Genomic DNA, 56,706 nt, shown 5'->3' with positions numbered 1-56,706 from the left:
GGCAATGGCTTCGGCGTACGGGCGGCAGCCCGGGAAACCACACTGGCCACATTGGGTTTGCGGCAGCAGGGCGTCAATCTGGTCCACCAGGGGATTGCCTTCAACCTTGAATCTTTCAGCGGCGAACCCGAGCAGGCCACCAAATACAATCGCCAGGCCCAGCAGCACCAGGATGGCGATGATAATGCTTGTCCACATAAAACAATCGCTCCGTCAGACCGCAACCAGGCCGGTAAAGCCCAGGAATGCGAGTGCCATCAGCCCGGCGGTCACCATGCCAATGGCGGCGCCCCGGAAAGCCACCGGTACATCGGCCACGGCAATCCGCTCGCGCATGGCGGCAAACAGCACCAGCACCAGAGAGAAGCCGACTGCCGCACCAAAGCCATACAGGACAGACTCAACGAAGTTGTTGTTTTTGTTAAGGTTAAGAAGTGCCACGCCCAGTACGGCGCAGTTAGTGGTGATCAGGGGAAGAAAAATACCCAGAACCCGATAGAGCAGCGGGCTGGTCTTGCGAACCACCATTTCCGTGAATTGTACCACCACCGCAATCACCAGGATGAAGGTGATGGTTCGCAGGAAGGTCAGGTCCAGCGGTTCCAGCAGATAGGTGTAGGCCAGGTAGCTGCACACCGATGACAGGGTGAGCACGAAGGTGGTCGCCAGTGACATGCCCATGGCGGTTTCCAGCTTCCCGGAAACCCCCATGAACGGGCACAGCCCAAGGAACTGCACCAGCACGAAGTTATTCACCAGAATGGTGCTGACCAGAATCAGCAAATACTCGGTCATCGGAGTGTCTCTGCCTGTTGGTACTTACATGACCCGCATGCCGGGCGTGGCGCCGGAATCCGGAGACAGAATGAAAATGTCCTTGCCGCCGGGGCCGGCCGCCAGAACCATGCCTTCGGATACACCGAACTTCATCTTGCGTGGTTTCAGGTTGGCCACCATCACGGTCAAGCGGCCTTCCAGATCCTCCGGTTTGTAGGCGGACTTGATACCAGCAAACACGTTACGTTCGCCATGTCCCACGTCAAGAGTCAGGCGAAGGAGCTTATCGGCGCCTTCCACATGCTCTGCTTTGACAATCTTTACCACTCGAAGATCCACTTTGGCGAAATCTGGAAACTCGATTTCATCCGCCAGTGGCTCCAGGTCTGAAGCTGGCTCTTCTTTATCTTCTTTCTTGGCATTATCGCCCTGGGCGGCTGGCAGCTCTTCTTTGGAGGCTTCCAACATTTTCTCGATCTGGGCCATGTCCACCCGGCTCATCAGCGGCTTGAACTTGTCGATACCGTGGTTTTCCAGAAGCGCGGCCCGGTTGTTCCAGTCCAGGCGGCTGTTCAGGAACAACTCGGAGGCCTCGGCGGTTTTCGGCAGTACCGGGCCCAGATACGTCATCAGCAGGCGGAACATGTTGATGGCATTGGTACAGATAGCCTGCAGATTCGCTTCCTGGCCTTCCTGCTTGGCGATCACCCAGGGCTGCTCATCGTTCACATACTGGTTGGCCACGTCCGCCAGTTCCATGATCCGGCGCATGGCGCGGCCAAATTCCCGGGCCTCGTAGAATTCCTCGATTTCCTTGCCGGCATCGATGAATTCCTGCAGCTTTTCAGATTCGGTGACCGTACCCAGCTTGCCGTCAAAACGCTTGGTAATGAAGCCGGCACTGCGGCTGGCGATGTTCACCACCTTGCCCACGAGATCCGAATTCACCCGGGCGGCGAAATCTTCCAGGTTCAAATCCATGTCGTCCACGCCGCTGGTGAGCTTCGCGGCAAAGTAATAACGCAGGTACTCCGGGTTCAAGTGGTCCAGGTAGGTCCGGGCCATGATGAACGTGCCACGGGACTTGGACATCTTCTTGCCGTTCACGGTCACAAAACCATGGGCCCAGACCGCGCTCGGTGTGCGGAAACCGGCATCGTGCAGCATGGACGGCCAGAACAGCGCGTGGAAGTTGATGATGTCCTTGCCGATGAAGTGGTACACCTCGGCCTCGGAATCCGCCTTCCAGAAATGCTCGAAATCGATGCCTTCGCGGTTACACAGGTTCTTGAAGCTGGCCAGGTAGCCGATGGGCGCGTCCAGCCAGACGTAGAAGTACTTGCCCGGGGCATCCGGAATCTCAAACCCGAAGTAGGGGGCGTCGCGGCTGATGTCCCACTCCTGCAGGCCTGCATCCAGCCACTCGGCGAGCTTGTTGGCCACCTGCGGCTGCAGCGCACCACTGCGGGTCCAGTTGGCGAGAAAATCGTGGAAATCCGGCAGGGTGAAGAAATAGTGTTCGGACTCCTTCTCCACCGGGGTGGCGCCGGACACTGCCGAGCGCGGGTTAATCAGCTCGGCTGGGGTGTAAGTGGCGCCACAGGCTTCACAGTTATCGCCGTACTGGTCTTCGGCCTTGCACTTCGGACAGGTTCCCTTGATGAAACGGTCCGCCAGGAACATTTCCTTCTCGGGGTCGAAAAACTGGGTGATCTTGCGGGTGGCAATGTGCCCGTTTTCCTGAAGCTGGCGGTAGATGTACTCGGAGAAATACTGATTCTCTTCCGAGTGCGTGGAGTAATAGTTGTCGAACTTGATGTGGAAGCCGGCAAAGTCTTCCTGATGCTCGTCGCTGATGCGCTTGATCAACTGCTCCGGAGTAATGCCTTCGCGTTCGGCACGCAGCATGATCGCTGTACCATGGGCATCATCGGCGCAAACGTAGTAGCAGTTATGGCCACGCATTTTCTGGTAGCGCGCCCAGATGTCGGTCTGGATGTACTCCAGCAGGTGCCCCAGATGGATAGGCCCGTTGGCATAGGGCAGGGCGCTGGTAATCAGAATATCGCGCTGTTGGTTACTCGCTTGCGTCATGATGATGTCCGAACCTTTTGTCAGTAAGGGTTGGAATGTCAAAAACGGGGCGCGGGGCGCAACTGGCATTGATTGCCCCGGGTGAAGACCCCATATGGTCAGAAACAGGCGCAGATGATACCTTCCAAAGCATGATTTTTCACCTGCATACGTGCTTATGAGCATATTCCGGAGCCATCGATGACACAGATTTCCCAGCAGGCCCTCGAAGCGGCAGTCAAAGAATACCGTGATCCTTACCTGGACAAAGACTTGTTCGAGCTGAACGCGGTTAAATCCTTGAATGCCGACGACAATGGCCAGGTCACCATGATGGTGGAACTGCCATATCCGTCCAAAGGCATCGCCGGCGGCCTGAAACAAATCGTCACCAACGCCCTGGAAGGGGTTGAGGGCGTGAAAGGCGCTGACGTCCACGTGGGCCAGAAAATCCACGCCTGCAAAATCAACAAAGACATCTCCCCCGTGGCAGGCGTGAAAAACATCATCGCCGTCGCCTCGGGCAAAGGCGGCGTGGGCAAATCCACCACCGCCGTTAACCTGGCTTTGGCCCTGAGTGCCGAAGGTGCCCGGGTCGGCATCCTCGACGCCGACATATACGGCCCCAGCGTCGGCATGATGCTCGGCGTCCCCGAAGGCAAACGACCGGACGTGCGTGAAAACAAATACTTCGTGCCCATGCAGGCTCACGGCCTCCAAGCCAACTCCATGGCCTTTGTCACCACCGACAAAACCCCCATGGCCTGGCGCGGCCCCATGGTTAGCGGCGCCGTCATGCAACTGCTTGAACAGACCCTGTGGGACGAACTCGACTACCTCATCGTCGACATGCCGCCGGGCACCGGCGACATCCAGCTCACCCTGGCCCAGAAAGTTCCCGTCACTGGCGCGGTCATCGTCACCACCCCGCAGGACATCGCCCTGCTGGACGGTAAAAAAGGCATCGAGCTCTTCCGTAAAGTTGATATCCCCGTGCTGGGCGTGGTCGAAAACATGAGCGTCCACATCTGCAGCAACTGCGGCCACGAAGAACCGCTATTTGGCCACGGTGGCGGCGAAAGAATCGCCGACGACTACGACACCACTTTGCTCGGCCAGCTCCCGCTGCACATGACCATTCGCGAACAGACCGACAGCGGCCAGCCGACGGTTGTCGCCGAACCGGACTCCGAAGTGGCCCGTCGCTACCGCGACATCGCCCGTCGGGTCGGTGCGGAGCTGTCCACCAGAGAGCGGAATCTGGGCGGGACGATTTCCAGTGTGTCCGTGACTGAGCATTGACAACTAGGGTAAACTACGCCCCAATTTTCCCAGCTGGAAACGAGAACCCGCCAATGAGCATCAAATCCGACAAGTGGATCCGCCGGATGGCCGCGGAACACAACATGATCGAACCCTTCGAGGCCGGCCAGGTCCGTGAATCCGAAAAGGGCCGCATCATCTCCTACGGCACCTCAAGCTACGGTTACGACGTACGCTGCAGCGACGAATTCAAAATCTTTACCAACGTCCACAGCGCCACCGTCGACCCAAAGAACTTCGACGAAAACAGCTTCGTCAACTACACCGGCGATACCTGTATCATTCCGCCGAACAGCTTCGCCCTGGCGCGCACCGTCGAGTACTTCCGCATCCCGCGTAACGTACTGACCATCTGCCTGGGCAAAAGCACCTACGCGCGCTGTGGCATTATCGTTAACGTCACCCCGCTGGAGCCGGAGTGGGAAGGTCAGGTGACCCTGGAATTTTCCAACACCACCAACCTGCCGGCGAAAATCTACGCCAACGAAGGCGTGGCGCAAATGCTCTTCCTTGAATCCGACGAGCAGTGTGAAACCAGCTACAAAGACCGGGGCGGCAAATACCTGGGCCAGACCGGCGTGACCCTGCCGCGGACATGAACGCCAACCAGTTTCTCAAAGCCGTCTCTCAACTGCAGGGCTGGCGCGAATGCGCCTTCCTGCTTTCCCTGGCCGAGCGGGCGTTTCCCAACTACGCCCTGTTTGCCGATGCCGTAGGCCTGAAAACCGGCGCCAAAATGCGCCAGTTGCTTGACCTCGGCTGGGACTCGCTGCAAAAAGACACCAGCGAAGCCGCCATTCCCCAACTGCTCACCAAGCTCGAGGGTCTGTGCCCGAACGTGGACGATTACGACGCCTATGGTGTGTATCCCGCCTTCGACTTCTGCCAGCTGTTGGAGCAGGCACTGCTTAATCGCCTGAACCCGGACAAGCACCGGGCCTCGGAAGCTTCAGCCCTGGCCACCAAGACCGTGATGGATTTTGTTGAGCTGTCCGAAGGGGAAGAACTGGAAGAGAGCGAGCTGGTTAACCTGTTCGAGCACCATCCGCTGCTCAAGGATGACAAACTCTTCCAGCGGGACCTGGTGCTTGCGCTCAAGCGCCAGCGAGTGCCCCGGGAGGATTTCATCACCGAGTTGCGGGAGCAGGCGGCCAATGGCGGCGTCAGCAATCTGGGCATTGCCCTCGAAGGCTGACGCCCGCGTTCTGTTCTAACCTTAGCTTTACCTTCCACACCTGTTGAACGCTTGTGAACGGATAACGTCATGAAACTTTCTGCATTTGGACGCAAATTCACCGCCGATGCCGGTATTACCTCCCTGATGGACGATCTGGGTAATGCCATGGCCTCCGGCGACGATATGATCATGATGGGGGGCGGCAACCCCGGCCATATTCCGGAAATTCAGCAACGGGTGCAGGAAGTGCTGGCCGGCATCACCAAAAGTGATGAAGACATGCGCCGGCTGGTGGGTGTCTACGATCCGCCACAGGGGGAAAAGCAATTTATCGCCTCGCTGGCGGCACTGCTCAACCGGGAATACGGCTGGGACCTCAAACCGGAAAACATCGCCCTGACCAACGGCAGTCAGGCCGCGTTCTTCATGCTGTTCAACATGTTCGGCGGCGATTACGGCGACGGCCATCGCAAGCACATCCTGCTGCCACTGGCCCCGGAATACATCGGCTACGCTGATGCGGGTATCGAGCCCGAACTGTTCCGCGCCGTGCGCCCGGATATCTCCTTTACCGACGGCCACGAGTTCAAATACCGCGTGGATTTCGACGCGGTGGAAGTGACCGGCGAAACCGGCGCTATCTGTGTTTCCCGGCCCACCAACCCCACCGGTAATGTGGTGACCGACGAGGAACTGGCGCGCCTGGAAGAATTGGCCCGTCAGCAGAATATTCCGCTGATTGTCGATGGCGCCTACGGCACCCCGTTCCCGAGCCTGTTGTTCACCGAAGCACACCCGACCTGGAACGAGCAGATCATCCTGTGCCTGAGCCTGTCCAAACTGGGCCTGCCGGCGGCGCGCACCGGCATCGTGATTGCCGAAGAGTCCATCATCAAGGCGCTGTCCGGCATCAACGCCATCATGAACCTGGCCACCGGCAGTTTCGGGGCCATGCTGGCGGAACCGCTGGTGCGCTCGGGTGAGATCCTGTCACTGAGCCGCGACGTGGTGTGCCCGTTCTACAAGGCCAAGATGGAAAAGGCTGTGGCGGTATTCCACGAAGCCATGGGCGAAGACACCTGCCGCTGGTACATCCACAAGCCCGAGGGGGCCATGTTCCTGTGGCTGTGGTTCCCGGATCTGCCCATTTCCAGCCTGGAACTGTATCAGCGCTTGAAAGAGCGGGGTGTTCTGGTTGTCTCCGGCCATTACTTCTTCCCAGGCCTGCCGGAAGACGATTGGCGCCATCGGCACGAATGCCTGCGGGTGACTTATTCCCAGGACGACGATCGGGTGGCAGAAGGCCTCAGGATCATTGCCGACGAAGTGAAAAAGGTCTGGCAGGAGCAGTCATAATTCAGGTGTGGTGCCAACGCCCGGGCGCTGGCACCACGCTGCGGGTTGATGAGCTACGTCGAACCCGTCGAGAACAACGCGACTCAGCCGGTTTCGTCCCGGCTAGGCGGTGCCATGAACTCCGGCCCCACCGGATCCTGAATGCAGCGCTCCAGGATCTCGTCAATCGTCTGTTTCGCTTCAGCATCCAGTGACCAGCCTTCAATTTCACTGACCGGGTCGAGCTGATCCGGGCGCCGCGCACCCCAGAGCGCGGTGGTCACGCCTTCCTGATCAATCAGCCAGCGCAGGGCCAGTGCCAGCACGTTTTTCTGGTAGCGCTCTCGCGCAAACTGGTCCAGCTCTGAAACTGCTTTGAGGTATTGGCGGTATCGATCGCCCTGGAACTTGGGGTCGTTCTTGCGCAGGTCATCCCCGGTAAACTCAGTGTCTTCCCGCATTTTCCCGGTCAACATGCCTCGGCAAAGCCCGCCATAGGTAATGGTAGCCAGCCCGTGTTCACGGCAGTAGGGCAGGATGTTTTTTTCGATCCCGCGTTCGAACAGGTTGTAGGGTGGCTGCAGGCTGTGCAGCGGCACGATTTTGAGGAATTCCTCCATCTGCTCGGGGGTGAAGTTGCTAACACCGACCGCGCGAATCTTGCCGTCCTTCAGCAGGTTTTCCATCGCCCGGGCGGTTTCTTCCATGGGTGTCTGTGGGTCGGGCCAGTGAATCTGGTAGATGTCGATGTGATCGGTCTGCAGGCGCCGCAGGGAATCTTCCACTTCCCGTTCAATGCGGGCAGCTGTCGCGTCCCGCCAGACCTTGGTCTGGTCGTCGTTCCAGTTCAGGGCGACCTTGGTGGCCAGGGCTACCTTGTCCCGGCGGCCGCCAGCGAGTGCTTTGCCCACGATTTCCTCGGAGCGCCCGAAACCATAGACCGGGGCGGTATCCACCAGGCCAATGCCCTTGTCGATGGCTGCGTGGATGGTATCGATGGATTGGGCTTCATCGGTACCGCCCCACATCCAGCCGCCAATGGCCCAGGTGCCAAGGCCCACGGGGGTGACCTGAATATCTGTATTGCCAAACGTATGCGTCTTCACAATACCTCCTGAACGTTGGATGTATTATTGCGAAATCCTTAGCTTGATAACGTAGCAGGCGGTTGGGAGAGCGTAAACCTGCACCCCCGGCTTCTGAACGGCCCGTAATCTGAAGGGAGTAACGGGATGCCGGGGTGAGCAGGTTAAAGGAGTCAGCTTCGCAGGTCGGCGTCTTTCAGCCGCAGTTCGTATTCGCTGCCGTCCGGTTCCACCTGGCGAAGGCGAACCAGCAGGTAGTCCTGAGAGGGGGTGAACCACATCAGGGTTTTACGCTTGGAGTCGCTGTCCCGCACTTTTTCGGCCTTGAGAGTGTCCAGGGTGTGCCCGTTCAGCCGGAGTTGCTCGTTCTCAAGGACGGCAAAGCGCTCTTCGTCGTAGTCGCCTTTATCGATCACCGGGTAGGCCATCTCCCGTTTGCCGGCCTTCATGTCCTGACGCAGCTGCATCTGGTAGCCCAACGGGTCCAGGGCGCCTTTCTTCAGCTTCAGTTCAAACGGCTCGCCCCGGTAGTGGCCGGTTGCCAGACCAGCTTGCCAGTCGAAGTCGATGGCCTGCTTTCGGTCCGAGATCATCAGTCCGGATAGCTCATACCGATACCGTAAGGGCACCACCTGACCGTCGTTCCAGCGAAAAACCAGCGATTCGTTGATGTCGGCGATGAAGGAGTCCACTTCGGTGCGGTACAGCCATGTGCCGTTATCCTGGCGGCTCAGTTCGCGCTTGCCGGCACCATTGAGCTTGATGCCCTTGGACATGGAGGCCGAATAAGTGGCGGAAAAGGGTGTCAGGGCAGGAGCGGCCTGAGTCTCAACCTTGGCCTCGGGCTCGGCGCCAGAGCTTGCTTCGGCCGGGTTGGCAGTGGCGCCCAGGCTAAAGAGGGCGCCCGCCGTAAGGGTTGCAAGTAGCGGAGCGAAATTCCGGTGTGTCATCCAGTAGCCTCGTAGATTGTCGATAGGTAGCTGACGACAGTCTAACGTCTCCAGAGCCTTGGCTGGATGACAATCCGTTCAGCCGTCGGTGAGTCTCATGGGTTGGGACAGAGGCTCGCCGTCAAACAGGACCGAGTGTGCGCCCAACTGGATACGGCCTTCGCAGAACCAGCTGACAACGATGGGGTAAAGCAGGTGCTCCTTCTTTTGCACCCGCTCGGCCAGGGTTTCGGGGGTGTCGTCCGGTTTCACTTTTACATCCGCCTGGGCGATCACCGGGCCGCCATCCAGTTCTTCGGTCACGAAGTGCACCGACACGCCGTGCAGTTTGTCGCCGGCTTCCAGCACCCGCTGGTGCGTGTTCAGCCCGGTGTAGGCCGGCAGCAGGGAGGGGTGGATGTTCAGCATCTTGCCCCGGAAGGCCTGCACGAAATCATCGGTCAGGATGCGCATGAACCCGGCCAGGACAATCAGGTCCGGGTTATAGCGGCGCAGTTCCGCCATCAGGGCGCCGTCGAATTCCTCCCGGGAGCCATAGTCCTTGTGGTTCACCACAAACGTCGGGATATTGGCCTGGGCGGCACGCTCCAGCGCAAAGGCGCCGGGTTTGTTGCAGCCCACGGCAATGATTTCACCGGGGTAATCCCGCTCGCGGCTGGCATCAATCAACGCCTGAAGATTGGAGCCACTGCCGGAGGCAAGAACAACGATGGATGGGCGTGGAGCTGGATCTGCCTTCATGCCTTCAACAACCCCGGTGCATAGCGAACTTCGGCGGCCTGGTCGGCGTTGTCAGCGGCTTCCAGTGCGCCCACCTGCCAGACGGTTTCACCCAGGGCGTTGAGCGTGTCGATGGCCAGCTGCTTTTGCTCGGCCGGCACGCACACGATCATGCCAATACCGCAGTTGAAGGTGCGGTACATTTCCTCGCGTGCCACGCCACCGGCTTCCTGCAGCCACTGGAACACCGGAGGCAGTTCCCAGCTTTCAGTATCGATCGCGGCGACCACGCCATTCGGCAATACCCGGGGAATGTTTTCCGGCAGACCACCACCGGTGATGTGGGACAGTGCCCGGACGTCCACTTCGCGAATGAGTTGAAGCAGGTTTTTCACGTAAATGCGGGTGGGGGCCATCAGGGCATCGGCCAGGGTTTTATCACCCATGGGCTGCCCAAGGTCTGCCTTGCTCACTTCGATGATCTTGCGGATCAGTGAGTAGCCGTTGGAATGGGGGCCGGAAGAGCCCAGCGCCAGCAGTACGTCACCGGCCTGGGCGCGGTTGCCGTCAATGATCTGTTCGCGTTCGGCCACGCCCACGCAAAAGCCGGCAAGATCATAGTCGTCGCCTTCGTACATGCCTGGCATTTCGGCGGTCTCACCACCCACCAGGGCACAGCCCGAGAGCTCACAGCCCTTACCAATACCTTCCACCACCTGGGCAGCGACATCCACGTTGAGCTTGCCGGTGGCGTAGTAGTCCAGGAAGAACAGAGGCTCGGCGCCACCGACCACCAGGTCATTCACGCACATGGCCACCAGGTCGATGCCAATGCTGTCGTGCTTGTCCAGCTGCATGGCCAGGCGCAGCTTGGTGCCCACGCCGTCGGTGCCGGAAACCAGGACCGGCTCTTTGTAGCCGGCGGGGATGGAGACCATGGCACCAAAACCGCCAAGGCCGCCGAGCACTTCCGGGCGGCGGGTGCGTGCTGCGGTATTCTTGATGCGGTCCACCAGATCGTTGCCGGCGTCGATGTCCACGCCGGCATCGCGATAGGTCAGGGAGGGCTTTTGTTCGCTCATGAAAGATTCAACCGTTGGCCTGTGATTCAGGCCGCGGATTTTAGCAGGTGGACACGGGCGCTTGCTACTCTAGCCTTCGGTGATGGTGTATCCTGTGCGCGATTCATCGCAACGGCAGGGTGTTACATGACTGAATCAGGACGAAAAGGTATGGGCAGTGTGATCAGCCGGGCGCTGAGTGCAGTCATTGTGGCCAGCTGTCTGCTGGTGGCCGGAACTGCCCAGGCGGTCACCGTCTCGGGGCTATATAGCGCCGATGTGGCCGTGGAAAATTCCAGCGAAGAGGCTCTGCAGGCTGGTTACCGGCAAGGGCTGCGTCAGGTGATGGTGCGGGTTTCCGGCAGCCGTGAGGTATTGAACCTTGAGGGCGTGGAGTCTGTTCTCGAGAACGCCGAGCCGTTGCTGCAATCCTACGAACTGACCCGTGACGAGGATCAGGATCGCCTGCAGATGACGTTCGGTGCCGTAGGGGTGAACAAGGCCCTGGCGTCCATTGATGCCCCTGTGTGGGGGGCTAACCGCCCGCTGACCCTGGCGTGGATTGCCGTGCAGGATGGTGGTCGCCGGTACCTGATCACCACTCCGGCACAAACCGATGTTGCAGCGGGCTGGCGGGGTAACCTGGTTGCCGCTGCGGCCGACCGGGGCCTGCCGCTCGCTTTCCCGGAGCGCTCGTTTGCTGGTAACCGGGGTATCCTCTCAGATCTCTGGGGTCAGTTTGATGAGCGCATTGTGGAAGCGTCTGATGGACAGAACCGGGATGCCTTGGCATTGGTACGTATTCGGCGCTCCGGCAGTGAATGGCGCGCGGACTGGACCTTTGAGGGCACCGCCATGGATAGCCAGAGCCAATCAGTTAGCGCAGCCACGCCATGGGCGCTGGCTGAAGCGCTGGTTAACCAGTGGGCAGAAGGGTTCGCCAGCCGTTACGCCGTCGCGGCCAGCGAGGTTGGTGAATCCCCCAAGGTGGATATCGTGCTGGAAGGCGTTTCGAACCTGGCCGATTATGGCGGTGTAACCAAGGCCCTGAAGGGCTTTACGCCGGTGCACTCCGTTGAAGCCGGTCGGGTGCGCGGTGATCGCTTGACGGTGCAGGTGGCTTTCTCCGGTGAGCTGGACCAGCTTAAGCAGTATGTGGCCCTGGACCCAAGGTTTGTGGCCATGGAGCAACCCAGCCAGCCGGAGAAACCGGTGGAGCAGGGCAGCCAGGAAAGCAGCGGTCCAGAGCAGACTGGGTCTGGTGACGAGACCCCAAACTCTGTTGCTTACCAGCCGTTGAATACCGGTGATGAGAAAGACGCCGAACAGGCTTTCGAGTCTCTGTATCAGGTGCTCTATTATCGCTGGCAACCAACCAGCATTGTGGGTAGTGATTCGGATGGCTGAGGGGAAGTCCAAACCTCAGGGAGCAATGAACGCCTCCCAGATGGCACTGGGCGTCAAGCTGCGTGACGACGCCCGTTTTGACAATTTCCACGGCAGCCGCAACCAGGAAGTGGCCCACCGGCTGGAGCAGGTGGTGACCAATCCCGGTGGTCTGCCCGTGGTCGTGATCTGCGGCGATTCAGACACTGGTAAGAGCCATCTGCTGCAGGCCGTGTGTCACCGGGCGGATCAGCTTGGTCAGTCCGCTGTCTGTATCAGCATTGAGGAATTGCTGCCGTTCGGTCCCGAGGCCCTGGCTGGTCTGGATAGTCACCAGGTCGTGTGTCTTGACGACCTTGAGCGGGTAGCGGGAGATCCTGACTGGGAAGAAGCGGTTTTTCACTTATACAATCGCATCCTTGACCGGAATGGCTTGCTGGTGGTTTCCATGGCCGATGTCCCCGGCGCTTTCCCGTTTGGGCTGGCGGACCTGGGGTCGCGGCTCGCCCACGGCCTGTTATTGCAGTTGCGGGTTTACCGTGACGAAGACCGGATGCGCATTCTTGTGGCGCGCGCAGAACAGCGCGGTATGGTGCTGTCCGATGATGTCGCGGGTTTCATCATGCGCCGGGCACCACGCCGTCTCGGCGAGCTGCTGGCGATGCTGAACACTTTGGATGAAAATTCGCTGCAGGCCCAGCGCCGCCTGACCATTCCTTTCGTAAAAAGTGTTATGGCCTGGTAGGTCGCGGCCTTCACGTTCATTGTTTTTGAGTTTAGGTATGTCTGAGCAAAAGCCCCATCTCGACCGGGTAACCGACGGTCTCCTGCAAATTGAAATCGAACTCCGCGAGCTGGATCTCTGGGAGCATGAGCCCCTGCCGGACGAGGCGTTTCAGAGCACCCAGCCGTTTTGCCTGGACACGATGGCGTTTACCCAGTGGCTGCAGTTTGTGTTCCTGGATCGTATGAAAATGCTCGTTGAGACTGATCGGCCACTGCCGGCCGTATCCGGTATTGCGCCCATGGCTGAAGAGCATTTTCGTGCCAGGGAAGAATCCGGTGACAGGCTGATTCGGGCGCTTGAGGAAATGGATCGTTTATTGTCTGGTGCCACATAGTCGCACCGGCGGGGAGGTCTTTCCAAAACACGCTGTAAAGACATCCCTGTCCCGCTCGAGCTCCGCCATCCATGGCTCCGCACGGTTCTGGAAAGACCTCCCCGCCGGTGCTCCAGGCCAGGGCGTTAGATCAAACGCATCGACAAATCCACCGCCTTGACGCTCTTGGTCAGGTTGCCGATGGAAATGTAGTCCACGCCGGTCTCAGCGATGGGCACCAGGGTCTGATCGTTAATTCCCCCGGACGCTTCCAGCTTTGCCTTGCCCGCGTTCATGGCAACCGCCTGCTTCATGTCTTCCAGTGAAAACTCATCCAGCATGATGATGTCGGCACCCGCCTGTAGGGCCTCTGCCAGTTCCTCGAGGTTTTCCGTTTCCACCTCCACCGGTTTTCCCGGCGCCACCCGATGGGCTTCGGCAATGGCGTTGGTAATGGAACCGCAGGCGGCAATGTGGTTCTCCTTGATCAGGAATGCATCCCAGAGCCCCACGCGATGATTGTCACAACCGCCGCAAGTAACGGCGTACTTCTGCGCCAGACGTAGCCCCGGCAGGGTCTTGCGGGTATCCAGCAGGCGTACATTGGTGTGGGCTACCCGTGCCGCATAGCCTGCACAGCGGGTGGCGACACCGGAGAGGGTCTGCAGCCAGTTCAGGGCAGCGCGCTCGGCGGTCAGCAGTGACCTTGCCGGCCCTTCCATGCGGAACAGTACGTCATTCCTGGTGATCTCATCACCGTCCTCAAAAAACCATTCCAGCCGCACGCTCGGGTCCACCTGGCGGAACACTTCCTCTGCCCAGGCTTTTCCGGCCAGGCGGGAGTTGTCCCGGGTGATCACGCGTCCCTTGGCGATTTTGTCGGCGGGTATCAGCAAAGCAGTGATGTCGCCATCGCCAATGTCTTCGCGAAGACTCTGGGCAACGTTTTCAATGCGGGCCTGGCGAAGCAGTTCAGGGGTGATCATGGTGGTTTCCCAAAAATCGAAGAAATAGGCGTGTTTAGCAAAGCTGGCAATTCTACCGCCGGTGTGTGAATTCGCAAAACGCTATGCCCGGCCATTGCTAAACTGTGAACAGTGTCTCTCTTACACAAATGGTGACAAAACCTGACACAAGATGACGCGGCCAGGTCATAAGATAGCCAATATATAAATTGCTCAAATTCGGAGCAGGATCATGGCACACGATAGCAACGTCGTCCGTTTTTCTGGCCAGAGCCCGATGGACCGGTTTTCGATGCCGACGGAGCTGGTGCGGCTTCGGGACAAATCCGGGCAGGCGCTCAAACAGGTACTGGCGCGCTTTTTTGAACAGTCCGACGACCACCTGTTCGCGTTGGCGGACCGGGCTGGCTCCAATCAGGATCAGACCGCTTATTTCGATGCCATGCGCGAGCTGCGGATGCGGCGCAAGTCCATGACCGTGTCCATGCTGCAGTACATCAGTGAAGCCTTCAACGATCTGGGGCGTTTCAAGCCCGCAAGTTCTCAAGCCTCGCTGGAAAAAATAGACCAGGACTCCCTCGGGCTGGTGGACCATGCCGAGCTGGAGCAGCAGGTCGCCATCGATAACCTCACCACTCGGCTGCGCAACAGTTATCAGGAACCGGTGCGCCTCTTGGCTGCCCGGATTCGTCACCTGGTCCCGGAGCTGAAACTGAGCGATGAGCAAATGCCGCTCAGTCCGGAAGTTATCTGTGCGGCAATTGGCGAGGCCTGTGCTGATCTGGACATTGATATCCGCGCCAAGCTGGTGGTACTGAAGCTGTTCGAGCGGTTAATGGTCGATAAGCTCGAGGCGTTCTACCAGGACTGCAATCGGGTGCTCATCGCTGATGGCGTGTTGCCGGACATGAAGCGTCCACCGGTGGAAGGCGAAGCAGTCAAGGCACCGAAAAGTGCTTCCGCGCCCGAGCAGCCGGCCGACAATGTCCCCACGGCACCAGGCGGTACCCGCGGCTCGGCCACCTTCCACGAATTAAGTGCCTTGCTGCACCAGGGGCAGGGTGCCTCTGCCGTGCCTACCGGGCAGCCGACCGGTCGTGTGCTGGAAACGCAACAGTTGATGGGGCAGTTGGACAAGCTGCAGGTTGCCGCCCGGACCCCGGCCAATGACGAAATTGTACCGCTACGCGAGCAGTTGCAGCCGTTGCTGCAGGCGGCCGAAGGTGCCAACGCGTCGGTCGCCCAGGCCGATGGCGATGTGATCAATCTGGTGGCCATGCTGTTTGACTTCATCCTGGAAGATCGACAGTTGCACCCGGTTATGAAAGCCCTGATCAGTCGCTTGCAGATTCCCGTTCTGAAAGTGGCGCTCAATGACCGCAACTTTTTCAATCGTGGTGGCCATCCGGTTCGCAAACTGCTGAATGAACTTGCGCTGGCCGCCATTGGCTGGAGCGAGAAGCGGCCGGGGCTGCGTGATCCCCTGCGCGAAAAAATGGAGGAAGTGGTTGGCCGCATCCTGGATGAATATACCTCCGGCACAGAACTCTTCGAGGAGCTGCTGGAGGATTTCGGCCATTTCATGGACCTGGACCGTCGCCGCCGTGAACTGGTGGAGCAGCGTCTGAGGGATGCCGAGGAAGGTCGGGCCAAGCAGGAGCGCGCCAGCCAACTGGCCACGGAGACTATCCAGGCGCAGGTGGCCGGCCGTGATATCCCCGAGCCCGTTGAGCAGGCCTTGTACGAGCCGTGGATGCGGTACCTGCAATGGGTGATCCTGCGCCGGGGTGAGGGCAGTGAGCAGTGGCAACAGGCCTGCGACGTCACCGCGCGGCTGGTCTGGAGCGTGGACCCGGCACCGGTCACTGATACTACCCGTACCGAGCTCCTGCGGGCGATTCCCCAGGTGGTGGACGATGTGCGTAGGGCTTTGCAGGAAATCTCCTGGGATCCGTTTGCCACCGACACGGTTATCCGGGATCTGGAACTGGCCCATGTGGATGTATTCCAGAAACTGGTCACTGCACCCGTCAATAAAGCCGCTCCACAGCCGCCGGCGGAACCAGCGCCTTCTGCAATGGAAGACCAACCGGCTGCGCCAGTGGTGGAAGCAACTACTGAAGTAGTGACGCCAGAGCCAGAGCCAGAGCCGGCGCCCACTCCTGGCATTGCGACGGAGTGGCTGGCCAAGGCGGATCAACTGCGGGTTGGTTCCTGGGTGGAAATGCAGGGCGAGGAACATCGTGTTCGTTGCAAGCTGGCGGCGTTTATTCGTGCCACTGGCAAGTATATCTTCGTGAATCGCAGCGGCGCGAAGGTGGCGGAGTATCATCGGGATGGTCTTGCCGAAGCCCTGGAGAGCGGCCTTATTACCATGCTCGATGACGGGCTGATCTTTGACCGTGCGCTTGAGTCCATCATCGACAACCTGCGCCATAACCGCAAAGACTAGTGTCCCGTCTGGTTCATTCGCTGACCAGACGGGTACCGGGTTCCGTGGTATCCACAAGCACTTTGTGATTCAATCAGGTTATTGAATTCTCAAACGCCCGTGGACACGCCTTGGCACATTCAGACCCTGTCTCCCCAGTTGTTCATTTCTCTGACGACGATATTCAGCAGTTGCGGCTGACGGGCCGGTTTCCGGAAGCCCGTTGGTGTCCGTCCCCAAACTTTGGCGCCCGCCCGGAAGGAGCGGAGATCTCCCTGCTGGTGGTGCACAACATCAGTCTGCCGCCGGGCCAGTTTGGCGGTTCGCACATCGAAGACTTTTTCTGTAACCGGCTTCAGGCTGATGCCCATCCGTATTTCGCCACTATCGCCGAGCTGCAGGTTTCAGCCCATGCGCTGGTTCGTCGGGACGGTTCGGTTGTGCAATTTGTCAGCTGTCTGGACCGGGCCTGGCATGCCGGGCGTTCCTGTTTTCAGGGCGAAGTGGAGTGCAATGATTTCGGGATTGGCATTGAGCTTGAAGGCGCTGACGACATTCCCTATACCGCCGAGCAATACTCGGCCCTCGCGGGTCTGGCATCGCAGGTGATGGCGGCTTGGCCGGCAATCACCCCGGAGCGGATTACCGGCCACAGCGACATCGCCCCGGGGCGTAAAACCGATCCGGGCCCGGCGTTTGACTGGGCTTACTTCCGGGATACCTTATCTGCCACGGAGACTGTCTGAATGGAGCTGGTCGTACTGCTGATTGCGTATGTTGTCCGTCGCCGGCTCGATGGCCAGAATCGATGGTCCGGTGATGTTTTCTGGCGTCACTGGTTTCATTCGGGCACTGAGGTTTCCGCCGGAAAGGAACGGTCCATCACCAAGGGACTGGCGCGCGTGCTTCTGCCCGCAGTCCTGCTCGCGGCACTGGTGTATCTGCTCTGGAGCCTGGGTTTTCGCCTGGCGCTCTACCCGCTGGAATTGCTCTTGCTGATCGGTCTGATGGGCGCCCCAGGCTGGCAGCAGGTGTTGCAGGCCTACTCCCAGGCCTGGGCGCGAGGTGATATGCAGGCGGCCTGGCGCCACGTTCAGGCCCGGCTGCCAGCGGAGGAACGGGGCGAGGCCCTGTCACCGGAAGCCATGCATCTGTCTTTGTCACGGTCGCTGATGGGCTCGGTGTTCGAGCGCTATTTCCTGGTGGTGTTCTGGTACGTGATCGGTGGTATTCCCCTGGCCATTCTTGCCCGGGGGCTGGTGGCGCTGGCTGAGCAGTGGCCCCAGGCGGCGGCGCGGGAGCGCTTCCAGAAAGGCGCGGAGCTGGCGGCTTGGCTGCCAGCTCGCCTACTGGCGTGCACTTTTGGCCTGGCCGGGGATCTCGCCGGTTGGGCCCAGAAGATCAAAGATGTGATTCCGGGACGCGGCAAACGGACCAACGAGGTGTTGATGGCTTCGGCTGACGGTGCCCTGACGGGCTATGCGCTGGAGCCCTCTCGCTTTGAAGAGACCCACCCGCAGGACTGGCCGGATTTTGGTGGCCGGAGCCTGAGGGCCATCCGGGACCTCCTGAATCGAAGCATGCTGGTCTGGATCTGTGTCATCGCCCTGCTGGTCATTGCCGGGGTGGTTTGAATCCGGCCCTCAGAGACCGGATTTCTTCTGTTCCCACAGGATTTCCCGGGCACCTTCCCGGCGCGCCAATACCCGGGCCACCACAAACAGCAGGTCAGATAGCCGGTTCAGGTAATGCCGGGAATTGGTGTTGATCGAATCCTCATGGCCCAGCGCCACCACCACCCGTTCTGCGCGGCGGCACACGGCTCGGGCCATATGGCACTGGGCAGCGGCCGGAGAACCGCCGGGCAGGATGAAGTTCTTCAGTGGCGGAATGCCTTCGTTGTACTCATCCAGCGTATTTTCCAGCCAGTTGATGTGTTCCTCGCCAATCACTTTGCTGCCGGGAATGGCAAACTCGCCGCCCAGGTCAAACAGGTGGTGCTGAATCCGCCTTAGCACCTCTACCAGCGCATCGTCCGCTGGCAGCGCTTCCACCAGGATGCCAATGTGGCAGTTAAGTTCGTCGGCGGTGCCCATGGCTTCCACCCGCTGGGCGTTCTTGGCAATGCGGTTGCCATCGGCCAGGCCGGTGGAGCCATCGTCTCCGGTTCGGGTATAGATCTTCGACAGGCGGTTGCCCATGGCATACTCCCTTACTCAGTCAGCAGGTGGTCTGTGAATCGCTCAGTTGTTGTACCCGCTCGGTGAGCATTTGGTTCACCGGCGTGGCGATATTGAGTGTCTGTCCCAGGTTCACCAGGTAACCGTTAATGTAGCCAATCTCGGTTATGCGTCCGGCCCGGACGTCCGCTCGCATGGATGACGTGTTGGCAGCGGTTTTCCGTGCCACTGCCTCAATGTTTTGCCGCAGCTGTTCTGGCGATGTCAGGCCCTGGCCGCTGGCGACCATGAGAGTGGCGATCTCCTGGCACAAAGGGTCAATCCATTGTCGGAATAACGGAGCGTTGAGGATGTCACCGTTGGGGCAATCCAGAAGCGCGGTAAACGGATTGATGCCCGCGTTGATGACCAGCTTTTGCCACAGCCGGGGCAGCACATCCGCCTCGGCATGCAGGGTAAGACCGCTCTCGGCCAGGGGCCGAATCACCTTCGACAGCTGCGTCTCGGCGGCGGGCGTTAATGGCCCCACCCAGGTTTCTCCCTGGCCAGCATGAACAGCGATATCGGGAGCAGGGCGGTTGGCACCCTCGGTGGTCACAGCGGCGAAGATGGCTCGTTCGGGCCAGGTGTCGGCGACCGCCTGCTGACTGCCCAGTCCGTTCTGGAACAACACAGTAGGAGTGCTTGCGGGAATGCGTGACAGGGTGGCGCAAAGTGCATCCAGGGTGTCGCCGGCCTTGGTGGTCACCAACAGCAGGTCGGGGGATTGTTCGTAATCGAGCGGTGGGATTTCGACCGGAAAGGCATCGCCGGTGACGGGTTGAAACTGATAGCGGATGGAATCGGAAGGAACCCCCGGACGGGGCACGAAGGCGGCCCGCCCGGGTGGCAGTGATGCGGCCCAGAGCCGGCCCAGGGAGCCGGCACCCAGAATCGCAATCACCGCTTACATGGCCTCGATGTCGGCGCGCTGGCTGCTCAGGCGCTCCAGGCTGCCCTGGGCCTCGCGCAGCTTCTCACGTTCCTTCTCAACGACTTCGGCCGGGGCCTTGGCAGTGAACTTCTCGTTGTTCAGCTTGCCTTCAACACGGCTGATTTCCTTGTTCAGGCGCTCAAGCTCCTTGTCCAGGCGCTTGAGCTCGGCGTCCTTGTCGATCAGCCCGGCCATGGGCACCAGCACTTCCATTTCGCCCACCAGCTGGGTGGCGCTCATGGGTGCCTTGTCGCCCTCGAACCATTCCAGTTTCTCCAGCTTGGCCAGGGACATCAGGAAGGTGCGGTTATCGTCCATCCGGCGCTGGTCCTCGGCGCTGGTGCCTTTGAGCAACACCGGAATCTGCTTGGCCGGGGAGATGTTCATCTCACCACGGATGTTGCGCACGGCGACGATCACGCCCTTGAGCCATTCAATGTCGGCGGCGACGCTGGCGTCCTGCTTGCTGGCGTCCGGCTGCGGGAATGGCTGGAGCATGATGCTGTCGCCTTCCTTGCCGGCCAGCGGCGCGATGCGCTGCCAGATTTCCTCGGTGATGAACGGCATGATCGGGTGCGCCAGGCGCAGCACCGATTCCAATACGCGCACCAGGGTGCGGCGGGTGCCGCGCTTGGCCTCGGCGGTGGCGTTGTCGTCGTTCAATACCGGCTTGGACAGCTCCAGGTACCAGTCGCAGTACTCGTTCCAGATGAACTCGTACAGGGCGTAGGCCGCCAGGTCGAAGCGGTACTGCTCCAGGTGACGGGTGACTTCCTGCTCGCAGTGCTGCAGCTCGCTGATGATCCAGCGGTCGGCCAGGGACAGTTCCACCGGCTCGTCGTTGACGCCGCAGTCTTCGCCTTCGGTGTTCATCAGCACGTAGCGGGCGGCGTTCCACAGCTTGTTACAGAAGTTGCGGTAGCCTTCCAGTCGCTTCATGTCCCAGTTGATGTCGCGGCCGGTGGTGGCCATGGCCGCCAGGGTGAAGCGCAGGGCGTCGGTGCCGTGGGCGGTGATGCCTTCCGGGAATTCCTTTTTGGTGCGCTTGCCGATCTTTTCGGCCAGCTTGGGTTGCATCAGGTTGCCGGTGCGTTTTTCCAGCAGGTCGTCCAGGCCGATGCCGTCGATCATGTCCAGCGGGTCGATGACGTTGCCCTTGGATTTGGACATTTTGTCGCCGTGCTCGTCGCGGATCAGGCCGGTCACGTACACGGTGTGGAAGGGCACCTGGGGCTTGCCGTCTTCGTCTTTCATGAAATGCATGGTCATCATGATCATCCGGGCAACCCAGAAGAAGATGATGTCGAAACCGGTGACCAGCACGTCGGTGGGGTGGAAGGTCTTCAGGCGTTCGGTGATTTCCGGCCAGCCCAGGGTGCCGAAGGTCCACAGGGCGGAGCTGAACCAGGTGTCCAGTACGTCTTCGTCCTGGGTCAGTTCCACGTCGGCGGGCAGGGTGTGCTTGCCGCGCACTTCTTCTTCACTGCGGCCCACGTAGATGTTGCCGTCGGCGTCGTACCAGGCCGGAATCCGGTGGCCCCACCACAGCTGGCGGGAGATACACCAGTCCTGGATGTCGCGCATCCAGGCGAAGTACATGTTCTCGTACTGTTTGGGCACGAACTGGATGCGGCCGTCTTCCACCGCTTCAATGGCGGGCTTGGCCAGGGTCTTGGCGTCGGCGAACCATTGGTCGGTGAGCATGGGCTCGATGATCAGGCCGGAGCGGTCACCGCGCGGTACGGACAGGACGTGGTCTTCGATCTGCTCCACTAAGCCTTCGGCTTCCATGTCGGCGACAATCTTTTTGCGTGCTTCCTCGCGGGTGAGGCCGGCGTATCCACCGGGCAGGGTGCCGTCGATCTCGGTGTTTTCTGTGCCATCGGAGTTGAACACTTCGGCCTGGTACCGGATGTTCGCGTCCTGGGTCATGACGTTGATCATCGGCAATTCGTTGCGTTTGCCGACGGCGTAGTCGTTAAAGTCATGAGCAGGGGTGATCTTCACGCAGCCGGAGCCTTTTTCCGGGTCGGCGTGATGGTCGGCGATCACGGGGATGCGACGGTTCACCAGCGGCAGCAGCACGTGCTTGCCGATCAGGTGCTGGTAGCGATCGTCGTCCGGGTGCACGGCTACAGCGGTGTCGCCGAGCATGGTTTCCGGGCGGGTGGTGGCGACGACCACGTAATCCTTGCCGTCCTGGGTTTTCTCGCCGTCAGCCAGCGGGTAGCGCAGGTGCCAGAAAAAGCCCTTTTCTTCCTTGTTTTCTACTTCCAGGTCGGAGATGGCGGTGTGCAGTTTCGGGTCCCAGTTCACCAGGCGCTTGCCGCGGTATACCAGGCCTTCATCGTACAGGCGGATGAACACTTCCTGTACGGCTTTGTAGAAGCCGTCGTCCATGGTGAAGCGTTCGTGGTCCCAGTCCACGGAGTTGCCCAGGCGACGCATCTGGCGGGTGATGGTGCCACCGGAGTGTTCTTTCCAGTCCCAGATGCGTTTGATGAATTCTTCGCGGCCCAGGTCGTGGCGGGTTTTGTCTTCTTCGGCGGCCAGTTTACGCTCAACGACCATCTGGGTGGCGATGCCGGCGTGGTCGGTGCCGACGGTCCACAATGCGTTGCGGCCCTGCATGCGCTTGTAGCGGGTGAGGGTGTCCATGATGGTGTGCTGGAACGCATGGCCCATGTGCAGGCTGCCGGTCACATTGGGGGGCGGGATGGCGATGCTGTAAGACTCGCCCTCACCGCTGGGGCGGAAATAGCCTTTGGATTCCCAGTTTTCGTACCACTGGCGCTCGATGTTTTCTGGCTGGTAGGTTTTTTCCATGGGTTTCTGCAGTGACCGTTGTTGATGCTCGGAAGAAATTTTGAAAGCGCCGATTATACATGGTCGCTTTGGTTGCGGCGAACTGTGGGGTCACCGCCGCATGTCATGAACTCTGGCTTCAATCCCCATCGCCCGCAGCTGCTTGTAGTGCCCCCGAGCCTGATTAAGCACCTCAGGATCGTTATGGGCCACCAGGGCCAGGCGGCGGTACTGGTCGGCGTCTTTGGGCAGGGTGGCGGACAGGACAATGACGGTGTCCCAGTCGGTGGCTACCGGCGGGTAGAGCAGGATGCCGACGGGGTCGTCGCAGGGGCTGTCTTCGCTGGTGGAGACGCTGTGGGGGATGAAGGCATCGGGTTTGAAGTTCCACAGCAGGTCGTCCAGTTCCCGGGCCTGGTCTTCGGTGTCGCAGAGCAGGCATACGCGGTCGCCCTGTTGCCAGGCTTTGTCCACGAGTTTGGCGGCGTGGAGGTTTCTGGCGGCAGGGGTGCCCTGGGCGAGGATGTGGAACCAGTAGCGCTGGTTTTGGTTGTCGGAACCAGCGCCGGAAGCGCCGGCAGCTTGGCTGCCGGGTTCCGGTGGGTTGGGCTGGTTATCCTGCATGGGACATCAGGTAGTCGACCAGCAGGGGGACCGGGCGGCCGGTGGCGCCTTTGGCTTTGCCGGAGTTCCAGGCGGTGCCGGCGATGTCCAGGTGGGCCCAGCGGTAGTCCTTGGCGAAGCGGCTGAGGAAGCACGCGGCGGTGATGGAGCCGGCCGGGCGGCCGCCGATGTTTTGCATGTCGGCGAAGTTGGAGTCCAGCTGGCTCTGGTATTCGTCCCAAAGCGGCATGCGCCAGGCGCGGTCGCCGGTGCGCTCGCCCGCAGCCAGCAGTTCGCCGGCCAGGTCGTCGTTGTTGGCGTACAGGCCGGTGGCCTGGTTGCCCAGGGCGATGATGCAGGCGCCGGTGAGGGTGGCCATGTCGATGACCGCTTCGGGGTCGAATTTCTTCACGTAGGTGAGGGCGTCGCACAGCACCAAACGGCCTTCGGCGTCGGTGTTGAGGATCTCGACGGTCTGGCCGGAGAGGGTCGTGATAATGTCGCCCGGGCGGGAGGCGCCGCCGTCCGGCATGTTCTCGGCGGCTGCGACAACCGCAACCACGTTGATCTTCGGTTTGGTTTCAGCCAGTACCTGCATGGTGCCGAACACGGAGGCGGAGCCGCCCATGTCGTATTTCATTTCGTCCATGCCTTCGCCGGGCTTGAGGCTGATGCCGCCGGAATCGAAGGTGATGCCTTTACCCACCAGCACGTAGGGTTTGTCTTTGGCCTTGCCGCCCCGGTATTCCATGACGATCAGGCGCGGGGGCTGGGTGGAGCCTTTGCCGACGGCCAGGATGGTGTTCATGCCCAGCTTTTCCATCTGCTTTTCGTCCAGCACTTCGGTCTTGATGCTGTCGTAGTCCTTGGCCAGTTTCTTGGCCTGGTCGGCGAGCCACACCGGGTGGCAGACATTGGGCGGGGTGTTGCCCAGGTCGCGGGTGTAGTTCATGCCACGGCCGGTGGCCAGGCCAAGGTGCAGGGCGTCTTTCAGGGCCTTGGTGGCGCTGGTGGCCTGCACGACAACCTTGTTCAGTTTCCGGCTGTCCGGCTTCTCGCTTTTGTAGTCGTTGAAGGTGTACAGCTGTTCTTCCAGAATCTGGCCAATCAGCTTGAGTTTGCCTGCTTCGGAGCGAACGCTGTCTTCGCCCTGGATCTCGGTGTCGGTCAGGGCGATCAGGGCACTCTTGCCGGGAATATCTTTCACTGCCGCGGCCATGGCTTTCACCGCCTTGCGGAAATTGGCGGCGGTGCGGTCACTGTCTTTACCGGTACCAACCACCATCAAGCGAGGCCAGGGCTGTTCGGCCAGGGGCAGGGTATTGATGGTGCCGTTTTTGCCGGTCAGGTCGCCGGCCTTGCTGAATTGCCCGATCAGTCCGCCCAGCGCCTCGTCGGCCGCTTTGGTGGATTCCGGCCAGTCGCCTTTTTCAGGCAGTCCGACAACCAGGCAATCGGCTTTGGTTGCGGTAATGGCTTTACTGCTCAGACTGAAGTTCATGGCAACTCCTTTACGTTCAATGTGGTTCGTCCGCCGGTTTTGGCTTTCGGATAGTACGTAAGGATTGGGGTAATTGCGCGATTTATCAAGGGAGCCCGTGAATAACTCCAGATCACCGCCGGTCTATCCTTACTATCCTTTTACTCGATGGCCCTGGCGCTGTCATTCGCAGGCAAGGTTACATAGAATACGCGGCAGTTTTGTGAATCTTCCATCTTCCGCTTGGCAACAGCCAGAGAGACTGATTTGACTATCGTTTTCCGTTATCTCATCCGCCAGATCATGGTCAGCATGCTTGCTGTTTCCGGCATCCTGCTGCTGGTGTTCATGAGTGGTCGTTTTATCAAGTACCTGGCCGAGGCAGCTGAAGGCGAGTTGGCCGCCGGCGTGCTGTTTTCCATCATGGGCTATCGCTTTCCCGGATTTTTGGAGCTGATCCTGCCTCTGGGGCTGTTCATCGGTATTCTGCTGGCCTACGGGCGCATGTACCTGGAAAGCGAGATGACGGTTCTGTTCGCTTGTGGGGTGAGTGACCGGCAGCTGTTGGGCAAAACCCTGATTGGCGCTTTGCCGGTGATGCTGGTGGTGGCAGCCATGAGCCTGTTTGTCTCGCCCTGGGGCATGAAGCAGGTGGAGCGGATTTTCAATGAACAGGCCAAGGCCACGGAGTTCGAAATGCTGGCACCGGGCCGGTTCCAGGATTTCACCTCCGGTAATCGTGTGACCTACACCGAGGCCCTGAGTGATGACAAGCGCCAGCTGCAGGGCGTGTTTATCGCCGAATACGATCGCAACGGCCAGGGGGTGACCCTGATTACGGCCGACACTGGTTCGCAGCTGATTGATGAGGAAACCGGGAGCCGGTTCCTGATCCTGGAAAATGGCGGGCGGTTCCAGGGCACGCCGGGCCAGTTGGATTACAACGCCACTCGCTTTGAGGCTTATGGCCTGAAGGTCCAGAGTGGCGAGGCGGGCGACAAGAGCCTGGAAGAGGGTGTGAGTACGCTGGAATTGTGGCGCTCGGATGATCCGGAAGACCGCGCCCTGCTGCACTGGCGGCTGTCTCTGCCCCTCATTGTACCCATCGTGACGTTGCTGGCGGTGCGCCTGAGCCGGGTGAACCCGCGCCAGGGGCGGTTCTTTCACTTGCTGCCGGCCATGCTGGTCTATATCACCTACCTGGGGCTGCTGATTGTGGCCCGCGATGCCCTGGCGGATGAAAAAGTGCCGGAGTGGATCGGCATGTTGTGGGTGCATGTACTGTTTCTTGCCTTTGGTCTCTGGCTGCATTTCGGCCCGGCCTGGCTGAATCGGCGCCGACTGGAGAAGGAGGGCCGTGCCCATGCATAAGATCGATGGTTATGTCATGCGCACCGTGGGCGGGGCCATTTTCCTCGTAATGGTGGTGGTGCTGTCGCTGGATGTGATCTTTGCGTTTATCGCCGAGCTGGAAGACACCCGTAACGATTACCAGACCCTGCAGGCGCTTTGGTATGTGGCACTCACGCTGCCAAGACGGATATACGATTACCTGCCGCTGGGCGCCTTCATGGGCTGTCTGGTGGGCCTGGGTGCGATGGCCAGTTCTTCGGAGCTGACCGTGATCAGGGCGGCCGGTGTTTCTCTTAAGCGCATCGTCTGGTCTTCCATGAAGCCCGCCTTGCTGGTGGTGCTGCTTGGTGTGGGCATTGGTGAATACGTGGCGCCGACCACGGAGCGCATCGCCCAGAGTGACAAGGCGGTGGCCCTGGGTGCCGGGCGTAACGTGGCGGAAGCCCACGGTGTCTGGCACCGGGAAGGTAATACCTTCATGCACCTGAATGCCGTACAACCCAACGGCGTGTTGCATGGGGTGTCGTTGTTCAAGTTTGATGACCAGCGGCAATTGCAGGTCTCGCGGTTTGCCAAGCGGGCAATCTATCAGGGCGATTACTGGTTGCTGGAAAACGTGACTTCCACTCGCCTGGAGGATGAGCGCACGGTGCGTGAGCAGGAATCGCTGGTGCGCTGGGAGACCGGTTTGTCGCCCAGTGTGTTGAGCGTGTTGATCGTCAAGCCGGAAAACCTGTCCATGTCGGGCCTGTACACTTACGCCAATTACCTGGGCGAGCAGGGGCTTAGTGCCGCACGTTACTGGCTGGCATTCTGGAAGAAAGTGCTGATGCCGGTGGGCACCGCCGTGATGGTGCTGGTGGCGATTTCCTTTGTGTTTGGCCCGCTGCGCTCGGTAACCATGGGGTTCCGGGTGTTCACCGGTCTGCTGGTGGGGCTGGTGTTCAAGTACATGCAGGACCTGCTTGGCCCCATGAGCATGGTGTACGGCTTCAATCCGGTGCTGGCGGTCCTGGCCCCGATTGCGATTAACGCCGTGGTAGGTGCGATTCTGATGCGCCGGGCCGGTTAGGCGGCCCGGGCATGATCAGGTCAGGCTTTCTTTTTCTTGGCTGTCTTGGGCAGGGCCACGACCACGCTGTTTGAAGCGCGATCGGTCAGTGACAGGCCGTTGATCGGGTAGAACAGGGCGATGATGGCGGGAATGGTCAACAGCAGGGTAATCGCGCCGATGTAAAAGGCGCCGAGGATGGCCAGAAACACCACAAAAGACGCAGTCACGTAGCGGATCAGTGATTGTGTCCAGCTCACCGAGGTGCCGTCCAGGTTCTCAATGCGTACCCGCCATACCTGCATGCCCAGCGTTTGCCCGATGCGGGTCCAGAAGTAAGCGAAGAACAGGAAAAGTACCAGGTACAGCACGAAGGTGAGCCCAGGATCGCCGGAAATCTGGCCGGCTTCGGCCATCTGCTCGTAGCGGTCCCAGCCCGTTGCCCAGCCGGCAATCATGGTATAGACCCAGGTGGTTACCAGCAGAACAGCAATGCTGATCAGACCATCATAAATAATGGCCAGTGCACGCTTAAGGGCAGTTGCTGGTGGAAGCAGTTCCTCGGCGTCATGAAAGCGTCGGGGCATGGGTTCTCCTGTAAGGTTTCTCGTTTTTCCTGTTCTCGGCGTGTGCTAGAGTAGCGGATTTGCGCACGCATGTAAGCATTCATGTTCAATTGCAGATCCGGCGGCGGTATCGCCGGGTTTCTGAGAGGGTATCAAAGGGTTATGAAAACCGCTGAGTTGCGACAGGCTTTTCTAGAGTATTTCCGACAGCAGGGTCACACCATTGTTCCGAGTAGTTCACTGGTGCCGGCCGATGACCCCACGTTGTTGTTCACCAACGCGGGGATGAACCAGTTCAAGGACCTGTTCCTGGGTCGGGAAAAGCGCGACTACACCCGGGCCACCACCACACAGAAATGTGTGCGGGCCGGCGGCAAGCATAATGACCTCGAAAACGTGGGTTACACCGCCCGCCACCACACCTTCTTCGAAATGTTGGGCAACTTCAGCTTCGGTGACTATTTTAAGCGCGAGGCCATCAACTTTGCCTGGACCTTCCTCACTGACGAGAAGTGGCTGAACCTGCCCACCGAAAAACTGTGGATCACGGTTTACGCCGAAGACGACGAAGCCTTTGATATCTGGAACCAGGAAATCGGCGTTCCGGCTGAGCGCATTGTGCGTATTGGCGACAACAAAGGCGCCCGTTACGCCTCCGACAACTTCTGGCAGATGGGCGACACCGGTCCCTGTGGCCCGTGTACCGAAATCTTCTACGACCACGGTCCGGACGTGGCCGGTGGACCTCCCGGCAGCCCGGAAGAAGACGGCGACCGATACATCGAAATCTGGAACGTGGTCTTCATGCAGTACAACCGCACCGCCGACGGCGAGATGCTCAACCTGCCCAAGCCGTCTGTGGACACCGGCATGGGCCTTGAGCGCATCACCGCAGTACTGCAGGGCGTGCACAGCAACTATGAAATCGACCTGTTCCAGGACCTGCTGAAAGCAGCGTCTGAGCTGTTGGGCGGCGTGCCCACCACCGAAGCCTCCCTGCGCGTGGTGGCCGACCACATCCGTGCCTGCGCCTTCCTGATCTCCGATGGTGTGATGCCGTCCAACGAAGGCCGTGGTTTCGTACTGCGCCGGATTATTCGCCGGGCAGCCCGCCACGGCAACAAGCTGGGCGCCACCCAGCCGTTCTTCTACAAGCTCACCGGTGCGCTGGTGGCGCTGATGGGCGAGGCCTTCCCGCAGTTGGTCAGCAGCCGCAAGCAGATTGAAAAGGTGCTGCTGCAGGAAGAAGAGCAGTTCGCCAAGACCCTGGACAAGGGCCTGCGCCTGCTGGAGCAGGACATCGCCGAACTCAAGGGCAAGGAAATCCCGGGCGAGACCGTGTTTACCCTGTACGACACTTACGGTTTCCCCGTGGACCTGACCAACGACATCGCCCGCGAACGTGGCCTGACCCTGGATTACGTGGGCTATGAAAAAGCCATGGAAGCCCAGCGCGAGCGCGCCCGGGCGGCCAGCAAGTTTGGTATCGACTACAACGCCGCCGGCATCACCATTGAAGGCGAGACCGAATTCACCGGTTACGACCACATCGACGGCCACGAGCGCATCCGCACCGTGCTGGTCGGTGGCGAAGAGCGCAACGCCGAAGCGGGCGATGAATGCGTGGTGGTGCTTGAGCGCACTCCGTTCTATGCCGAATCCGGTGGCCAGGTGGGCGATACCGGCCTGCTGACCTGGAGCGGTGGCCGCTTCCAGGTAACGGACACCCAGAAAGAAGGCGATAACCACCTGCACGTAGGTACGCTGATTGAGGGCGAGCTGTTCCCGGGCCTGGAAGTGGATGCCCGCATTGATCACGCTCGCCGCGAACGCATCAAGCGCAACCACTCCGCCACGCACCTTCTGCACGCCGCTTTGCGCAAGGTGCTGGGTGAACATGTGAGCCAGAAGGGCTCCCTGGTGGACCCGGACAAGCTGCGTTTCGACTTCTCCCATTTCGAAGCGGTGACCGCTGACGAGTTGCAGGAGATCGAGCGCCAGGTGAACGAACAGATCCTGCAGAACACCCCGGTCGATATCGACATCACCGATATGGAAACCGCCCAGACCAAAGGTGCTATGGCCCTGTTTGGCGAGAAATACGGCGATGTGGTCCGGGTGCTGAGCATGGGCGAAGACCGTTACTCGGTGGAACTGTGTGGTGGTACCCACGTTAGTCGCACTGGCGACATCGGCCTGTTCCGCATTACTTCCGAGAGCGGCATCTCCTCCGGCGTTCGTCGTATTGAAGCAGTAACCGGCTTTGGTGCCCTGGAATGGCTGGACGACACCGAAAAAACCTTGCGTGAAACCGCAAAACTGGTAAAAGGCACTCGGGATTCGGTGGTCAGCAAGGTTCAGCAGACGCTGGAGCGTAACCGTCAGCTGGAAAAAGAAGTGGATGCCCTGAAAGCGAAGCTTGCCAGCTCAGCCGGTAACGATCTGGCCAGCTCCGCCGTCGAAGTGGCCGGCCTGAAAGTGGTGGCCGCCCAGATGGAAGGGGCTGATCGTAAAGCCATGATGGAAACCGCTGACCAGCTGAAGAACAAGCTGGGTGAGGGCGTGGTTGTGCTGGCTACCGTGGACGGTGACAAGGTCGTACTGGTAGCAGGTGTGACCAAGTCTGCCACCAACCGCATCAAGGCGGGTGACCTGATGAAGCACCTGGCCGCTGAAGTGGATGGCAAAGGCGGCGGTCGGCCGGACATGGCCCAGGGTGGCGGTAACGATCCGTCCAAACTGGCCGATGCCCTGGCTGGCGTGCCGGCCTGGGTTGAGCAAAACATCGGATAAACATTTATTGTCGGAGGCCGCGAAAGCATGGCTCTGCTGGTTCAGAAGTTTGGAGGTACGTCCGTCGGCACAACCGAGCGGATTGAGGCGGTGGCCGAACGAGTGGCCCGGTTCCGCCGGGAAGGGCACGATGTGGTCGTGGTGGTCTCGGCCATGAGTGGTGAGACCAACCGCCTGATTGGTCTGGCCAACGAAATTATGGAAGAACCGGTGCCCCGGGAAATGGACGTCCTGGTCTCCACCGGCGAGCAGGTCACCATTGCGCTCTTATCGATGGCGTTGAAAAAACGCGGCTGCGATGCCCGCTCTTACACCGGCAGCCAGGTTCGTATCCTGACCGACAGCAGCCACACCAAGGCTCGCATCAAGGACATCGACGAACACCGCATGCGTGAAGATCTTGATCAGGGGCGCGTAGTGGTGGTGGCCGGGTTCCAGGGTATCGATGAAGCCGGCAACATCACCACGCTGGGCCGTGGCGGGTCCGATACCACGGCTGTCGCGCTGGCGGCGGCGCTCAAGGCGCACGAGTGTCAGATCTATACGGATGTGGACGGTGTCTACACCACCGATCCGCGTGTGGTGGACAGTGCCCGTCGTCTGGATCGGATCACCTTTGAGGAAATGCTCGAGATGGCCAGCCTGGGGTCGAAAGTACTCCAGATCCGGGCCGTTGAGTTTGCAGGTAAATACAACGTTCCATTGAGGGTGCTTTCCAGCTTCCAGGAAGGCGAGGGCACCCTGATTACTTTTGAGGATGAAAACGCCATGGAACAACCCGTTGTCTCCGGCATTGCGTTCAACCGCGATGAAGCCAAACTGACCATTTCCGGCGTGCCGGACACCCCGGGCAGCGCGCTTCGTATTCTCAAGCCGGTCAGTGACGCTAATATTGAAGTAGACATGATCGTTCAGAACGTGGGCGAAGATAACAAAACCGCGTTCACCTTCACCGTGCATCGCAATGATTTTAAACGTGCCCAGGAAGTGTTACGTGGCACCAGCGCCGAGATCGGTGCCGGGGAAGTGGGTGGCGATACCAAGATTGCCAAGGTCAGTATTGTTGGTGTTGGCATGCGTTCGCACGCAGGGGTAGCCACTCGCATGTTTGAGGCCCTCTCCAACGAAGGCATCAACATCCAGATGATCTCCACATCCGAGATCAAAATCTCGGTGGTGATTGACGAGAAATATCTGGAGCTTGCCGTACGTGCGCTGCACAGTGCTTTCGAGCTGGAGAACCCCGCAGCCGGTGGTCAGTAGCTTATTGATGCGCACCTAAATGGTGCATTTTGTGGGTAATTGATTATCGCTATGGAATAATCTGGCTAAATAAGTATTATTGCGGCTTTAGTGTGATCGATGATCACATTATAAAAGTACAAGTAAATACAAACGCTGTCGGAACAGGTAGCTTTGGATTAGGGAGAAAGGGATATGTTGATTTTGACTCGCCGCGTTGGCGAAACCCTGATGATCGGTGATGAAATTACCGTGACCGTACTGGGTGTAAAAGGCAATCAGGTTCGCATCGGTGTTAACGCGCCAAAAGATGTGGCTGTTCACCGGGAAGAGATCTACCAGCGCATCCAGTCCGAAAAAGGTAGTGAGGAGCCGGAACCGGGCAACTACTGATCAATAAAAATCCGCTCACGGGCAACCTGAGCGGATTTTTTGTTTTCAGGGGAAAATCGATTCGAAAAAGTTCGTGTCAACCCTATGAAAACAGAAATATTGTGGTAGTATACGCCCCGTTCTCAAGGAGAGGTGGGTGAGTGGCTGAAACCAGTTCCCTGCTAAGGAACCATACGCATTGCGCGTATCGAGGGTTCGAATCCCTCCCTCTCCGCCATTTTCCTTTCAGGAAATAGAGAGCCGGTTGAATTAGCCTTCAACCACAGCGAAAAAGAATGCGCGGCTGTAGCTCAGCTGGATAGAGTACCTGGCTACGAACCAGGCGGTCGGAGGTTCGAATCCTCCCAGCCGCGCCACTTTCGCCACAATCAGTTTTAAGCGGCTGTAGCTCAGCTGGATAGAGTACCTGGCTACGAACCAGGCGGTCGGAGGTTCGAATCCTCCCAGCCGCGCCATATTAAAGTCAAAGCGCCTCAGTTTGTGCACCCCACAGGCTGAGGCGTTTTGCGTTGTATAGCTGGGAGAATTTGAACCGAAATAGGTTCGACCGAAACCCGCAACGCGGGTTGAGGAACGCCGGAGCGAAGCGAAGGCGGCCCCGAAGGGGTGAGGGCCGCAGGCCCGAATAATCCTCCCTCGATACCTTCCTCCGCATTTGCCGCTGGATTTTTAATTCCTTTTGTCTGAACCAATCGCCTCATACCCCGACACCAAATCCAGAAGCTCCGCAGTAATCACCGACTGCCGGGCCCGGCGATAATCCTGGGTCACCTCCCCAACTTTCTCATCCAGACTTCGCTCTGCCGCCTGCATGGCCGCCAACCTTCCTCCATGCTCACTGGCCTGTGATTCAGCACAGGCGCGGAAAATGAGCACAAACAGATACTGATCGAGCAATCGGCGAAACAGTGTTTGCCGATCCATGGAAAACGTCGGCAGCCCAAGTGAAGGCCAGGGCTCTTGTTCCAGGGTGTGGAACTGTTTCAGGTCTACCGGCAGCAGCTGGACGACGGTCGGGTGATAACCCTGCAGTGTCGAGTGGTGGTTATAAAACAGGTAGATGTCACGGCATCCTTCCTGTGCCTGCCAGTAATCGATGTACAGAAGAATGCGTTCCACGGTTTTGGTGATCAGGCTGGCAGCTCCGGGTACCTGAAACAACTTTTCGACCGGTTGGCCGGCCTGTTCCAGGCTTGCGGCCAGCCTGGAACCCACCGCCAGGATCTTTCTCCCGGCAGGCGAGGGGGCAACCGTGTTCAGGTGCTCCACGGTATAGCCCGCAATCTCCTCGTTAAAACGACCGCACAGGCCATGGTCTGTGCCGAACACCACTGCGGCTGTGGCGGGCTCGTGTCCGGTGGTCTGGGCCGGAAATGAAGACGGCGCGAAGTCTTTGAGGGCCACATGCAGGCCCATTTCTATGGTTCGGTAATAACCGGTCAGCGCTTTCACGGCCTGCTCATACTGATGAATGTTGGCGGCGGACAGGGCCTTCATGGTTTTAACGATGCCCTGCAGCTCTTCAAGGCTGCCCAGTTGTTTCTGCAACTGCTCGAGGGTTTCCATGTCAGCCCGGGCTCCCTTCCCGGGGCTGCATGCCGGCCAGGGCCTGGCGGATAACCCCGTGGATCTTTTCCCACTGTTCTTTGTGGAGCTTTTCACCCCGGTCCATGCGATCACAAAGCTCGGGAAGTTTGGCGACCAGGGCCTGCTGGACGCACTGTTCCGCCTCCGCCACCCTGTCCACGGGCAAATCATCCAGTAAGCCCGCATTCACCGCAGACAGAATCCCGGCCTGCTCGCTGGCGCGCAGTGGATGATGTTCGGTTTGTTTGAGCACCTCCCGGACCCGCCGTCCGCGTTCGATGGTGGCCCTGGTTTCCTTGTCGAGGCGCGTGGAGAATCGCGCGAAGGTCTCCAGCTCCTCAAATTGCGAGTAGGCCAGGCGAAGATCGCTGGCCACCGCCCGGAGGGAGGGATGCTGGGTCTTGCCGCCTACACGTGAGACAGACTTGCCTACGTGGATGGCTGGCAAAAGGCCCTTCTGGAACAGGGTGGGAGACAGGTAGAGCTGGCCATCGGTGATGGAGATCAGGTTGGTCGGGATATAAGCCGAAATATCCTGGGCCTGGGTTTCAACAATCGGCAGCGCCGTCAGTGAACCGCCACCGAACTCTGGGCGAAGGTGAGTGCTGCGTTCCAGTAATCGGGAATGAATGAAGAAAATATCGCCCGGGTATGCCTCGCGCCCCGGTGGGCGGCGCAGGAGCAATGACAGCTCCCGGTAGGCCCGGGCGTGTCGGGTCAGGTCGTCGTAGACGATCAGGGCATCCCGGCCCTGTTCCATAAAATATTCGGCCATGGTGGTGGCCGCATAGGGCGTAATGTAGCGCAGCCCCGGTGGGTCATCGTCAGAGGCAACCACCACCAGTGTGTGTTCCAGTGCTCTGTGCTGGCGGAGGGTCTCCACCACCTTGGCGACCGACGTAGCCCGCTGACCGACGGCACAGTATACGCAGGCCACTCCTTTGCCTCGCTGGTTGATGATGGTGTCGATGGCCACGGAGGTTTTTCCGGTCTGGCGGTCACCCAGGATCAGCTCCCGTTGCCCTCGCCCCACCGGAATCAGTGCATCGATGGCCTTGATGCCCGTTTCCAGCGGAGTGGTAACCGGGGAGCGCTCAATGATTTCCGGCGCAGGGCGCTCAATAGGCCGGCGTTCATGGATATCTATGGGTTTTCCGCCATCCAGAACCCGGCCCGTGGCATCAATGACCCTGCCCAGCAAACTATCGCCTACCGGGGCGTCGGTTTCCCGACCGGTGGCAGTGACCCGGATGCCGGCATTGAGCCGGTCGCTGTCACCCAGGAGCATGATGCCCACTACGTCGGGCTCCAGGTTGATGGCCACGCCCAACACGCCGTCCGGGAATCGCACCAGTTCCTCGGAGGCCACACTGGCCAAGCCACTGACCCGGGCGATGCCGCCACCGACCTGGAGAACCGTGCCGGTTTCCTGGCGCTTCAGGGTAGGGCGGGTATCCCGAATCACCGTTCGGATGGTGTTCATAGTGTCATCGAGCATCGCCGTGAGCATGGCATTACCCTCCGGTACCGTCGGTTTCGAGCGGTCGGAAGGCCTGCTTGATGGCGGCGGTTGTTTCATCCAGATAGTCCGCCAGGTTCCAGCTGATCACCTGACCACCCTGTGCCAGTTCAATGCCGCAGATCAGCTCTGGAGACTGCTGGAAGTGCACGGGAACTTCGTCATTCCCGATTTTCTCCCGCACCGCCTGAGCCAGCTCGCCCTGAAGCTCTTCATCCAGCGGGAATGAACTGTAGATGATCACCGGCTCGTCGGCGCTGTGGGATGGGGCCGGCAGTCCACTTTCCATTTCCCCGAGTTTGCGCAGGAACAGGCGCGCAATCCCGTGTTCCAGTTGTTCGTCCGCCAAATCCGCAAAGGCCCGGCGGGTAATGGTTTCGACCGCCTCCAGGGATTGTTGCTGCAGGCTATCAATGAATGCGTGTTTTTCCTCCTGAATTTCCTGCATCCACTGGTGTCGTACCCGCGTGGTTTCTTCCCGGGCCAGGTCGAGCATCCGCTTTTGGGTATGCCGCGCCTCGCGTCTGGACTCTTCCAGCAGGGCGTTGCGTTCCTGCTCCAGCTCGGCCTGCTTGTGTTCATAGGCCTGTCTGGTGCCGGTGGCTGCTTCTTCCCGGTCGGCTGCGGCAGCCATGCGTTTACGGATGCCGTTTTCCCGGTTGTCCATGGCACGGATGATCGGCTGGTAGAGAAAGCGCTTCAGCAGCCAGACCAGGTTCAGAAAGTTGACGACCTGGGCCGATACGGTGATCCAGTCAATGGCCATGGATCAGCCTCCCGCAGCAGCCGTAGCGTAATCCCAGAACGGGTTTGCGAAGATCAGGATCATGGCCACCACAAAACAGTAAATGGCCGTGGACTCGATCATCGCAAGCCCGACAAACAGGGTTCTGGTGATGGTGGCAGACTCATCGGGCTGCTGGGCGATGGCGGCCAGGGCCTGGGCGACAGCCCGCGCCTCGCCCAGGGCTGGGCCAACGGAGCCCACGGCGATGGTGAGCCCGGCGGTAAAGACCGAAATCATGCCAATCAGAGAGATGCTGTCCATGGGGTGGCTCCTTCACGGGGAATCATTCGGTGTTGGTGGTTGTTCCTGGCCATTGCCGCGCTCATGGGCGCTGGTTGCCGAAGCGATGTAGACCATGGCAAGGATGGCGAAGATGTAGGCCTGGATCATGCCGGTTAACAGCCCCAGCAACTGCATGACCACCGGGAAGAAATAGGGGGTCAGGCTCAGGAGAATGGCGACGATCACGGTGCCACTCATGATGTTGCCGTAAAGCCGGACCGCCAGGGCCACGGTCCGGGATAGCTCGCCCACGACATTAAACGGCAGCATCAGCGGCGTGGGTTTGATGTAGTGTTTCAGGAACGGGCCCGCGCCCTGGCTGGTTATGCCGAACAGCGGCACCGCCACGAACACGCAGATCGCCAGGGCGGTTGTGGTGGACAGTGAGCCGGTCGGCGCCAGGTAGCCGGGCACCACGTTGAGCAGGTTGGACAGGGCAATGAACAGGAACAGGGTGCCTACGAAAGGCAGGTAAGGGCCCGGCTGCTGGTGACTGACCTGGGCAATCTGGTCCCGGATGCCGGTCACCAGCACCTCCAGCAGGTTCTGCCACCGGGAAAGCTCAGGGCCGTCTGACAAATGGCGGGTGACCAGCCACGAACCAACGGTCAGGATGGCCATCACCAGCCAGGTAAAGACAATGGTGGCATTCAGGACCAGCGGCCCCCATTGCCCGTAAATAACGCTGTCGGGTGTGATGGTCATGGCCCCGTTCCTCCTCGGGGCTCAGTCGCAGGTCCGCGCTGAGTGATCAACAGCCGGGGCAGGGTGAAGCCTGCGGCTGCGACCATAAGGTGCGGCCACTGGCCATACCGCGCCACCAGGAAGAAGCCCGCCACCACCACGCCAAAGCGCAGTACCAGGCTGGCCAGCATTAATAACGCCGGTCGGTTGCTGTCAGGCAGGGTGCGAACGGTCAGCCACAATCCCCAGAGAAAGAACAGGCCGAGCGCTATGCCCAGCCCGAGGCTGGCAATATAGCCCGGCAGCGGGCCAGAAAAGACATTACTTTCGATCATTGCCGCTCTCCTGTTTGATCCAGTACCAGGCGTTCAGGCAACCCAGTGCGACCCCGATAATCAGAAACGTCAGTGTCCAGGAGTGGGCGCCCGGCCATCGGCTGTCTGCCCACACCCCCAGTGCAATCCCGGTCAGGGTGGGAATGGCGACAGACCACCCCACCAGCCCGAACATGCCCAGCCCGAACCAGGCCGAACGCTGCCTCCGGGCACGGGCTTTCTGTTTGCGTTTTGCCCGGTGGCCCACGGTCTTGCCCAGATCAGCGGGTGGTTGGCCCCCGCTGCCCGGGCCTTTGTGTTCAGCCACGGAACTGCTCCCGCAGATCCAGGAAGCCCCTCAGGGTGCCGGCTTCCAGTCGTGCCAGCGCGGTTCGGGCCTTGCGTTCGGATTCATCCAGCTGCAGGAACTGCTCATCAATCAGGGTCTGCAGCTCGCCAATATCGTCACCAATAACACCTTGGTAGGCGGACACGGCCACGTCCCTGCCGCACTTCACCAGAATGCCCCGGTCCACGGCAGCGAAGCGTTCTTCTCCGTCAGTGGTAAAGAAGGAAAGAACGCCGGGCACCAGGGCTGCCACAAAATCCACGTGTCGTGGCAGCAGGCAGAATTCGCCATTGTCGGCTTCGGCGATGATCTTTGTGGTGGCCTGCTCAAGGAGGATCCGGGTTGGCAGCAGCAGGCGGAGGTTCATGAAGGCTGAGGTGTCCGGGGTATCAGGATTCATGGCTGGCCTCCGGAACGTCGGCTTCATCAATGTCGCCGATCATGTACAGCGCGGCTTCGTGGACGCCTTCAAACTCGCCGGCCAGGATCCGCTCACAGCCATCGATGGTTTTTGCCAGCGGCACCAGGCGGCCTCCTTTGCCGGTAAACTGGCCGGTGGTGAAAAAGGGCTGGGTCAGGAACCGTTCCAGTTGGCGGGCTCGGGTGACCGTTGCCCTGTCTGTCCGGGAAAGCTCCTCCATGCCAAGCATGGAAATAATGTCCTTTAAGTCCTCGTATTCTGCGAGTGTGCTCCGAACCTGTTGGGCGGTTTGATAATGCCTTTGCCCCACGATGGCGGGAGTCAGCATTTTTGAGTCGGTTTGCAATGGGTCAATGGCGGGGTAAAGCCCCTGGCTGGCGCGTTTTCTCGACAGCACAATCGATGCAGTCAGATGAGAGAAGATATGGGTGGCGGAAGGGTCGGTCAGGTCATCCGCCGGCACGTAAACCGCCTGAACCGAGGTTATGCCGGCGTTGCGTGAATTGCAGATGCGTTCTTCCAGTTCGGCCAGCTCCGTCGCCAGGGTGGGCTGGTACCCCACACGGGACGGAATGCGGCCCATCAGCCCGGACACCTCGGTGCCTGACTGCACAAAGCGGAACACGTTATCAATCAGCAGCAACACATCGCGCTTCTCGGTGTCCCGGAAATACTCGGCCACTGTCATGGCGGTGTGGCCCACCCGAAATCGTGCGCCGGGAGGCTCGTTCATCTGGCCATAGATGAGCACGGCCTTCTCAAGAACCCCGGATTCCCGCATGGCGTTGTACATTTCCTCCGCCTCGCGCATGCGTTCGCCAATGCCGCAGAACAGGCTGATCCCTTCGTACTGTTCGGCCATGTTGTTGATCAGCTCGTTGATCAACACGGTCTTGCCAACCCCGGCTCCGCCAAACATGCCTGATTTCCCGCCACGCTCCAGGGGTGCCAGAAGGTCAATGGCTTTGATGCCGGTTTCAAAGATCTCGGTGCTGGTGGTGCGTTCGGAAAGCGGAAGTATCGGGCGGTGGATCGGCCAGTGTTCGGGCAGGTCCAGGGCTGACAGCCCGTCAATGGGTTGGCCGAACACATTGAGCATGCGGCCCAGCAGGGCGGTACCCACAGGTACCTGTAGGCCGGCTCCGGTGTATTTTGCCGGCATGCCACGGGCCAGCCGGCGCGTTGTAGTCAGGGCGATGCAGCGGGTAGTGGTGGTATCAAGGTGGGATTGAACCTCCAGGACAACCTGCCAGTCCTTGCCGGTTCTCAGTTCGGAATTTCGGGGAGGAAGGGATGAGGCAAAGCACACATCCACCACATTGCCGCGCACGGCTGTGATGGTGCCCAGATGATTCGCTGGCGAGGCCATGTTCATGTCCATCCACCCTGATGGTTTTACCCGACTCTCCAAAAAGAGATTAGCAGAGAGTCAGGTAATTACCGGGTCCTGGACGCGTGGCGCTCGCCAGGCTTACCACATAAGGTCGTCGGGAATCTCATACCCCGCATAAGGGTCGTCTTCGCCCACGTCGTCCTGTTGGCGATCGTGCAGCGAGACCACCGCCGATTCATCCCGCTCCATGATCTTGCGGGCGACTTTTTCGGGCACCACTTCGTAGCTCTCGCCAAAGGCGACCACTGCCAGACGGCCCCGGGATAGCTGGTCCACCATGGTGTCGTCCACCAGGATCTTCTTGATTTTCTTGCCATCGACGAACTGGTAAGAGGTTTCGCCCCGGCTGCGGTCCAGCCGATTGGTTTCCACCAGCTGACGGATCTGGGCCTGGATCGCCTTTTTCTCGGCCTCTTTCTTCCGCTCCAGATTCAACTGGCGGTCGCGCTCGGCTTTTTCTTCCCGAGCCTGGCGGGCGCGGATTTCCGCCTCGTTCACCTCCACGTGGCCCTTGGGCTGTTGTTTGCGCTTTTTGCGTTTTTCCGAGCGAATGGCCTTGGCCTTCTTTTCATCGGCCAGGCCGGCTTTCAATAACTGATCCTGCAGGGATGACATCAGTAACTCCACTCAATGTGTGTCTGGAACATGGTGTAGTATACCCGCACATCCAAGCCTCTATAACCAGCCATGCGGCTGCCCAGGATTCTCTTTTATGCCTTCCTTTAACGAATTTGGCCTATCGAAGGCCATGACCGTCAATCTCAAGCAACTGGGTTTCAGTCAGCCCACCGATATTCAGGCTGCCGCCTTGCCTCATTGCCTGGCCGGGAGGGACGTGATCGCCATGGCGCGTACCGGCAGTGGCAAAACCGCCGCCTTCGGTATTGGGCTGGTTGAAGCGTTGCGGCCAAAACTGTTTGCGGTGCAATCGGTGGTGCTGTGCCCGACCCGCGAGCTGGCGGACCAGGTGGCCAAATCCCTGCGCGAGTTGGCTCGGGCGCGGGACAACATCAAGGTGCTGACACTCTGTGGCGGTGTCGCCATTGGCCCGCAGATTGGTTCGCTCGCCCATGGCGCACACATTGTGGTGGGAACGCCGGGACGCATCCAGGATCACCTGCGCAAAGGCACGCTTAAGCTCGATAAAGTATCCACTGTGGTGTTGGACGAGGCCGACCGCATGTTGGACATGGGCTTTCAGGAAGCGATGGAAGACATCCTCTCCCACGCCCCTGCCGAGCGGCAGACGCTCATGTTCTCGGCCACCTGGCCAGCGGCGATTCGTAAGCTCAGTGGCCAGTACCAGCGGGAGCCGGTCGATGTTCGCGTGGAGGCGGTAGAGCAGAACCCGGATATCCGGGAGCTGTTCTATGAGATTGCCGCCGGCCAGGAAACAAAGGCAGTCATGTCGGTGTTGTCCAAATGGCAGCCGGCGTCATGCATTGTGTTCTGTGCCACCAAGCGGGATTGCGACGACATGGCCGAGGCCCTTAAGCAGGCCGGGTTCTCCGCCCTGGCGCTGCATGGCGATCTGGAACAGCGGGAGCGGGACAGTGTGCTGGTTCGCTTTGCCAACCAGAGCTGTTCGGTGCTGGTGGCCACCGATGTGGCCGCGCGGGGGCTGGATATCAAGGCCCTGCCGCTGGTTATCAACGCCGAGCTCGCCCGGGACCCGGAAGTGCATACCCATCGCATCGGCCGCACCGGCCGGGCTGGGGAGCAGGGGCTTGCGGTGACGCTGTGTACCCCCGCCAGGGGGCACAAGGTTAGCCAGTTGGAGAGCAGTCGTGAGCAAGCGGTGGAGTGGGGCGATTCCGAAGCATTGCTGGCTACTCCGCTGTCACCGTTGAAGCCCGCCATGAGAACGCTGTGCATTGCCGGTGGCCGCAAAGACAAAGTGCGCCCGGGCGATATTCTGGGGGCATTAACCGGGGATGCCGGATTGCCTGGAAAGATTGTTGGCAAAATTGATCGGTTCGAGTTCCAGACATTCGTTGCAATTGAGGCGGAATATGCACATCAGGCGCTGAATCGATTGAAAAGTGGACGAATAAAAGGCAGAAAAATCCCTGTTCGGTATGCCTGAGTGTTTTATTGTTAACAATCTGCGGGTAAAATGCCTTCGGTAACTGCGTATGGATGCGGTTATCCTGCTTGCCGGAGGGGTAGTAAACCGGTAGATTGAACGAGACTTTTGGTTAAATTACATCCATCACTACAGGTAGCTGTTCGCTATGAATGAGCTGATGTCACAAGCCGTGGATCTGATGATTGCCGGCATGGGCTTTGTGTTTGCGTTCCTGGTGATTCTGGTCTTCGCAACCACATTCATGTCGAAACTCATTCTGCGGTTTGCGCCGCCAGAGCCGGTGACCCCGGCCCGCACCCAGCGTGCCAAGCCCAAGGCGCCTGCGTCGGTTGATCCCGACACCGCCGAGGCGATCAAGAAGGCGATTGCTAAATACCGCTCGCGCCACAAGAAGTGACGGTAAACCGATTAGAACCTTTTAACAGAAGGCTGACACGATGACTGACACCAAAAAACCGCTGGGGATTACGGACGTAATTCTGCGCGACGCGCACCAATCCCTGCTTGCCACCCGCATGCGACTGGACGACATGCTCCCGATCGCGGAAAAACTGGACCAGGTGGGCTTCTGGTCACTGGAATCCTGGGGCGGCGCTACCTTTGATGCCTGTATCCGTTACCTGGGCGAAGACCCCTGGGACCGCATCCGCCAACTCAAGAAGGCCATGCCCAACACCCCGCAACAGATGCTGCTGCGCGGCCAGAACCTGCTGGGCTACCGCCATTACGCGGATGATGTGGTAGAGCGGTTTGTCGATCGTGCCGCCGAAAACGGCGTGGACGTGTTCCGCATCTTCGATGCCATGAACGACCCACGCAACCTGGACACTGCCATCAAAGCCGTGCGCAAGACTGGCAAGCACGCCCAGGGCACCATCTCCTACACCACCAGCCCGGTGCACACCATCGACATGTGGGTGGATCTGGCGAAAGAAATCGAGTCCATGGGCGCTGATTCCATCGCCATCAAGGACATGGCCGGTCTGCTGAAGCCTTACGTGGCCTACGACCTGGTTAGCCAGCTGAAGAAAGAACTGAAAGTACCGGTGCACATGCAGTGTCACGCCACCACCGGCATGTCCACCGCCACCGCACTGAAAGCGGCGGAAGCTGGCATCGACAACGTGGACACCGCTATCTCCTCCATGAGCATGACCTACGGCCATTCGCCCACCGAATCTGTGGTGGCCATCCTGGAAGGCACCGACCGCGACACTGGCCTGGACCTGCACCTGCTGGAGGAAATCGCTGGCTACTTCCGGGAAGTGCGCAAGAAATACGCGAAATTTGAAGGCAGCCTGCGCGGCGTGGATTCCCGCATCCTGACCGCCCAGGTACCCGGTGGCATGCTGACCAACATGGAAAGCCAGCTCAAAGAGCAGAACGCCATCGACAAGTTTGACGACGTGCTGGCGGAAATTCCCAAAGTGCGCGAAGACCTGGGCTACATCCCGCTGGTGACCCCGACCTCCCAGATTGTCGGCACCCAGGCGGTACTGAACGTACTGACCGGCGAGCGCTACAAGTCCATCTCCAAGGAAACCTCGGCCATTCTGAAAGGCGAATACGGCTCCGCGCCCTCGTCGTTCAACAAGGAACTGCAGGACCGTGTTCTGGACGGCGCCGAGCCGATCACCTGCCGTCCGGCCGACCTGATTGAGCCGGAAATGGACAAACTGACCGGTGAACTGGACGAGCTGGCCAAGGAAAAAGGCTTCGAACTGGCGGACCAGAAAGTGGACGACGTTCTGACCTACGCGTTGTTCCCGCAGATTGGCCTGAAGTTCCTGGAAAACCGGGGCAACCCGGATGCCTTCGAGCCGGTGCCGAGCGCCGATGATGCCTTGCCGGCCAGGAAATCCGAAGGTCCCGAAACCTACACCGTGGAAGTCAACGGCCAGAAGTACGTGGTGGCTGTCAGCGAAGGCGGCGAGATTACCCAGATTGAAGGTCAGGGCGGTGCGGCCGCCGCTCCGGCTGCCGGCGGTGCTGTGCCGGCGGCGGGTGAAGGCGAGCCGGTCAAGGCGCCTCTGGGCGGTAACATCTGGAAAGTGGAAGTATCGCCGGGCGACCAGGTTGAGGAAGGCGATGTGCTGATCATCCTGGAAGCCATGAAAATGGAAACCGAAGTGCGGGCGCCGAAAGCCGGCACCGTGGGTGAAATCTTCATCAAGGTCGGTGATGCCGTCGCTGTTGATGATGAAATGCTGACAATCGCATAAGGGCCAGCATTCCATGGATAAATTAATGACGCTGTGGACAGGCAGTGGCCTGTTCAACATAGAACTGGGTCAGGTGGTGATGATTGCCATTGGCCTGTTGCTGCTGTTCCTTGCGATCCGCAAGGGCTTTGAGCCATTGCTGCTGGTGCCGATTGGCTTCGGTGGCATCCTGGCGAACATCCCGGAGGCAGGGCTGGCCCTGTCTGCGGCTGAGAACGCGATCCACTTTGCCAAGCCGGAAGTGCTGGCGGCCCTGGCTGGCGCCCTGGATGTGTCCTACCAGGCCGGGCAGGCGGTGACGCCGGAAGTGATGGAAACGTTCAAGCACGCCTTCAAGGAAGCCAGCTCGGCGGAAATCGCCATGGCCAACAACCTGGCCTCTGACTTCGGCTACGGCCACGGCATGCTGTACAACTTCTACCAGGTGGTGATAGGCAGTACCGTCGGCCCGCTGCTCATCTTCATGGGTGTGGGCGCCATGACCGACTTCGGTCCGTTGCTGGCAAACCCGAAAACCCTGCTGCTGGGCGCTGCCGCACAGTTCGGTATCTTCGGCACCGTTCTGGGCGCGGCCCTGCTGGACTGGACCGGCGTTCTGGACTTCACCATCCTGGAAGCCGCCGCCATCGGTATTATCGGTGGTGCGGACGGTCCCACGTCCATCTACGTCTCAAGCGTACTGGCTCCCCACCTGATTGGTGCCATTGCGGTCTCGGCCTACGCCTACATGGCGATGGTGCCGATGATCCAGCCGCCGATCATGAAGGCGCTGACCTCCGAGAAAGAGCGCGCCATCAAGATGAACCAGCTGCGTCCGGTCAGCCGCAAGGAGAAGATTTTCTTCCCGATGGTGGTGCTGATTGCCGTGGTGTTGTTCCTGCCGGATGCGGCACCGCTGCTGGGTATGTTCTGCTTCGGTAACCTGATGCGCGAGTGCGGCGTGGTGGAGCGTCTGAGTGACACTGCCCAGAATGCACTGATCAACATCGTGACCATCTTCCTGGGCCTGTCCGTGGGCTCCAAGCTGATGGCCGACAAGTTCCTGGATGGTCAGACCCTGGGCATCCTGGCGCTGGGCATCGTGGCCTTCGGCATTGGCACCGCCTGCGGTGTGTTGATGGCCAAGCTGATGAACAAGCTGACCAAGGAACAGATCAACCCGCTGATCGGTTCGGCCGGTGTCTCCGCCGTGCCTATGGCCGCGCGGGTGTCCAACAAGGTGGGCCTGGAAGCCAACCCGCATAACTTCCTGCTGATGCACGCCATGGGCCCGAACGTGGCCGGTGTTATCGGCTCTGCGGTGGCTGCCGGTGTGATGATCAAGCTGTTGGGCTGATTCATTCCCACCATGGCACTGAGAAAACCCCGCTTCGGCGGGGTTTTTTCGTTTCAGGCATTGCTACACTGAGTGAAATGAGGAAAGAGGCAACCCGAGGGAGGTCTCTGATGACTGAAAGCACGAACCAATCGCTGCAGGAACTCAAGCAGGCGCTGGTGCCACTTAAAAACCGGCCGGAAGATTACGACCCGATTCTGCAGTTGGGCCGAAACAAATCCCTGATTCTTTTGGGCGAAGCCTCCCACGGCACCCACGAGTTCTACGAAGCCCGGGCCCAGATCACCAAGCGTTTGATCCTTGAGCAGGACTTGCAGGCAGTGGCTGTGGAAGCCGACTGGCCGGCGGCCTACCGGGTGAACCGTTATGTTCAGGGCCTGGGTGAAGACACGTCGGCCGAGCAGGCGCTGGAGGATTTCCAGCGGTTTCCGTTGTGGATGTGGCGCAACACGGAAGTGCTGGAATTCATCGAATGGCTCCGCGCCCATAATGATTCCTTGCCGCCGGAGCGCCGGGTAGGTTTCTACGGGTTGGATATGTACAGCCTGTATGAGTCCATTGATGCGGTGCTGGCCTACCTGGATTCGGTGGATGCCGAGGCGGCTGAAGAAGCCCGCCGGCATTACGGCTGCCTGGGGCATATGACCGATGAGCAGCAATACGGACTGGGTGTGGTGACCGGCCGCCGGCCCTCCTGTGAGGACGAAGTGGTGGCCCAGTTGGTCGAACTTCAGCGCAAGGCGCCGGAGTATGTGCGACGTGATGGCATGGTGGCCCGGGACGAGCAATTCCAGGCTGAGCAGAACGCCCGCCTGGTTCGCAACGCCGAACATTATTACCGGGCCATGTTTGGTGAACGGGACAACACCTGGAACCTGCGCGACGAACACATGACCGAAACCCTGGCGGCGTTGAGGGAACACCTCTCGGCCCGTGCAGGCAAACCGGCCAAACTCGCCGTCTGGGAGCATAATTCTCACCTGGGGGATGCCCGAGCCACCCAGATGGGGCAGCGGGGCGACCACAACGTGGGCCAGCTTACGCGAGAACGCTTTGGCAATGAGGCATTGCTGGTTGGTTTCACCACCTACGGTGGGGCAGTCTCGGCGGCTTCATCCTGGGGCGGCAAGGTACAGCACAAGGCGGTTCGGGAGGCGTTGCCCGGAAGCTACGAATACCTGTTCCACCAAACCGGCGAGCCGGCTTTCTTCGTGAAGCTGGGGGAAGACGCGCCCTGGATACTGCGTTCACCCCGGTTGGAGCGGGCTATCGGGGTTCTCTACCTGCCCCATTCGGAGCGCGCCAGCCATTACTTCGTGAGTGAGCTGCCCAGGCAGTTTGATGCCGTGTTCCACTTTGACCGGACCCACGCACTGAAACCGTTGGATCACGTTTCCAAATGGTTGGATGAAACCCCGGAGACGTATCCGTTTGGTGTGTAGGAGGCCGTGTATAAACGCTCAACAACGCCGCCGGGCCGGTTCCATCAGTGAAAATCCCGGGAGCTTACGGGTAACGAGTTGATCAGATGGCTCAGGTTGGTGAGCTTGCCGGCCATCACATGCACGATATCGCCTTCCCGTTCCAAAACGCCCTTCACGTGCAACAGCCGGGCGGTGAGCAGCGGTTTGCGCTGGCGCCGGGCGGTTTCCAGCCAGACCACCACGTTCACATTGCCGGTTTCGTCTTCCAGGGTGACAAACGTAACGCCGGAAGCCGACCCCGGACGCTGGCGCCCGGTGACCAGCCCGGCCACCTGCACCGGCAGGCCGGGTTTCAGGCCTTTGAGTTGTTCGGCCTGGGTACAGTGCTTCAGGTGGCCCTGTTCGCGCAGCAGGGCCAGGGGATGGCGCTGCAGGGTGAGCCCCTGGCTACTGTAATCCGCCAGGATGTTCTGACCCTCGGTGGGCTCGGGCAGATAGTCGCAGGGTTCTGCCTCGTAGTCGTCTCCGGTTTCCCGAATGCCGGTATTTTGGGCGAAAAGCTCGGCGGGCTCTTCGTGTTCCAGCAGTTGCCAGTAAGCCTGGTGGCGGTTATGAGTGAAACCCGGCATGGCGTTGGCCCCGGCCAGCTTTTCCATATCGCGTTGGTCCAGGCCGGCGAGCTGGCGCACTTCGGCGGCGGAACGGTAGCCTCTTGTCGGGCGGTGCTGATGGATGCGCTCCGCACCCTGGGCGGATAGCCCCTGAATCAGCCGCAGGCCCAGACGCAGGTGATTGTCCGGGCCTTCCAGGGTGTGGTCCTGCTCGCTGTAATTAACATCCGGCGGCAGCACCGTCACCTGGTGGCGTTTGGCGTCCTGCACCAGTTGGGAGGAGGAATAGAACCCCATGGGCTGGCTGTTGAGCAGGGCGCAATAGAACGCCGCCGCGTGGTGCCGCTTGAGCCAGGCAGACACATACACCAGCAGCGCAAAACTGGCGGCGTGGGATTCCGGGAAACCGTAGCCACCAAACCCGCAGATCTGCTTGTACAGCCGTTCGGCAAAGTCTTCGCTGTGGCCCCGTTCGCGCATGCCCTTGATGAGCTTGTCGCGGAAGGGCGTGAGGTCGCCGTGGGATTTCCAGGCGGCCATGGCCCGGCGCAGCTGGTCCGCCTCCCCGGCGGAGAAACCGGCGGCCACCATGGCCAGTTTGATGACCTGTTCCTGGAAAATGGGCACGCCCAGGGTGCGTTCAAGTACCTGGCGCACGGCGTCGTTGGGATAATCCACCGGCTCCAGGCCGTGCTTGCGCCGCAGGTACGGGTGCACCATGTCGCCCTGAATGGGGCCGGGGCGCACAATGGCCACTTCGATCACCAGGTCGTAATAGGTTTCCGGCCTCAGTCGGGGCAGCATGTTGATCTGGGCGCGGGATTCCACCTGGAACACGCCAATGCTGTCGCCCCGTTGCAGCATGGCGTAGGTGGCCGGGTCTTCCTGGGGGATGTCCTGAATCCGGAAGGGCTCGCCTTTTTCCTCACTGACCAGCGCCAGCGCCTTGCGAATGGCGGTCAGCATGCCCAGCGCCAGCACATCCACTTTCATCAGGCCCAGGCTTTCCAGATCGTCCTTGTCCCACTGGATCACAGTGCGCCCCTCCATGGCAGCGTTTTCCACCGGTACCAGTTCCGCCAACGGCCCGGCACTGATCACAAAGCCGCCCACGTGTTGGGACAAATGGCGGGGAAAGCCCAGCAGGGTATTCACCAGGGTGAAGAACTGGTCCGCCACTTTCGGATTGCGGGTGAGGCCCTTGTCGAGAATCTGCTGGCGCCAGTTGGTGGCACGGTCGCGCCAGTCGATGCCGTCCAGCAGCTGCTCAACCAGGGCCGCGTCGAATCCCAGGGCCTTGCCTACATCGCGGATGGCGCTGCGGGGGCGATACCGGATCACCGTGGCGGCCAGGGCGGCGCGCTCCCGGCCATAGCGTTGGTAGATGTATTGAATCACTTCCTCTCGGCGCTGGTGTTCGAAATCCACGTCGATGTCCGGCGGCTCGTCCCGGTCTTTGGAGATGAAGCGCTCGAACAGCAGTTCCACGTTCGCCGGGTTCACCTCGGTAATGCCCAGGCAGTAGCACACCGCCGAGTTGGCCGCCGACCCCCGCCCTTGGCACAGGATGCCCCGGCTGCGGGCGAAGGCCACGATGTCCTGGATGGTGAGGAAGTAGTGTTCGTAGCGCATCTCGGAGATCAGGCCCAGCTCCTTGCGGATTAATGCCTGCACCTTCATGGGCGTGCCATCCGGGTAGCGGCGGCGTTCGCCTTCGCGGGTCAGTCGTTGCAGGAAGGCCGCCGGAGTTTCGTTCTCCGGCACCAGATCGGGCGGGTATTCGTAGCGCAGGCTGCCGGGCTCGAAGGTGCAGTCTTCAGCAATGGCCAGGGTTTCCCGCAGCCAGGGCTCGGGGAACAGTCGTCGCAACACCGGGATGGGCCGAAGGTAGCGTTCGCCGTTCTGGAACAGGCAGTGACCGGCGGTTTCCAGTGTGCGGTGGTGGCGCAGGGCAGTGAGCACATCCTGCAGGGGCTGGCGTTCGCGGCTGTGCATGTGCACATCACCGGTGGCCACGACCGGGCAGCGCAAGTCATCGGCCAACCAGCGCACCCGCGCCAGTTGTTGATCTTCCCCGGCTTCCAGCGTGCGCGTGGCGGCGATTCTCAATCGGTGTTCGAACAGCCGTTGCAGCCATTGCCCGCAGGCCAGGGCCTGGTCGGCATCGGCGCTGACGGGGGAGGGCGGTTGCCACAGGCACAGGCAATCGCCCAGCTCGTGGGTTTCAAGATCCTGCGCGAACAGTTGGTACTGACCTTTCTCGGCCCGTCGCCGGCCGGTGGTAATCAGCTGGCACAACTGGCCGTAGCCCTTGCGGGTGCGGGCCAGCAACACGAATTCCGGTGTGGCGGCGCTAGGCGGGGCGTCTTCCAGGGCAAACCAACTGCCGGTAATCAGCTTCACCGGGCTGTCTTTCAGCGCGGCCCAGGCCCGGGGAATACCGGCCACCGAACAGGCGTCGGTGATGGCCAGGGCACGGTAGCCCAGCTCGGCAGCACGCTCGGCCAGCTCCTGCGGGTGAGAGGCGCCGGTCAGGAAGGTGAAATTGCTGAAACAGCACAGTTCCGCGTAACCCATGGCCATCACCCGAACCAGCCGTGCACGAACCAGGCGTTCTGTGTATCCCGGAACACCCAGGCCAGTTGTCCACTGGGTAGCTGGGCAATGTAGTAATCCCGGTGCACCCGCTGGCCATCCCACCAGCCGCCGCTGATACGCTCCGGGCCGGAGAACCAGGCCACCGGTGTGTCGGTGAGCGGGCAGGGGCCGGGCAGCAGCCATAACGGGCGGCGCGGCAGGGATTGCGGGTTCACCGGCCCCGAGCCTTTAGACCGTTTCACTTCCCCGGCAGACCAGGCAAATTCCGGGCGATGATCGGCCTGAGGGGACAGCTGTTTCAGTGCCTGGTCGCCCAGCCGGGCCTGCAGACGGCTGATCAGTGTGTGCCAGGCCTCGTTCAGGTCCTGGGTTTCGCCCAGCAAGTCCTGCCCGCCCGGCGCTTCCCGGCTGATAAACCGGCGCACCACCAGTACCAGGCTGACCACCGGCGCGCTCAGCGGTTGCTGGTCCAGCTTCAGGCGGATCAGCTTCATGAACGTCTCAGCCCGGTGTTCCGGCCCGGTGGTGCGAAGGCGCAAGCGGGTGGGTTCCTGGTGACGGTGCTGCAACACCAGCAGGAGGGTGTCGGTGTCCTGCTGACGCCAGCACAGGTCGTCTTCCAACTCCGCCAAAATGCGTTGCAGGGCGAACAGCAGGCCCTGGGTATGCTCCACTTCCTGGATGAAATCCGCCCTCTGGCGGAACCGGTGCGGTGGCTGCCAGGGAGCGCGTGGGTCTGCCCGGGTGCCCTGGATTTTCTGGATGGTGGCCAGCAGCTCCGGAGACAGCCGCCGTGCCAGCTCTTTCTGGGGCAGGGCGAAGACATCGCCCAGGGTTTCCAGGCCCAGGCGGTTCAGCCGGGTGCAGGCGGTTTTATCAAATTCTGCTGCGGCCAAAGGCAACTGTGACAGGGCCCGTTGGATGTGGCCTTTGTCGGCACTGCATTCGCCCTTGCCGGCCCGGGCCAGCAACCGTGCCGCCAAGGGAGTATGGCCCAGCGCGGCCCAGGCGGTGAGCTGGTGTTCGGCCAGGGCCTGCTCCACGGTTTGCCAGATGGCAGTCAGGCCTCCATACAAACGCTGCAGGCTGCTCACCTCGGCCCACAGGCCGTCCGGTTGCGCGAGGGTGATGTGGGCCACATAGCGGTAAAGCCAGCGGGCTTGTTCTTCCAGAAGCTGTGCCTGCTGTTGCTGGTCTGCCTGGAGAATGTGCAGATCCGGTGCCAGCCCCAACGCGGTTTTCAGACGCATGCCCGGCTGAATGCCCAGATCCTGCGCCAGCGGGCAGGCCTGCAGCACGTGCTGCCCGGTGCCTTCAACAATCACCAGGGCGTTCTCGATGGGCTGGCTGCGGCGAACGTGGTCCAGCAGCAGGTGGGGGAAATGCAGGTAAAGCCAGAGCATGACAATTACCGTGCGGTGACGGGCCAGGGGCCCTGAACGACCCGGGGCGAATTCTGCACATGGATGTCTGCCCGGTGGGCCATGGCCAGGGTGCAGCGCTGGCCAGACCAGCTGCCACGGCGCTTGAGCACATTCACTTTCAGTGCCTGCTGCTCATCCGGCACCAGTTCCAGGCGCAACGCCGCCGGGGAGTTCTGCTCGGCCTGCCGGCGCTCCCGGAACAGCACGCAGACATTCTGGCCGGCTTCGGAAGCCAGTTGCAGGCGGCGAACATCCCGAGTGGCCAGCTTGCCCGGCCAGGCCAGCACCAGCCCGGTGACCGGCGAGCGCAGGCAGTTTTCCAGCGTCCACAGGAAATCACTGGCGTCTTCGGTATGAATCACCACGAGGATATCCAGCCCAACGCCTTCACGGGCCAGGGCAGGGGCGTAGGGTGTGTGGGGCGGGTTCAGCCAGAACACGGTTTTCCCGGCTTCGGTCATGCGCTTCATCAACGGCATCACCAGCTGCAATTCGCCGATACCACTGGCGTCCAGCAGACATTCGCTGAGCGCCCCACGGGGCCAGCCCAGGCCGCCAAGCTGGTTGTCGAGCGCCTGGTAACCCGTGGTTTCAGCCGGTTGTGTGGTGCTGTGGTGACGGTGGCCCTGCCACACCCGGGCGTCGTGCAGCAGGGTGCTCAGTAACTCGCTCATGGCAATCTCCGAATACTGTTTAAATATACAGTATTTCGAAAATGACCGGATTGCAAGGATGGGTTGATAAAGCTGAGGTCCGAGACCACTTTTTAAAAAGAACCAGAAATGGCGAGGGCAAAGCCAGTGATCCTGGCTACGCGCTGGCGGGCCTCGCTGCTTCTTCAAAACGTGGAACAGGGGATTTCATGGTTGAGAATCAGGCTGACAATCCAATGACGGTAAAGCTGGGAAAGGAAGAGCTGGTAATACGGCGGCGGTATGAAGTGATCAGCATTGCCAATGACTTCTGTATCGCCGTCTGGTTCCTGATTGGCAGCATCCTGTTCCTCTTCCCAGAGTATGAAAAAGCCGCCATATGGCTGTTTATCATCGGCAGCTTCCAGTTTCTGGTACGCCCCGCCATTCGGCTGGCGAGCCACATTCACATACAGCGTATTCCGGAAAGTAACTGGGAGTCTTAGCCATTTTTCAGGGCACCACTATTCATGCCTGAGCAAGGGCTTCATCAGGCAGATCTGGAGGGGTGTTGAAGCAGGTCTGGTTGCGGCCCTGCACTTTGGCCTGGTAGAGCCTTTCATCGGCTCTGATAATGACCTGGTTCAGGGTGATGTGAGTGGCGTCTCGGCCAGCGATTCCGGCGCTGATGGTGCACCGAATCTCATTGCCCCGGTCTTTGACCACCAGTTGCTCAACGTTGCGGCGAAAACGTTCAACCACCTGGAAGGCTTCCGCTTCATCGGTTTCCGGCAACAAAAGCATGAATTCCTCACCGCCCCAACGGGCCAGAATATCACTCTCGCGGGAAGAACGGTCGAGTTCGCTGGCGATGGCTTTCAACACCTTATCGCCCGTGGCATGGCCGTATTGATCATTAATGTCCTTGAAATGATCAATGTCCGCCATGACCACGCAGATGGGCCGGTGTTGGCGGCTAACCAGGTTCCACAGTGACTCGGCAACCGGCAGAAACCCCCGGCGGTTGTTAAGCCCGGTCAGCAGATCAATCCTTGCGGTCCGCTCGGCGATTAACCGGGCTTCCTCGTTCTTGCGCACCAGGTCGGCCAGGGCCAGCATGAGCAGCAGAGCGTCCCCCACCATACCGATATCCACCGCGTAGAAGCCGAGCTTGGTGTAAGGTACAAGGCCTGCCACCGTTAACGCCGTAATCGATGCCCCAATCGCCGAAAGTAATGTGCCGAACATGAAGTAGCGTGCGGACTGATTGCCCCCCATCCAGCTTGATATGCCCATATAGAGCATCAGGCCGCTGAATATCGGCACCACCACAAACGCCAGCTTCAGAGCATGCCCCTGGTTGCCCAGAACGAAGAAAACACTGAGTAGCGCAAAATACCCCAGGATGATTGCTTGAATGCCACGATGCAGTAGCGGCCTGTGGTGGCGGGTATTAAGGAAGTTCATGGCAAACACCAGCCCGGAGCTGGTGAAACACAGCATCAGTAACGGTGGTGCCCACTGTTGCCAGGCAGTGGCGTCGGGCCAGAGGAGCGCCATGCCGATGCCGTTGTAAGAGGCCGTCATGGCCACAAAGCTGCCTGTGTAAAGCGAATAACTCAGGTAGCGCGGCTTGCGGATAACCAGGAACAGCATCAACGTAAGCGCCGATAACGCAAACATGACGCCATAGACAAAGCTGTAGAATACTGTCTCGAACTGCTCGTGGTCCTGGCTGATGGCCATAGTGGACATGTACAGCGGAGCAACCATGGGATCGGCCGTCTCCACTCGAACCAGCAACTGAGTCTCGCCGGGTTCAAACGAAAAATCGGCACTGGCAATGCGCTTGGGGATGGAGCGCTGATTCAGGGGAAGGGCATCGCCACTCACAAACTGTTGAGGCCGGCGCCCGGAGGGCACAAAAAAGAAATCGACCCGCTCCAGCCAGCCCGTACGCACCGACACTCGCCGTAACACGCTTTCGTTGGTGGGGTTGAGCACCATCGCCACGAGCCAGATCGCCCCGGAATCGATGCCCCGGGCCAGTACACTGGTTTTGGTGTATTGCAGAACGGCGGGGTTTTCCCGAATCAGCGACTGGAGTTCGTCAACAGAGAGCGTGGTTCCCTTTTCCACAACAAAGGCAACCTGATCCGTGATTGCGCTTTCATGCACCGTACGAACATCCAGAACCGGTACAGAAGGGCCCCCATCACCGGTTTGGGCCAGAGCCTGGCCCGCAAAGTTCGCAATAATCAAAAGGAGGCTGAGCAGCCAGTGCCGGTGCATGTAAAAGTATCCCTACGTTGACCCACTAAGGTTATAGGCAAATGCTCGCTCTGTCATTTTGTGGGCCCTGCGCTTCCAGCGATTAGAAAGCCTCATCAACCGGGCTGCGTACACCAAAACCACCTTTTCGGACTACGTGGGTGTAGATCTCTGTGGTGCGTACGTCGGAATGGCCCAGCAATTTCTGGATTGTGCGCAGGTCATACCCCGCCTCCAGCAGTCTGGTAGCAAAACTGTGCCGAAAAGTATGGCTGCCTGCCGGCTTGCGAATGCCAGCTGCCCGGATGGCGATTCGGAAATGCTTCTGGACTGTGCGATCCAGCATGTGGTGCCGCCTTTTAACGCCTGAGCGGGGATCAACCGATAAGTCTGGAGCAGGGAATACATACTGCCAGTCCGGTTCCTGGCTGGCGCTGGGATATTTTTGGGCAAGTCCTGCCGGCATATAGACCGAGCCAAAACCACGAGCCAGGTCCGCCTTGTGAAGATGAAGGGCGGCATTGATTTGCTGCTGTAATGGCCCTACAAGGCGATCTGGTAATAAAGTGATTCGGTCTTTACCGCCCTTGCCATCCCGGACAATGAGCTGCTGCATGCCAAAGTCCACATCCTTCACGCGTAGTCGAAGCACTTCATTGATGCGCAGACCTGCGCCGTAAATCAGCATGGCAATCAGTTTGTATTCACCTTCCAGGTTGCCAATGGCGCTGGCTGCCTCTTCCGGGCTAAACACCACTGGCAGCTTTTTGGGTTTTCTGGACTTTTCATACTGGAGATCTTCAATCGGAGTGCCGAGAAATTCGCGGTACAGAAAGATCAGTGAATTTAGGGCAACCCTTTGCGTGCCAACACTGACGTTGGCTTGCAGTACCAAGTGCGATAGAAATGCTTCTACCTCGGCGGTGCCCATGGTTTCCGGGTGCCGGCGGCCGTGGAAGCGGATAAAACGTTTAATCCAGAACACGTAGGTTTGTTCCGTTTTGTAGGCCAGACCTCGCAGGCGAATGAAATTGCGGAGACGATCCAGAAAGCGGGTGGATTGCGGGGGAATGGGCGTGCGGATGTCCATATCCGGGGCTCTCCTTTTGTGTGTATGGATATACAGTATATCGTGCCAGGCAGTTGTCAACCCAGGACTGCAGGCGGAGTTATACGAACGGATTCGCAAAAGACCCGGGAAATCGCGATAACCTTCTGATAAGGTTGGAAACAGCAAAGGAGTCGGGCGGAGTTATACGCCCAAGAACGTGAGCAGGGGTGGCTCAAAACAGGGCGCATAACTCCTGCGGTAGCCGTGGTGGATTGGAGTTATGTGGCTGTTTCCCTTCAGGAATGCCTTTCCGGTTCTCCCCGGAAAATTCTGGAATTATGCGAATGCGTGAAAGATGAACGGGTTCGTATAATTAGCTGTTAGAAATCAGGGAGAGATCGAGGTGATTGCTCGAATTTGGAAAGGATGGACCACTCACGAAAATGCCTCGGTCTACGAGGAGCTTTTCAAGAATACTGTTCTGCCAAAAGTTACCCAGGGGGTTGAGGGGTACGTCAGTACCAACCTACTGCGACGCGAAGCTGATGAAAACGTGGAATTCACAACTATATTCTGGTTTGAATCTCTCGACGCCGTAAAAAACTTTGCTGGTCCAAATTTCGAGCAGGCTGTCGTCCCGGAACAGGTAAAGGCGCTCATGTCACACTACGAGGAAACCGTCCATCATCATGACGTTGCTTTGTAGGTTTCTAACAATGCCATCAAATACGTTCCGGCCTTCGGCCTCCACCGGACGCCCTTGTCAGGGCGCCGTTTATGGCTGGCGTTAACTGAAGGAAACGATGAGGTGATCCCCAAACTTAAAAGCTTGATGAGCCCGGATCTGGACGCTGAGAGCATTCCCCCGGCCCCCGATGATTGCCGGGTGCTAATAGAGGCTGAGATAGGGCCACCTGATTCCGAGGGTGCCGATGTGTTCTCGTTTGAAGTATGCACGCCCAAAGCATTTGAACGGAATTCAGGCGCTACGTGGCTCAAAGGGACGCTCCTGGTTGGTTCATTTGAGTGGAAGGCCGTAGAGCAGGCTTTGCAGCAATACCTCATGCAGTGTGGCGGAGAATCTTGGGATGTGGTTGCAAGAAAATTGTGTAGGCAGCTTAACTGGGAGTTTGAGGACTACCAGGAAAGCATCAGTTAACAAGGCCATGCACGCGACAAGCGCGTGATGGCGGCGTTACGTGGAAAGGAGCCCATGACCTGCAAACATTGTGAACAGGCGGTTCAGCCGAAACAGATCAAGCGGCCCGATGATCTTTCCAAAGCAATCATAACGGCCGCCTCAGCCATAGAAGCAGGCGTCCTACAATACGAAGGGGCTGGTGCCTGGGGTGACCCGTTTAAGTCTATTGCCCATGGGGGCGGCTGGGGAGACTTCGTGAACAACTATTTCAGTTGTCCGGCTTGTGGGCAATGGTTCAATCTCCATGCTGAAACTTATCATGGCAGTGGTGGGGCATTCGAAGCAGTGGCTAAGCCAGCAGAACAAACTCAGAACGATGCGTTTCCCACATAACCAGGCATTGCAGTTCGTTCCGTGGCCTTCGGCCACTCCACCGGACGCGCTAAAGCGCGCCGCTGAATTTTCGCGTTATGCACAGGGAGAGATGAGTGCCATTGTTTGAAACAGAGAGGTTGATTGCAAGGAAGCTGTCCCATCAAGACGTTCCGATGCTCGTAAGCGTCCATTCCACGACGTTCTGCCGCCCTGCTGAAATTCGCCCTACAGTAACCTCACATTTCCCAGCATGAGGTTACCCCTATGAGAAAGCACCGTACTCCAGAACAGTGGCAGACCCTGGTTGATCAGCAGTGCGCCAGCGGCCTCTCGGCTTCGCAATTTTGCAAACAAGAGAACATTGGCTACGCCAG

At 59.7% G+C, this 56,706-nt stretch carries 54 protein-coding genes and 3 tRNA genes (1 of these 57 only partly in view); 28 read left to right on the top strand and 29 right to left on the bottom strand.

Annotated elements, in window-relative coordinates; genetic code table 11:
- The 3 genes in view from rsxB to metG are tightly spaced (at most 24 nt apart) and all read right to left on the bottom strand, a layout consistent with a single transcriptional unit that may run on beyond the window.
- A protein-coding gene (gene rsxB, locus BY454_RS07940) for an electron transport complex subunit RsxB (protein WP_104416155.1) crosses the window boundary here: on the bottom strand, positions 1 to 198 show its beginning. 381 nt of this gene lie to the left of the window's left edge; the window shows 198 of its 579 coding nt (coding positions 1–198); the start codon lies at positions 196 to 198; its stop codon lies beyond the left edge, outside the window.
- 15 nt (positions 199 to 213) lie between these two features.
- Positions 214 to 795 carry an electron transport complex subunit RsxA gene (gene rsxA, locus BY454_RS07935; RefSeq protein WP_104416154.1) on the bottom strand — a complete coding sequence of 194 codons (582 nt, stop codon included), beginning with the start codon at positions 793 to 795 and terminating at the stop codon, positions 214 to 216.
- Positions 796 to 819: 24 nt separating this feature from the next.
- Positions 820 to 2,871, bottom strand: coding sequence for a methionine--tRNA ligase (gene metG, locus BY454_RS07930; protein ID WP_104416182.1), 2,052 nt, complete (start codon positions 2,869 to 2,871; stop codon positions 820 to 822).
- Positions 2,872 to 3,051: 180 nt separating this feature from the next.
- Here metG and apbC point away from each other — a divergent pair, with 180 nt between their 5' ends.
- From apbC to BY454_RS07910, 4 genes are all read left to right on the top strand, one after another.
- Complete coding sequence (apbC, locus tag BY454_RS07925; protein ID WP_104416153.1) at positions 3,052 to 4,152, top strand: iron-sulfur cluster carrier protein ApbC; 1,101 nt, start codon at positions 3,052 to 3,054, stop codon at positions 4,150 to 4,152.
- Positions 4,153 to 4,205: 53 nt separating this feature from the next.
- A complete protein-coding gene (dcd, locus tag BY454_RS07920; protein ID WP_104416152.1) occupies positions 4,206 to 4,772 on the top strand; it encodes a dCTP deaminase in 567 nt (188 codons plus the stop codon).
- Positions 4,769 to 5,368, top strand: coding sequence for a YjaG family protein (locus BY454_RS07915; protein WP_104416151.1), 600 nt, complete (start codon positions 4,769 to 4,771; stop codon positions 5,366 to 5,368). The genes dcd and BY454_RS07915 overlap by 4 nt, the downstream gene beginning before the upstream one ends.
- 69 nt (positions 5,369 to 5,437) lie before the next feature.
- The gene (locus tag BY454_RS07910) at positions 5,438 to 6,706 is read left to right on the top strand and encodes a valine--pyruvate transaminase (RefSeq protein ID WP_104416150.1); all 1,269 of its coding nucleotides are present in this window, start codon (positions 5,438 to 5,440) and stop codon (positions 6,704 to 6,706) included.
- Between the two features lie 83 nt (positions 6,707 to 6,789).
- On the opposite strand, the gene BY454_RS07905 is transcribed toward BY454_RS07910, so the two are convergent.
- From BY454_RS07905 to purM, 4 genes are all read right to left on the bottom strand, one after another.
- Positions 6,790 to 7,791: an aldo/keto reductase gene (locus tag BY454_RS07905; protein WP_104416149.1), complete on the bottom strand. Its 1,002-nt coding sequence runs from the start codon at positions 7,789 to 7,791 to the stop codon at positions 6,790 to 6,792.
- A gap of 152 nt (positions 7,792 to 7,943) precedes the next feature.
- Positions 7,944 to 8,720 (bottom strand): DUF3108 domain-containing protein, encoded by a 777-nt coding sequence (locus tag BY454_RS07900; RefSeq protein ID WP_104416148.1) that lies wholly within the window; start codon positions 8,718 to 8,720, stop codon positions 7,944 to 7,946.
- 78 nt (positions 8,721 to 8,798) lie between these two features.
- Positions 8,799 to 9,461 (bottom strand): phosphoribosylglycinamide formyltransferase, encoded by a 663-nt coding sequence (purN, locus tag BY454_RS07895; protein ID WP_104416147.1) that lies wholly within the window; start codon positions 9,459 to 9,461, stop codon positions 8,799 to 8,801.
- On the bottom strand, positions 9,458 to 10,522 hold the full coding sequence (gene purM, locus BY454_RS07890; RefSeq protein WP_104416146.1) for a phosphoribosylformylglycinamidine cyclo-ligase: 1,065 nt from the start codon (positions 10,520 to 10,522) through the stop codon (positions 9,458 to 9,460). Before purM ends, purN begins: the two co-directional genes overlap by 4 nt.
- A gap of 126 nt (positions 10,523 to 10,648) precedes the next feature.
- Between purM and BY454_RS07885 the strand changes: the two genes are divergently transcribed.
- From BY454_RS07885 to BY454_RS07875, 3 genes are read left to right on the top strand one after another with little or no spacing between them, the layout of a single operon-like run.
- On the top strand, positions 10,649 to 11,908 hold the full coding sequence (locus tag BY454_RS07885; protein ID WP_258075595.1) for a DUF2066 domain-containing protein: 1,260 nt from the start codon (positions 10,649 to 10,651) through the stop codon (positions 11,906 to 11,908).
- 25 nt (positions 11,909 to 11,933) lie between these two features.
- Positions 11,934 to 12,632 carry a DnaA regulatory inactivator Hda gene (hda, locus tag BY454_RS07880; RefSeq protein ID WP_104416144.1) on the top strand — a complete coding sequence of 233 codons (699 nt, stop codon included), beginning with the start codon at positions 11,934 to 11,936 and terminating at the stop codon, positions 12,630 to 12,632.
- 37 nt (positions 12,633 to 12,669) lie between these two features.
- Entirely contained in the window at positions 12,670 to 13,008 is a 339-nt protein-coding gene (locus tag BY454_RS07875) for a YqcC family protein (protein ID WP_104416143.1), read from the top strand.
- Between the two features lie 125 nt (positions 13,009 to 13,133).
- Here the strand turns inward: BY454_RS07875 and nadC are convergent, their stop codons facing one another.
- On the bottom strand, positions 13,134 to 13,973 hold the full coding sequence (gene nadC / locus BY454_RS07870; protein ID WP_104416142.1) for a carboxylating nicotinate-nucleotide diphosphorylase: 840 nt from the start codon (positions 13,971 to 13,973) through the stop codon (positions 13,134 to 13,136).
- 211 nt (positions 13,974 to 14,184) lie between these two features.
- Here nadC and BY454_RS07865 point away from each other — a divergent pair, with 211 nt between their 5' ends.
- The 3 genes from BY454_RS07865 (at position 14,185) to BY454_RS07855 (ending at position 18,017) form a co-directional block, all read left to right on the top strand.
- Positions 14,185 to 16,404, top strand: coding sequence for a DUF1631 domain-containing protein (locus BY454_RS07865; protein ID WP_104416141.1), 2,220 nt, complete (start codon positions 14,185 to 14,187; stop codon positions 16,402 to 16,404).
- A 161-nt stretch (positions 16,405 to 16,565) separates the two neighbouring features.
- Positions 16,566 to 17,129: a 1,6-anhydro-N-acetylmuramyl-L-alanine amidase AmpD gene (ampD, locus tag BY454_RS07860; RefSeq protein ID WP_181049665.1), complete on the top strand. Its 564-nt coding sequence runs from the start codon at positions 16,566 to 16,568 to the stop codon at positions 17,127 to 17,129.
- Positions 17,130 to 18,017, top strand: a complete 888-nt coding sequence (locus BY454_RS07855; RefSeq protein WP_104416139.1) for a regulatory signaling modulator protein AmpE — start codon at positions 17,130 to 17,132, stop codon at positions 18,015 to 18,017.
- A 9-nt stretch (positions 18,018 to 18,026) separates the two neighbouring features.
- Here the strand turns inward: BY454_RS07855 and BY454_RS07850 are convergent, their stop codons facing one another.
- The 5 genes from BY454_RS07850 to BY454_RS07830 all read right to left on the bottom strand — a co-directional run bounded on the left by BY454_RS07850 (position 18,027) and on the right by BY454_RS07830 (position 24,445).
- Positions 18,027 to 18,584: a cob(I)yrinic acid a,c-diamide adenosyltransferase gene (locus BY454_RS07850; RefSeq protein WP_104416138.1), complete on the bottom strand. Its 558-nt coding sequence runs from the start codon at positions 18,582 to 18,584 to the stop codon at positions 18,027 to 18,029.
- Positions 18,585 to 18,603: 19 nt separating this feature from the next.
- A complete protein-coding gene (locus tag BY454_RS07845) occupies positions 18,604 to 19,506 on the bottom strand; it encodes a ketopantoate reductase family protein (protein WP_104416137.1) in 903 nt (300 codons plus the stop codon).
- Positions 19,507 to 19,509: 3 nt separating this feature from the next.
- Positions 19,510 to 22,362 (bottom strand): valine--tRNA ligase, encoded by a 2,853-nt coding sequence (locus tag BY454_RS07840; protein ID WP_104416136.1) that lies wholly within the window; start codon positions 22,360 to 22,362, stop codon positions 19,510 to 19,512.
- Between the two features lie 90 nt (positions 22,363 to 22,452).
- Positions 22,453 to 22,965, bottom strand: coding sequence for a DNA polymerase III subunit chi (locus tag BY454_RS07835; protein WP_104416135.1), 513 nt, complete (start codon positions 22,963 to 22,965; stop codon positions 22,453 to 22,455).
- On the bottom strand, positions 22,955 to 24,445 hold the full coding sequence (locus BY454_RS07830; protein WP_104416134.1) for a leucyl aminopeptidase: 1,491 nt from the start codon (positions 24,443 to 24,445) through the stop codon (positions 22,955 to 22,957). The genes BY454_RS07835 and BY454_RS07830 overlap by 11 nt, the downstream gene beginning before the upstream one ends.
- Positions 24,446 to 24,691: 246 nt before the next feature.
- Here BY454_RS07830 and lptF point away from each other — a divergent pair, with 246 nt between their 5' ends.
- A complete protein-coding gene (lptF, locus tag BY454_RS07825) occupies positions 24,692 to 25,795 on the top strand; it encodes an LPS export ABC transporter permease LptF (protein ID WP_104416133.1) in 1,104 nt (367 codons plus the stop codon).
- Positions 25,788 to 26,849, top strand: coding sequence for an LPS export ABC transporter permease LptG (gene lptG, locus BY454_RS07820; protein ID WP_104416132.1), 1,062 nt, complete (start codon positions 25,788 to 25,790; stop codon positions 26,847 to 26,849). The genes lptF and lptG overlap by 8 nt, the downstream gene beginning before the upstream one ends.
- Positions 26,850 to 26,869: 20 nt before the next feature.
- Here lptG and BY454_RS07815 read toward each other — a convergent pair whose 3' ends face one another.
- Positions 26,870 to 27,415: an RDD family protein gene (locus BY454_RS07815; RefSeq protein ID WP_104416131.1), complete on the bottom strand. Its 546-nt coding sequence runs from the start codon at positions 27,413 to 27,415 to the stop codon at positions 26,870 to 26,872.
- A 141-nt stretch (positions 27,416 to 27,556) separates the two neighbouring features.
- On the opposite strand from BY454_RS07815, the gene alaS reads away from it, so the two are divergent.
- From alaS to BY454_RS07785, 6 genes are all read left to right on the top strand, one after another.
- Positions 27,557 to 30,187, top strand: coding sequence for an alanine--tRNA ligase (gene alaS / locus BY454_RS07810; RefSeq protein WP_104416130.1), 2,631 nt, complete (start codon positions 27,557 to 27,559; stop codon positions 30,185 to 30,187).
- 27 nt (positions 30,188 to 30,214) lie between these two features.
- A complete protein-coding gene (locus tag BY454_RS07805) occupies positions 30,215 to 31,450 on the top strand; it encodes an aspartate kinase (protein WP_104416129.1) in 1,236 nt (411 codons plus the stop codon).
- A 174-nt stretch (positions 31,451 to 31,624) separates the two neighbouring features.
- Entirely contained in the window at positions 31,625 to 31,822 is a 198-nt protein-coding gene (gene csrA / locus BY454_RS07800) for a carbon storage regulator CsrA (protein ID WP_104416128.1), read from the top strand.
- Positions 31,823 to 31,948: 126 nt separating this feature from the next.
- Positions 31,949 to 32,039: transfer RNA gene (locus BY454_RS07795), tRNA-Ser, on the top strand.
- Positions 32,040 to 32,101: 62 nt separating this feature from the next.
- Positions 32,102 to 32,178: transfer RNA gene (locus BY454_RS07790), tRNA-Arg, on the top strand.
- A 22-nt stretch (positions 32,179 to 32,200) separates the two neighbouring features.
- A tRNA-Arg gene (locus BY454_RS07785) sits at positions 32,201 to 32,277 on the top strand.
- Positions 32,278 to 32,491: 214 nt separating this feature from the next.
- Here BY454_RS07785 and BY454_RS07780 read toward each other — a convergent pair.
- The 10 genes from BY454_RS07780 to BY454_RS07735 form a co-directional block, all read right to left on the bottom strand.
- Positions 32,492 to 33,388: a F0F1 ATP synthase subunit gamma gene (locus BY454_RS07780; protein WP_104416127.1), complete on the bottom strand. Its 897-nt coding sequence runs from the start codon at positions 33,386 to 33,388 to the stop codon at positions 32,492 to 32,494.
- A 1-nt stretch (position 33,389) separates the two neighbouring features.
- On the bottom strand, positions 33,390 to 34,919 hold the full coding sequence (locus tag BY454_RS07775; RefSeq protein WP_104416126.1) for an alternate F1F0 ATPase, F1 subunit alpha: 1,530 nt from the start codon (positions 34,917 to 34,919) through the stop codon (positions 33,390 to 33,392).
- Between the two features lie 4 nt (positions 34,920 to 34,923).
- Positions 34,924 to 35,694: a F0F1 ATP synthase subunit delta gene (locus BY454_RS07770; RefSeq protein ID WP_104416125.1), complete on the bottom strand. Its 771-nt coding sequence runs from the start codon at positions 35,692 to 35,694 to the stop codon at positions 34,924 to 34,926.
- A gap of 3 nt (positions 35,695 to 35,697) precedes the next feature.
- Positions 35,698 to 35,976, bottom strand: coding sequence for a F0F1 ATP synthase subunit C (locus BY454_RS07765; protein WP_104416124.1), 279 nt, complete (start codon positions 35,974 to 35,976; stop codon positions 35,698 to 35,700).
- Positions 35,977 to 35,988: 12 nt separating this feature from the next.
- Positions 35,989 to 36,702: a F0F1 ATP synthase subunit A gene (locus BY454_RS07760; protein WP_104416123.1), complete on the bottom strand. Its 714-nt coding sequence runs from the start codon at positions 36,700 to 36,702 to the stop codon at positions 35,989 to 35,991.
- Entirely contained in the window at positions 36,699 to 37,016 is a 318-nt protein-coding gene (locus BY454_RS07755; protein WP_104416122.1) for an ATP synthase subunit I, read from the bottom strand. Before BY454_RS07755 ends, BY454_RS07760 begins: the two co-directional genes overlap by 4 nt.
- Positions 37,003 to 37,323, bottom strand: a complete 321-nt coding sequence (locus BY454_RS07750; RefSeq protein WP_219820617.1) for an AtpZ/AtpI family protein — start codon at positions 37,321 to 37,323, stop codon at positions 37,003 to 37,005. Before BY454_RS07750 ends, BY454_RS07755 begins: the two co-directional genes overlap by 14 nt.
- On the bottom strand, positions 37,316 to 37,744 hold the full coding sequence (locus BY454_RS07745) for a F0F1 ATP synthase subunit epsilon (RefSeq protein WP_219820616.1): 429 nt from the start codon (positions 37,742 to 37,744) through the stop codon (positions 37,316 to 37,318). The genes BY454_RS07750 and BY454_RS07745 overlap by 8 nt, the downstream gene beginning before the upstream one ends.
- On the bottom strand, positions 37,734 to 39,134 hold the full coding sequence (atpD, locus tag BY454_RS07740) for a F0F1 ATP synthase subunit beta (protein ID WP_258075594.1): 1,401 nt from the start codon (positions 39,132 to 39,134) through the stop codon (positions 37,734 to 37,736). The genes BY454_RS07745 and atpD overlap by 11 nt, the downstream gene beginning before the upstream one ends.
- A gap of 102 nt (positions 39,135 to 39,236) precedes the next feature.
- Positions 39,237 to 39,773 (bottom strand): DUF2058 domain-containing protein, encoded by a 537-nt coding sequence (locus BY454_RS07735; RefSeq protein ID WP_104416120.1) that lies wholly within the window; start codon positions 39,771 to 39,773, stop codon positions 39,237 to 39,239.
- A gap of 97 nt (positions 39,774 to 39,870) precedes the next feature.
- On the opposite strand from BY454_RS07735, the gene dbpA reads away from it, so the two are divergent.
- The 5 genes from dbpA to BY454_RS07710 all read left to right on the top strand — a co-directional run bounded on the left by dbpA (position 39,871) and on the right by BY454_RS07710 (position 46,247).
- Complete coding sequence (dbpA, locus tag BY454_RS07730; protein ID WP_104416119.1) at positions 39,871 to 41,244, top strand: ATP-dependent RNA helicase DbpA; 1,374 nt, start codon at positions 39,871 to 39,873, stop codon at positions 41,242 to 41,244.
- A gap of 148 nt (positions 41,245 to 41,392) precedes the next feature.
- Positions 41,393 to 41,644 (top strand): OadG family protein, encoded by a 252-nt coding sequence (locus tag BY454_RS07725; protein ID WP_104416118.1) that lies wholly within the window; start codon positions 41,393 to 41,395, stop codon positions 41,642 to 41,644.
- Positions 41,645 to 41,684: 40 nt separating this feature from the next.
- On the top strand, positions 41,685 to 43,469 hold the full coding sequence (gene oadA / locus BY454_RS07720; RefSeq protein WP_104416117.1) for a sodium-extruding oxaloacetate decarboxylase subunit alpha: 1,785 nt from the start codon (positions 41,685 to 41,687) through the stop codon (positions 43,467 to 43,469).
- A 13-nt stretch (positions 43,470 to 43,482) separates the two neighbouring features.
- Complete coding sequence (locus tag BY454_RS07715; protein ID WP_258075593.1) at positions 43,483 to 44,805, top strand: sodium ion-translocating decarboxylase subunit beta; 1,323 nt, start codon at positions 43,483 to 43,485, stop codon at positions 44,803 to 44,805.
- 110 nt (positions 44,806 to 44,915) lie between these two features.
- Positions 44,916 to 46,247, top strand: coding sequence for an erythromycin esterase family protein (locus tag BY454_RS07710; RefSeq protein ID WP_104416115.1), 1,332 nt, complete (start codon positions 44,916 to 44,918; stop codon positions 46,245 to 46,247).
- Between the two features lie 44 nt (positions 46,248 to 46,291).
- Here BY454_RS07710 and BY454_RS07705 read toward each other — a convergent pair whose 3' ends face one another.
- Genes BY454_RS07705 through imuA form a run of 3 tightly spaced genes read right to left on the bottom strand, consistent with a single transcriptional unit; the run spans position 46,292 to position 51,536 of the window.
- Entirely contained in the window at positions 46,292 to 49,423 is a 3,132-nt protein-coding gene (locus BY454_RS07705) for an error-prone DNA polymerase (RefSeq protein WP_104416114.1), read from the bottom strand.
- Positions 49,423 to 50,841: a Y-family DNA polymerase gene (locus BY454_RS07700; RefSeq protein WP_104416113.1), complete on the bottom strand. Its 1,419-nt coding sequence runs from the start codon at positions 50,839 to 50,841 to the stop codon at positions 49,423 to 49,425. The genes BY454_RS07705 and BY454_RS07700 overlap by 1 nt, the downstream gene beginning before the upstream one ends.
- Before the next feature lie 5 nt (positions 50,842 to 50,846).
- Positions 50,847 to 51,536, bottom strand: a complete 690-nt coding sequence (gene imuA / locus BY454_RS07695) for a translesion DNA synthesis-associated protein ImuA (RefSeq protein ID WP_104416112.1) — start codon at positions 51,534 to 51,536, stop codon at positions 50,847 to 50,849.
- Positions 51,537 to 51,577: 41 nt separating this feature from the next.
- Between imuA and BY454_RS07690 the strand changes: the two genes are divergently transcribed.
- Entirely contained in the window at positions 51,578 to 52,000 is a 423-nt protein-coding gene (locus BY454_RS07690; RefSeq protein ID WP_258075592.1) for a YrhK family protein, read from the top strand.
- A 22-nt stretch (positions 52,001 to 52,022) separates the two neighbouring features.
- Here the strand turns inward: BY454_RS07690 and BY454_RS07685 are convergent, their stop codons facing one another.
- Both BY454_RS07685 and BY454_RS07680 read right to left on the bottom strand, forming a co-directional pair.
- Entirely contained in the window at positions 52,023 to 53,786 is a 1,764-nt protein-coding gene (locus tag BY454_RS07685; protein WP_104416110.1) for a diguanylate cyclase, read from the bottom strand.
- Positions 53,787 to 53,868: 82 nt separating this feature from the next.
- Positions 53,869 to 54,855 (bottom strand): integron integrase, encoded by a 987-nt coding sequence (locus tag BY454_RS07680; protein WP_104416109.1) that lies wholly within the window; start codon positions 54,853 to 54,855, stop codon positions 53,869 to 53,871.
- Between the two features lie 364 nt (positions 54,856 to 55,219).
- On the opposite strand from BY454_RS07680, the gene BY454_RS07675 reads away from it, so the two are divergent.
- From BY454_RS07675 to tnpA, 4 genes are all read left to right on the top strand, one after another.
- Entirely contained in the window at positions 55,220 to 55,522 is a 303-nt protein-coding gene (locus BY454_RS07675; RefSeq protein WP_104416108.1) for an antibiotic biosynthesis monooxygenase family protein, read from the top strand.
- A gap of 102 nt (positions 55,523 to 55,624) precedes the next feature.
- Positions 55,625 to 55,975, top strand: coding sequence for an Imm8 family immunity protein (locus BY454_RS07670; RefSeq protein WP_104416107.1), 351 nt, complete (start codon positions 55,625 to 55,627; stop codon positions 55,973 to 55,975).
- A gap of 54 nt (positions 55,976 to 56,029) precedes the next feature.
- Positions 56,030 to 56,350, top strand: a complete 321-nt coding sequence (locus BY454_RS07665; RefSeq protein ID WP_104416106.1) for a hypothetical protein — start codon at positions 56,030 to 56,032, stop codon at positions 56,348 to 56,350.
- A 246-nt stretch (positions 56,351 to 56,596) separates the two neighbouring features.
- A partial coding sequence (tnpA, locus tag BY454_RS17215; protein WP_445626101.1) for an IS66 family insertion sequence element accessory protein TnpA occupies positions 56,597 to 56,706 on the top strand: 110 nt, incomplete at its 3' end.

It is taken from the genome of Marinobacter persicus (assembly GCF_002934325.1).
In the GTDB taxonomy this organism is placed as follows: Bacteria; Pseudomonadota; Gammaproteobacteria; order Pseudomonadales; family Oleiphilaceae; genus Marinobacter; species Marinobacter persicus_A.
This window is presented reverse-complemented; position numbering and strand designations above follow the sequence as displayed.

Coding starts and splice junctions, on each gene's coding strand:
- rsxA (WP_104416154.1), bottom strand. CDS start 795: ATGACCGAGTATTTGCTGATTCTGGTCAGCACCATTCTGGTGAATAAC.
- metG (WP_104416182.1), bottom strand. CDS start 2,871: ATGACGCAAGCGAGTAACCAACAGCGCGATATTCTGATTACCAGCGCC.
- apbC (WP_104416153.1), top strand. CDS start 3,052: ATGACACAGATTTCCCAGCAGGCCCTCGAAGCGGCAGTCAAAGAATAC.
- dcd (WP_104416152.1), top strand. CDS start 4,206: ATGAGCATCAAATCCGACAAGTGGATCCGCCGGATGGCCGCGGAACAC.
- BY454_RS07915 (WP_104416151.1), top strand. CDS start 4,769: ATGAACGCCAACCAGTTTCTCAAAGCCGTCTCTCAACTGCAGGGCTGG.
- BY454_RS07910 (WP_104416150.1), top strand. CDS start 5,438: ATGAAACTTTCTGCATTTGGACGCAAATTCACCGCCGATGCCGGTATT.
- BY454_RS07900 (WP_104416148.1), bottom strand. CDS start 8,720: ATGACACACCGGAATTTCGCTCCGCTACTTGCAACCCTTACGGCGGGC.
- purN (WP_104416147.1), bottom strand. CDS start 9,461: ATGAAGGCAGATCCAGCTCCACGCCCATCCATCGTTGTTCTTGCCTCC.
- purM (WP_104416146.1), bottom strand. CDS start 10,522: ATGAGCGAACAAAAGCCCTCCCTGACCTATCGCGATGCCGGCGTGGAC.
- BY454_RS07885 (WP_258075595.1), top strand. CDS start 10,649: ATGACTGAATCAGGACGAAAAGGTATGGGCAGTGTGATCAGCCGGGCG.
- hda (WP_104416144.1), top strand. CDS start 11,934: ATGAACGCCTCCCAGATGGCACTGGGCGTCAAGCTGCGTGACGACGCC.
- BY454_RS07875 (WP_104416143.1), top strand. CDS start 12,670: ATGTCTGAGCAAAAGCCCCATCTCGACCGGGTAACCGACGGTCTCCTG.
- nadC (WP_104416142.1), bottom strand. CDS start 13,973: ATGATCACCCCTGAACTGCTTCGCCAGGCCCGCATTGAAAACGTTGCC.
- BY454_RS07865 (WP_104416141.1), top strand. CDS start 14,185: ATGGCACACGATAGCAACGTCGTCCGTTTTTCTGGCCAGAGCCCGATG.
- BY454_RS07855 (WP_104416139.1), top strand. CDS start 17,130: ATGGAGCTGGTCGTACTGCTGATTGCGTATGTTGTCCGTCGCCGGCTC.
- BY454_RS07850 (WP_104416138.1), bottom strand. CDS start 18,584: ATGGGCAACCGCCTGTCGAAGATCTATACCCGAACCGGAGACGATGGC.
- BY454_RS07840 (WP_104416136.1), bottom strand. CDS start 22,362: ATGGAAAAAACCTACCAGCCAGAAAACATCGAGCGCCAGTGGTACGAA.
- BY454_RS07835 (WP_104416135.1), bottom strand. CDS start 22,965: ATGCAGGATAACCAGCCCAACCCACCGGAACCCGGCAGCCAAGCTGCC.
- BY454_RS07830 (WP_104416134.1), bottom strand. CDS start 24,445: ATGAACTTCAGTCTGAGCAGTAAAGCCATTACCGCAACCAAAGCCGAT.
- lptG (WP_104416132.1), top strand. CDS start 25,788: ATGCATAAGATCGATGGTTATGTCATGCGCACCGTGGGCGGGGCCATT.
- BY454_RS07815 (WP_104416131.1), bottom strand. CDS start 27,415: ATGCCCCGACGCTTTCATGACGCCGAGGAACTGCTTCCACCAGCAACT.
- alaS (WP_104416130.1), top strand. CDS start 27,557: ATGAAAACCGCTGAGTTGCGACAGGCTTTTCTAGAGTATTTCCGACAG.
- BY454_RS07805 (WP_104416129.1), top strand. CDS start 30,215: ATGGCTCTGCTGGTTCAGAAGTTTGGAGGTACGTCCGTCGGCACAACC.
- csrA (WP_104416128.1), top strand. CDS start 31,625: ATGTTGATTTTGACTCGCCGCGTTGGCGAAACCCTGATGATCGGTGAT.
- BY454_RS07780 (WP_104416127.1), bottom strand. CDS start 33,388: ATGGAAACCCTCGAGCAGTTGCAGAAACAACTGGGCAGCCTTGAAGAG.
- BY454_RS07775 (WP_104416126.1), bottom strand. CDS start 34,919: ATGCTCACGGCGATGCTCGATGACACTATGAACACCATCCGAACGGTG.
- BY454_RS07770 (WP_104416125.1), bottom strand. CDS start 35,694: ATGGCCATTGACTGGATCACCGTATCGGCCCAGGTCGTCAACTTTCTG.
- BY454_RS07765 (WP_104416124.1), bottom strand. CDS start 35,976: ATGGACAGCATCTCTCTGATTGGCATGATTTCGGTCTTTACCGCCGGG.
- BY454_RS07760 (WP_104416123.1), bottom strand. CDS start 36,702: ATGACCATCACACCCGACAGCGTTATTTACGGGCAATGGGGGCCGCTG.
- BY454_RS07755 (WP_104416122.1), bottom strand. CDS start 37,016: ATGATCGAAAGTAATGTCTTTTCTGGCCCGCTGCCGGGCTATATTGCC.
- BY454_RS07745 (WP_219820616.1), bottom strand. CDS start 37,744: ATGAATCCTGATACCCCGGACACCTCAGCCTTCATGAACCTCCGCCTG.
- atpD (WP_258075594.1), bottom strand. CDS start 39,134: ATGGCCTCGCCAGCGAATCATCTGGGCACCATCACAGCCGTGCGCGGC.
- BY454_RS07735 (WP_104416120.1), bottom strand. CDS start 39,773: ATGTCATCCCTGCAGGATCAGTTATTGAAAGCCGGCCTGGCCGATGAA.
- dbpA (WP_104416119.1), top strand. CDS start 39,871: ATGCCTTCCTTTAACGAATTTGGCCTATCGAAGGCCATGACCGTCAAT.
- BY454_RS07725 (WP_104416118.1), top strand. CDS start 41,393: ATGAATGAGCTGATGTCACAAGCCGTGGATCTGATGATTGCCGGCATG.
- oadA (WP_104416117.1), top strand. CDS start 41,685: ATGACTGACACCAAAAAACCGCTGGGGATTACGGACGTAATTCTGCGC.
- BY454_RS07715 (WP_258075593.1), top strand. CDS start 43,483: ATGGATAAATTAATGACGCTGTGGACAGGCAGTGGCCTGTTCAACATA.
- BY454_RS07710 (WP_104416115.1), top strand. CDS start 44,916: ATGACTGAAAGCACGAACCAATCGCTGCAGGAACTCAAGCAGGCGCTG.
- BY454_RS07705 (WP_104416114.1), bottom strand. CDS start 49,423: ATGGCCATGGGTTACGCGGAACTGTGCTGTTTCAGCAATTTCACCTTC.
- BY454_RS07700 (WP_104416113.1), bottom strand. CDS start 50,841: ATGCTCTGGCTTTACCTGCATTTCCCCCACCTGCTGCTGGACCACGTT.
- imuA (WP_104416112.1), bottom strand. CDS start 51,536: ATGAGCGAGTTACTGAGCACCCTGCTGCACGACGCCCGGGTGTGGCAG.
- BY454_RS07690 (WP_258075592.1), top strand. CDS start 51,578: ATGACCGGATTGCAAGGATGGGTTGATAAAGCTGAGGTCCGAGACCAC.
- BY454_RS07685 (WP_104416110.1), bottom strand. CDS start 53,786: ATGCACCGGCACTGGCTGCTCAGCCTCCTTTTGATTATTGCGAACTTT.
- BY454_RS07680 (WP_104416109.1), bottom strand. CDS start 54,855: ATGGACATCCGCACGCCCATTCCCCCGCAATCCACCCGCTTTCTGGAT.
- BY454_RS07665 (WP_104416106.1), top strand. CDS start 56,030: ATGACCTGCAAACATTGTGAACAGGCGGTTCAGCCGAAACAGATCAAG.